51 protein-coding genes, 2 tRNA genes and 1 riboswitch (1 of these 54 running past the window's edge) are annotated in these 57,671 nt (G+C 35.5%); of the genes, 25 read left to right on the top strand and 28 right to left on the bottom strand.

Annotation, left to right across the window (positions count from 1 at the left end; translation table 11 throughout):
- Positions 1–538: 538 nt before the first annotated feature.
- Genes AB674_RS01185 through AB674_RS01150 form a run of 8 tightly spaced genes read right to left on the bottom strand, consistent with a single transcriptional unit; the run spans position 539 to position 12,088 of the window.
- On the bottom strand, positions 539–2,347 hold the full coding sequence (locus AB674_RS01185; RefSeq protein ID WP_047773096.1) for a cbb3-type cytochrome c oxidase subunit I: 1,809 nt from the start codon (positions 2,345–2,347) through the stop codon (positions 539–541).
- Positions 2,348–2,378: 31 nt separating this feature from the next.
- Complete coding sequence (locus AB674_RS01180; RefSeq protein WP_047773095.1) at positions 2,379–3,566, bottom strand: cytochrome c oxidase subunit II; 1,188 nt, start codon at positions 3,564–3,566, stop codon at positions 2,379–2,381.
- Between the two features lie 19 nt (positions 3,567–3,585).
- Positions 3,586–5,130 (bottom strand): hypothetical protein, encoded by a 1,545-nt coding sequence (locus tag AB674_RS01175; RefSeq protein ID WP_047773283.1) that lies wholly within the window; start codon positions 5,128–5,130, stop codon positions 3,586–3,588.
- A 27-nt stretch (positions 5,131–5,157) separates the two neighbouring features.
- Complete coding sequence (locus tag AB674_RS01170) at positions 5,158–5,703, bottom strand: c-type cytochrome (protein WP_047773093.1); 546 nt, start codon at positions 5,701–5,703, stop codon at positions 5,158–5,160.
- Between the two features lie 8 nt (positions 5,704–5,711).
- Positions 5,712–6,236, bottom strand: coding sequence for a DUF3341 domain-containing protein (locus AB674_RS01165; RefSeq protein WP_041516373.1), 525 nt, complete (start codon positions 6,234–6,236; stop codon positions 5,712–5,714).
- Positions 6,229–7,632 (bottom strand): NrfD/PsrC family molybdoenzyme membrane anchor subunit, encoded by a 1,404-nt coding sequence (nrfD, locus tag AB674_RS01160; RefSeq protein ID WP_047773090.1) that lies wholly within the window; start codon positions 7,630–7,632, stop codon positions 6,229–6,231. The genes AB674_RS01165 and nrfD overlap by 8 nt, the downstream gene beginning before the upstream one ends.
- 38 nt (positions 7,633–7,670) lie before the next feature.
- On the bottom strand, positions 7,671–10,730 hold the full coding sequence (locus tag AB674_RS01155) for a TAT-variant-translocated molybdopterin oxidoreductase (protein WP_047773088.1): 3,060 nt from the start codon (positions 10,728–10,730) through the stop codon (positions 7,671–7,673).
- Positions 10,731–10,762: 32 nt separating this feature from the next.
- Positions 10,763–12,088, bottom strand: a complete 1,326-nt coding sequence (locus AB674_RS01150; RefSeq protein ID WP_047773086.1) for a c-type cytochrome — start codon at positions 12,086–12,088, stop codon at positions 10,763–10,765.
- Between the two features lie 220 nt (positions 12,089–12,308).
- Between AB674_RS01150 and AB674_RS01145 the strand changes: the two genes are divergently transcribed.
- On the top strand, positions 12,309–12,698 hold the full coding sequence (locus AB674_RS01145) for an SPOR domain-containing protein (protein ID WP_047773085.1): 390 nt from the start codon (positions 12,309–12,311) through the stop codon (positions 12,696–12,698).
- A gap of 271 nt (positions 12,699–12,969) precedes the next feature.
- Here AB674_RS01145 and AB674_RS01140 read toward each other — a convergent pair whose 3' ends face one another.
- The 6 genes from AB674_RS01140 to rimP form a co-directional block, all read right to left on the bottom strand.
- Positions 12,970–13,212 carry a hypothetical protein gene (locus tag AB674_RS01140; protein WP_131701504.1) on the bottom strand — a complete coding sequence of 81 codons (243 nt, stop codon included), beginning with the start codon at positions 13,210–13,212 and terminating at the stop codon, positions 12,970–12,972.
- Between the two features lie 620 nt (positions 13,213–13,832).
- Entirely contained in the window at positions 13,833–14,279 is a 447-nt protein-coding gene (locus tag AB674_RS01135) for a hypothetical protein (protein ID WP_047773081.1), read from the bottom strand.
- Positions 14,280–14,445: 166 nt separating this feature from the next.
- A complete protein-coding gene (locus tag AB674_RS01130; protein WP_047773080.1) occupies positions 14,446–14,955 on the bottom strand; it encodes a DUF4920 domain-containing protein in 510 nt (169 codons plus the stop codon).
- Positions 14,956–15,110: 155 nt separating this feature from the next.
- Positions 15,111–18,020, bottom strand: coding sequence for a translation initiation factor IF-2 (gene infB / locus AB674_RS01125; RefSeq protein WP_047773079.1), 2,910 nt, complete (start codon positions 18,018–18,020; stop codon positions 15,111–15,113).
- A gap of 48 nt (positions 18,021–18,068) precedes the next feature.
- Positions 18,069–19,322 carry a transcription termination factor NusA gene (gene nusA / locus AB674_RS01120; protein ID WP_017498147.1) on the bottom strand — a complete coding sequence of 418 codons (1,254 nt, stop codon included), beginning with the start codon at positions 19,320–19,322 and terminating at the stop codon, positions 18,069–18,071.
- 13 nt (positions 19,323–19,335) lie between these two features.
- Positions 19,336–19,800 carry a ribosome assembly cofactor RimP gene (rimP, locus tag AB674_RS01115; protein ID WP_047773281.1) on the bottom strand — a complete coding sequence of 155 codons (465 nt, stop codon included), beginning with the start codon at positions 19,798–19,800 and terminating at the stop codon, positions 19,336–19,338.
- Positions 19,801–19,976: 176 nt separating this feature from the next.
- Here rimP and AB674_RS01110 point away from each other — a divergent pair, with 176 nt between their 5' ends.
- On the top strand, positions 19,977–20,801 hold the full coding sequence (locus AB674_RS01110) for a universal stress protein (RefSeq protein WP_047773076.1): 825 nt from the start codon (positions 19,977–19,979) through the stop codon (positions 20,799–20,801).
- Between the two features lie 936 nt (positions 20,802–21,737).
- On the opposite strand, the gene AB674_RS01105 is transcribed toward AB674_RS01110, so the two are convergent.
- Both AB674_RS01105 and AB674_RS01100 read right to left on the bottom strand, forming a co-directional pair.
- A tRNA-Gln gene (locus AB674_RS01105) sits at positions 21,738–21,808 on the bottom strand.
- A 108-nt stretch (positions 21,809–21,916) separates the two neighbouring features.
- Positions 21,917–21,987 (bottom strand) — tRNA-Gln (locus AB674_RS01100).
- Between the two features lie 245 nt (positions 21,988–22,232).
- Between AB674_RS01100 and AB674_RS01095 the strand changes: the two genes are divergently transcribed.
- Both AB674_RS01095 and AB674_RS01090 read left to right on the top strand, forming a co-directional pair.
- On the top strand, positions 22,233–25,514 hold the full coding sequence (locus tag AB674_RS01095) for a DUF2723 domain-containing protein (protein ID WP_047773074.1): 3,282 nt from the start codon (positions 22,233–22,235) through the stop codon (positions 25,512–25,514).
- A 92-nt stretch (positions 25,515–25,606) separates the two neighbouring features.
- A complete protein-coding gene (locus AB674_RS01090) occupies positions 25,607–26,248 on the top strand; it encodes a polysaccharide deacetylase family protein (RefSeq protein WP_047773072.1) in 642 nt (213 codons plus the stop codon).
- 23 nt (positions 26,249–26,271) lie between these two features.
- Here the strand turns inward: AB674_RS01090 and AB674_RS01085 are convergent, their stop codons facing one another.
- From AB674_RS01085 to AB674_RS01055, 7 genes are all read right to left on the bottom strand, one after another.
- Positions 26,272–26,574 carry a thioredoxin family protein gene (locus AB674_RS01085; protein ID WP_047773070.1) on the bottom strand — a complete coding sequence of 101 codons (303 nt, stop codon included), beginning with the start codon at positions 26,572–26,574 and terminating at the stop codon, positions 26,272–26,274.
- Positions 26,575–26,648: 74 nt separating this feature from the next.
- On the bottom strand, positions 26,649–27,884 hold the full coding sequence (locus tag AB674_RS01080) for a metallophosphoesterase (RefSeq protein WP_047773069.1): 1,236 nt from the start codon (positions 27,882–27,884) through the stop codon (positions 26,649–26,651).
- Positions 27,885–28,078: 194 nt separating this feature from the next.
- Complete coding sequence (locus AB674_RS01075) at positions 28,079–28,264, bottom strand: hypothetical protein (RefSeq protein ID WP_047773068.1); 186 nt, start codon at positions 28,262–28,264, stop codon at positions 28,079–28,081.
- Between the two features lie 105 nt (positions 28,265–28,369).
- Positions 28,370–29,707, bottom strand: a complete 1,338-nt coding sequence (locus tag AB674_RS01070; protein WP_240478055.1) for a sensor histidine kinase — start codon at positions 29,705–29,707, stop codon at positions 28,370–28,372.
- 12 nt (positions 29,708–29,719) lie between these two features.
- The gene (locus AB674_RS01065) at positions 29,720–30,394 is read right to left on the bottom strand and encodes a response regulator transcription factor (RefSeq protein ID WP_047773066.1); all 675 of its coding nucleotides are present in this window, start codon (positions 30,392–30,394) and stop codon (positions 29,720–29,722) included.
- Between the two features lie 175 nt (positions 30,395–30,569).
- Entirely contained in the window at positions 30,570–30,785 is a 216-nt protein-coding gene (locus tag AB674_RS01060; RefSeq protein ID WP_047773064.1) for a hypothetical protein, read from the bottom strand.
- Between the two features lie 169 nt (positions 30,786–30,954).
- On the bottom strand, positions 30,955–32,490 hold the full coding sequence (locus AB674_RS01055) for a DUF4394 domain-containing protein (RefSeq protein WP_047773062.1): 1,536 nt from the start codon (positions 32,488–32,490) through the stop codon (positions 30,955–30,957).
- A 183-nt stretch (positions 32,491–32,673) separates the two neighbouring features.
- Here AB674_RS01055 and polA point away from each other — a divergent pair, with 183 nt between their 5' ends.
- From polA to AB674_RS01040, 4 genes are all read left to right on the top strand, one after another.
- On the top strand, positions 32,674–35,511 hold the full coding sequence (gene polA / locus AB674_RS01050; RefSeq protein WP_047773061.1) for a DNA polymerase I: 2,838 nt from the start codon (positions 32,674–32,676) through the stop codon (positions 35,509–35,511).
- Between the two features lie 284 nt (positions 35,512–35,795).
- Positions 35,796–35,963 carry a hypothetical protein gene (locus AB674_RS22725; protein WP_165579338.1) on the top strand — a complete coding sequence of 56 codons (168 nt, stop codon included), beginning with the start codon at positions 35,796–35,798 and terminating at the stop codon, positions 35,961–35,963.
- A gap of 57 nt (positions 35,964–36,020) precedes the next feature.
- Positions 36,021–37,214, top strand: a complete 1,194-nt coding sequence (locus AB674_RS01045) for a radical SAM protein (RefSeq protein ID WP_047773059.1) — start codon at positions 36,021–36,023, stop codon at positions 37,212–37,214.
- Entirely contained in the window at positions 37,201–38,217 is a 1,017-nt protein-coding gene (locus AB674_RS01040) for an alpha/beta hydrolase (RefSeq protein WP_047773058.1), read from the top strand. Before AB674_RS01045 ends, AB674_RS01040 begins: the two co-directional genes overlap by 14 nt.
- A 68-nt stretch (positions 38,218–38,285) precedes the next feature.
- On the opposite strand, the gene AB674_RS01035 is transcribed toward AB674_RS01040, so the two are convergent.
- Positions 38,286–39,311, bottom strand: a complete 1,026-nt coding sequence (locus tag AB674_RS01035; protein WP_047773056.1) for a LacI family DNA-binding transcriptional regulator — start codon at positions 39,309–39,311, stop codon at positions 38,286–38,288.
- Between the two features lie 232 nt (positions 39,312–39,543).
- On the opposite strand from AB674_RS01035, the gene AB674_RS01030 reads away from it, so the two are divergent.
- From AB674_RS01030 to tsf, 6 genes are all read left to right on the top strand, one after another.
- Positions 39,544–40,293: a ferritin-like domain-containing protein gene (locus AB674_RS01030; RefSeq protein WP_047773054.1), complete on the top strand. Its 750-nt coding sequence runs from the start codon at positions 39,544–39,546 to the stop codon at positions 40,291–40,293.
- Positions 40,294–40,321: 28 nt separating this feature from the next.
- Entirely contained in the window at positions 40,322–41,134 is an 813-nt protein-coding gene (locus tag AB674_RS01025; protein ID WP_047773053.1) for a ferritin-like domain-containing protein, read from the top strand.
- A gap of 197 nt (positions 41,135–41,331) precedes the next feature.
- Complete coding sequence (gene rplM / locus AB674_RS01020) at positions 41,332–41,787, top strand: 50S ribosomal protein L13 (protein WP_047773051.1); 456 nt, start codon at positions 41,332–41,334, stop codon at positions 41,785–41,787.
- A complete protein-coding gene (gene rpsI / locus AB674_RS01015) occupies positions 41,787–42,173 on the top strand; it encodes a 30S ribosomal protein S9 (RefSeq protein WP_007808909.1) in 387 nt (128 codons plus the stop codon). The genes rplM and rpsI overlap by 1 nt, the downstream gene beginning before the upstream one ends.
- A gap of 176 nt (positions 42,174–42,349) precedes the next feature.
- A complete protein-coding gene (gene rpsB, locus AB674_RS01010) occupies positions 42,350–43,144 on the top strand; it encodes a 30S ribosomal protein S2 (RefSeq protein ID WP_047773049.1) in 795 nt (264 codons plus the stop codon).
- Positions 43,145–43,281: 137 nt separating this feature from the next.
- Positions 43,282–44,244, top strand: a complete 963-nt coding sequence (gene tsf / locus AB674_RS01005; RefSeq protein WP_047773047.1) for a translation elongation factor Ts — start codon at positions 43,282–43,284, stop codon at positions 44,242–44,244.
- 172 nt (positions 44,245–44,416) lie between these two features.
- Here the strand turns inward: tsf and AB674_RS01000 are convergent, their stop codons facing one another.
- Positions 44,417–46,540, bottom strand: coding sequence for a M3 family metallopeptidase (locus AB674_RS01000; RefSeq protein ID WP_082210571.1), 2,124 nt, complete (start codon positions 46,538–46,540; stop codon positions 44,417–44,419).
- Positions 46,541–46,714: 174 nt separating this feature from the next.
- Here AB674_RS01000 and AB674_RS00995 point away from each other — a divergent pair, with 174 nt between their 5' ends.
- The 11 genes from AB674_RS00995 (at position 46,715) to AB674_RS00945 (ending at position 55,791) form a co-directional block, all read left to right on the top strand.
- Positions 46,715–47,401 (top strand): queuosine precursor transporter, encoded by a 687-nt coding sequence (locus AB674_RS00995; protein ID WP_047773045.1) that lies wholly within the window; start codon positions 46,715–46,717, stop codon positions 47,399–47,401.
- A gap of 129 nt (positions 47,402–47,530) precedes the next feature.
- The gene (locus AB674_RS00990) at positions 47,531–47,911 is read left to right on the top strand and encodes a hypothetical protein (protein ID WP_047773044.1); all 381 of its coding nucleotides are present in this window, start codon (positions 47,531–47,533) and stop codon (positions 47,909–47,911) included.
- A gap of 70 nt (positions 47,912–47,981) precedes the next feature.
- Positions 47,982–48,539: a DNA-3-methyladenine glycosylase I gene (locus AB674_RS00985; RefSeq protein WP_047773042.1), complete on the top strand. Its 558-nt coding sequence runs from the start codon at positions 47,982–47,984 to the stop codon at positions 48,537–48,539.
- 105 nt (positions 48,540–48,644) lie between these two features.
- Positions 48,645–48,742, top strand: a riboswitch (TPP riboswitch).
- Between the two features lie 86 nt (positions 48,743–48,828).
- Positions 48,829–49,035, top strand: coding sequence for a sulfur carrier protein ThiS (gene thiS / locus AB674_RS00980; RefSeq protein WP_047773278.1), 207 nt, complete (start codon positions 48,829–48,831; stop codon positions 49,033–49,035).
- Positions 49,036–49,178: 143 nt separating this feature from the next.
- The gene (gene thiC, locus AB674_RS00975; protein ID WP_047773040.1) at positions 49,179–51,002 is read left to right on the top strand and encodes a phosphomethylpyrimidine synthase ThiC; all 1,824 of its coding nucleotides are present in this window, start codon (positions 49,179–49,181) and stop codon (positions 51,000–51,002) included.
- Between the two features lie 121 nt (positions 51,003–51,123).
- Positions 51,124–51,714, top strand: a complete 591-nt coding sequence (locus AB674_RS00970) for a thiamine phosphate synthase (protein ID WP_047773276.1) — start codon at positions 51,124–51,126, stop codon at positions 51,712–51,714.
- Positions 51,681–52,436: a bifunctional hydroxymethylpyrimidine kinase/phosphomethylpyrimidine kinase gene (locus tag AB674_RS00965; RefSeq protein WP_047773038.1), complete on the top strand. Its 756-nt coding sequence runs from the start codon at positions 51,681–51,683 to the stop codon at positions 52,434–52,436. Before AB674_RS00970 ends, AB674_RS00965 begins: the two co-directional genes overlap by 34 nt.
- Entirely contained in the window at positions 52,426–53,064 is a 639-nt protein-coding gene (locus AB674_RS00960; RefSeq protein WP_047773036.1) for a thiamine phosphate synthase, read from the top strand. Before AB674_RS00965 ends, AB674_RS00960 begins: the two co-directional genes overlap by 11 nt.
- Positions 53,045–53,821, top strand: a complete 777-nt coding sequence (locus AB674_RS00955) for a thiazole synthase (RefSeq protein ID WP_047773034.1) — start codon at positions 53,045–53,047, stop codon at positions 53,819–53,821. Before AB674_RS00960 ends, AB674_RS00955 begins: the two co-directional genes overlap by 20 nt.
- A 103-nt stretch (positions 53,822–53,924) precedes the next feature.
- The gene (gene thiH, locus AB674_RS00950; protein WP_047773032.1) at positions 53,925–55,046 is read left to right on the top strand and encodes a 2-iminoacetate synthase ThiH; all 1,122 of its coding nucleotides are present in this window, start codon (positions 53,925–53,927) and stop codon (positions 55,044–55,046) included.
- 34 nt (positions 55,047–55,080) lie between these two features.
- A complete protein-coding gene (locus AB674_RS00945) occupies positions 55,081–55,791 on the top strand; it encodes a HesA/MoeB/ThiF family protein (RefSeq protein WP_047773030.1) in 711 nt (236 codons plus the stop codon).
- Here the strand turns inward: AB674_RS00945 and aat are convergent.
- The 3 genes from aat to AB674_RS00930 all read right to left on the bottom strand — a co-directional run.
- On the bottom strand, positions 55,775–56,419 hold the full coding sequence (gene aat, locus AB674_RS00940) for a leucyl/phenylalanyl-tRNA--protein transferase (protein ID WP_047773274.1): 645 nt from the start codon (positions 56,417–56,419) through the stop codon (positions 55,775–55,777). The genes AB674_RS00945 and aat overlap by 17 nt on opposite strands.
- 475 nt (positions 56,420–56,894) lie before the next feature.
- Positions 56,895–57,266, bottom strand: a complete 372-nt coding sequence (locus AB674_RS00935) for a DUF3127 domain-containing protein (protein ID WP_047773029.1) — start codon at positions 57,264–57,266, stop codon at positions 56,895–56,897.
- 30 nt (positions 57,267–57,296) lie between these two features.
- On the bottom strand, positions 57,297–57,671 hold the end of the coding sequence (locus AB674_RS00930; RefSeq protein ID WP_047773028.1) for a flavin reductase family protein. The gene runs 501 nt beyond the window's last position; the window shows 375 of its 876 coding nt (coding positions 502–876); its start codon lies beyond the right edge, outside the window; the stop codon is at positions 57,297–57,299.

The following is a 57,671-nucleotide window of genomic DNA, read 5'->3' as shown; positions in this document are numbered from 1 at the left end:
TTTAAGTTCATTTTAGATTTACTTAAAACTACTTGCCGAAAAAAGATCAAATCCGAAAGCCGTGGGGAAATAAAAACTTCGCTAAATGCCATTTTAAATTTTATTTGGAAGAATTTTAAATCCGTTTTAATCTGTGTCTTCGTGATAACGAATCTGTTCCATCCGTGTCTTAAATTAAATTGCAACAGCTGTAGACAACTATTATGTAAAACTGGACGCGGATTATGCGGATTTGCAATAGCAAAAACGCTGACAAAAACGGATTTTTTATATTGAAAAGCTATATGATCAATATAAGACAGAGTGCTTTTATTTTTTACGTTTTTTTTGCCCAATTCCTAACTTTTGCAACTGATCCGGCTTTTTATCCTAATAAAAAACGCAAAGTCCGCAAAGCTATAACTAAACTTTGCGGACCTTGCGTTTTTCCTTTGCGCTCATTGCGATTAAAAAACAATAAATCTTATATCATGCTCGCTAATAAAACTTGCATAAAACAAAAGAGACTGTCTTTTCAGACAGTCTCTTCAAAATATTTTTAGTGGTGTAAAACTTCTTCACCTTCTTTCATTGGTACATTTTGAGGAACAAAATCTACATCGTGATTCGGGTTACTGTAGTCATATGGCCAACGGTATACATGAGGAATTTCTCCTGGCCAGTTACCGTGGATGTGTTCTACAGGAGTAGTCCACTCTAATGTTGTAGATTTCCATGGATTTTGAACTGCTTTCTTACCGTAGAAAATACTGCTAAAGAAGTTGTATAAGAATACTAATTGGAATACTCCTCCAACAAGAGCAAATGTTGTAATCAATACATTCACATTTTGCAAATCGTCAAATAATGGGAAGTTTGTATTGGTATAATAACGTCTTGGTAAACCAGCTAATCCAATAAAGTGCATTGGGAAGAATACTCCGTAAGCACAAACTGCTGTAATCCAAAAGTGAATATAACCTAAGTTTTTGTTTAACATTCTTCCGTACATTTTAGGGAACCAGTGGTAAATACCAGCAAACATCCCGTAAAGTGCAGAGATACCCATTACTAAGTGAAAGTGAGCAATTACAAAGTATGTATCGTGAACGTTAATATCTAAAGTACTATCTCCTAAAATAATTCCAGTTAAACCTCCAGTGATGAAAGTAGAAACCATTCCGATAGAGAATAACATTGCAGGGTTGAATTGTAAGTTACCTTTCCATAAAGTTGTAATCCAGTTAAACGCTTTTACAGCAGAAGGAATTGCAATCAATAAAGTAGTAAAAGTAAATACAGATCCTAAGAAAGGATTCATACCTGAAATAAACATGTGGTGACCCCAAACAATTGTAGATAAAAAGGCAATTGCAAGAACTGACATAATCATCGCTCTGTATCCGAAGATTGGTTTACGAGAGTTCGTAGCCATAATTTCAGAAACAAGTCCCATTGCAGGTAAAATTACAATATATACCTCAGGGTGTCCTAAGAACCAGAATAAGTGCTCAAACAAAACCGGAGAACCTCCTTGGTAATGTAAAACCTCTCCTGCGATATAGATATCAGATAAGAAGAATGAAGTTCCGAAACTTCTATCAAAAATCAATAATAATGCTGCAGATAACAATACCGGGAATGAAATAACACCAATAATAGCTGTTACGAAAAATGTCCAGATTGTAAGAGGAAGTCTTGTCATAGACATTCCTTTAGTTCTTAAGTTGATAACCGTTACAATGTAGTTCAAAGATCCCATTAAAGAAGATGCAATGAAAATCGCCATTGAAACTAACCATAAAGTCATACCTGTACCTGATCCCGGGATCGCTTGTGGTAAAGCACTTAAAGGTGGGTAAATTGTCCAACCTGCAGAAGCTGGTCCAGCCTCAACAAATAGAGAAGACAACATAATTACAGCAGATAAGAAAAACAACCAGTATGAAATCATGTTCATAAATCCGGAAGCCATATCTCTTGCTCCAATTTGAAGTGGAATAAGTAAGTTACTAAACGTTCCACTCAAACCGGCCGTCAGTACAAAGAATACCATGATGGTACCGTGAATTGTAACTAAAGCCAGATAAATATCATTTGCCATTACACCGTCCGGTGCAAATTTATCTCCTAATAAAACATTAAATATTTTAAAAGACTCTTCCGGCCAAGCCAATTGCATTCTGAAAAGCAATGACATTGCAATACCGATAATCCCCATAATAATACCTGTAATCAAGTATTGTTTGGCAATCATTTTGTGATCAATACTAAATATATATTTGGTAATGAAAGTGTCCTTATGGTGATGTTCGTGTTCGTGCTCGTGATCGTGTTCGTGTCCGTGATCGTGTGCTTCTGCTGACATATATGTATACTTTAAATTTTCTTAATAAATATTATTTCGTAGCCACTTTAGCAATAACAGCTTTTACAGTATCAATAACTGCTTTTACTGTATCTTTCGCTGTACTATCTGTAGTGTTTGCTTTAGCACCTTCCGCAGGTTTTTCAGCAGCGGCAGCCGCTTTAATATCCTGAGATAAAGTTGTTTTTTCGCTTAACCATTTTTTATAATCTTCAGGAGTATCAACTACCACTTTCATTTGCATGTTGTAGTGTGAAGCTCCACAAATTTTATTACACAATAATAAATAATCAAATGTATAAGGATCTAGAGCGGTACCACCTTTAGCAACTAACTCAAGGCTTTTTTCAGCTCTAAGTTTGTTGATGTGTGCTACTTTTTCAACCATAAATGGCAACTCTCTGTATTCAGCAGTAGTATAAGTAGGAACGAATGCAAATTCAGTAACCATTCCCGGTACACAGTTCATCTGCGCTCTAAAGTGAGGCATGTAAGCGGAGTGCAATACGTCTTGTGAACGCATTTTGAAATGTACTTTTTTACCTTTTGGAATATGCAATTCACTTACAATAATATCATCTTCAGAATTTTTATCTGACATATCAACACCTAAAGTATTAATACCTTCAATCAAACGAACGTTTGCTTTTCCTAAAGTATTATCGTTTCCGGCATATCTTGCTGTCCATTTAAACTGTTGAGCATATAATTCAATTTCAATAACATCTTCATCTTTATCAACAAACATAATGTTGTTCCAAGCATACAATCCGTAAAGGATTAAACAAGCTAAAACTACAGATGGAATAATACTCCACATTGCCTCTAATTTGTTACTGTCAGCAAAAAACAATGCTTTTCTATCTTTATGTCCTCTGTTTTTAAAAGAAAACCAGTATAATAAACCTTGTGTAATAGCTTGAACTATAAAAATTAAAACCCAAGTAATGTTCATTAAACTATCTACTAAAATACCGTGCTCAGAAGCAGGTGTATGAAGTGCTAAATTACCCCATTTTAGTAAACCGTATATCGTAAATATATAGATGAAAGCTAAAAAGCCAAACATAATATATCCTTGAATATTATTATCATTATCAGATGCAACCTGAGAATCGTCAGAAGAAGCTCCTACTTGAGTAAGATCAAATATTCTGGTCAATTGCCATAATGCAACTGCTAATAAAACTAAAACTATAATTACCAACAAACTTGTCATCTGTTTATCTCTTTAAATATTAATAATGAAAATGTTTACTTTCTTCTATGAAAGGATTTCTTTTTGCTAACAAAGGAGATTTAGTTAATGCAGTAAATACAGCAAAAATAAACAAACCTAAGAAGAAAAGAATAGATGCAATTTCAGAAACTCCAATAAACCATTTATCTCCAACAGTACCAGGCATAATCATATTAAAGAAATCAAGGTAGTGACCTAATAAGATTACAACACCAGCCATTACGATAACCCAGCTTAGACGTTTGAAATCAGTATTAATTAATATTAACAATGGGAAAACAAAGTTCATAACAACAGCTCCAAAGAAAGGAAGGTTGTATAATTGGATTCTTGTTACGAAATACGTTACCTCTTCAGGAATATTAGCGTACCAGATCAACATGAATTGAGAGAACCATAAGTAGGTCCAGAATACACTGATACCAAACATAAATTTAGCTAAATCGTGAATGTGACTTGTATTTACGAATTCTAAGTATCCTTTAGATTTTAAGTATATAGTAACTAAAGCGATTGTAGTAATACCACTTACAAAGAAAGAAGCGAATACATACCAACCAAACAAAGTACTGAACCAGTGTGGGTCAAATGACATAATCCAATCCCAAGACATGATAGACTCAGATACGATAAAGAAAACTAAAAATCCCGCAGAATAGTTGAAATTCTTTTTATAGTACAAATCATCATTAGCTTCGTCTTGAGCTAAACAGTTTTTTCTAGAATAGTAACGGTATAAGTTCCATCCTAATAAAAAGATACCTGCTCTAACAATCCAGAAAGGAAAGTTTAAGTAACCTGCTTTACCTGCTATAATAGCATCATAATTCTCGTGCTTTGGATCTGTTACGCCTTCTCCTAACCATACGAAAATATGATTAAAGTGAAGTCCGCATAAAACCAAGATTATAAAGAAAATTACAGAACCTACAGGTAAGTAAGCTGTTATTCCTTGCATAACTCTGAACAAAACCGGAGACCATCCTGCTTGTGCTACTTGTTGGATAGCATAAAATGCTAAAACTCCCATAGAAAGCAACAAGAAGAAAATAGCCGCAACATATAATGCTGACCAAGGTTTGTTTTGCAATTGGTGCAATACGTGTTTTAAATGTTTTTCATGCTCACCGGCACCATCAACTTTAGCATGCTCCCCACCTTCGTGTGAATCATGTGAAGCTTTTGCAACTTCAGGAGAAGCTACTGGAGCTTCTGCGTGTGCAGTATCTGCGTGCGCATCATGTGCTGCTTCTGTAGCTTCATGACCTGCAACATCAGGAGAAGCTGCCGGAGTTTCTGCGTGTGCTGCACCTTCGTGTGAATCATGTGAAGCTGCTGTAGCTTCGTGACCTGCAGCCTCATGAGAAGCTGCCGGAGCTTCTGCATGTGCAGCACCATGAGAACCATGTGCATCTGCAGCTAGTATTTTTTCAACTTCTTGAATATCTTTAGGCGCACTTAAAAAACCATACCCAATCCCTAATAAACCAACGGCCATTAGGATGATAGAAAAAGTTTTTAATTTACTTGAAAATGTATACATATCTATTACGATCAGTTTGTTCAACAATTATAATTGGCTTTTTAGTTTCAGAACATAGTCAGCAACTAACCAACGTTCGTGGGCACTTAATTGATTTGCATGTGAACCCATTGCATTTAAACCATAAGTCTCTACGTGAAAGATACTTCCTTCTGTGATAACTCTGTCTTTATAGCTAGGTACTCCAAGAAATTTTTCTCTTTCAACCAATTTACCTTTACCGTTTCCAGTTGCACCGTGACAACTGATACAGTAAATTTCGAAAAGCTCTTTTCCTTTTTCAGAACTTCTTTCTGCTTCAGTCAAAGGTGATTTTAAATTTGCTTTCGCTAATTCATAACCAGCCGTTGAATTCTCATACTCGTAAGGTTCAAAACCTCTATTGATAGTTCCTTCTACAGGAAGCTGTCCTTCTTTTCCACCTTTAAATATTTTTGCCTCTGTATATGGCTCGTAAGCTACAGACTCATACATATTAGGGAAATACTGATAGTTTGGTGCCGAATTATTGTGGCATGATGAAACTAAAATAGTTATACCAACTAAAAGTGTTATTTTATATATCCTTTTCATAGCTACAATTAATTCTTTTCAATTACTTTAACTTCAACTGCTCCTGTACCTTCGAAAAAAGAAACTAGTTCTGCTTCGTTATCGTTTACAGCAACTTCCATTAAAAAATGGTCATCTGTTGTTCTTACATCAGGATTTTCAGCTTCTTTAAATGGCCATAATCTACTTCTCATATAAAAAGTAATAACCATTAAGTGGGCAGCAAAAAATACAGTCATCTCAAACATAATAGGCACAAAAGCCGGCATATTTTGAATGAAACTGAAACTTGGTTTTCCACCAATATCTTGTGGCCAGTCATGAATCATAATATAACTCATCATTGTTGTTGCAACAGAGATACCAACACAACCGTATAAGAAAGCACAAATTGCTAATCTAGTTGGTGCTAATCCCATAGCTTTATCCAATCCGTGAACTGGGAATGGAGTAAAAACTTCTTCAATATGATGATGTGCAGCTCTGGTTTTCTTTACTGCATCCATCAAAATATCATCGTCATTATAAATGGCGTATATTACTTTATTACTCATGATGTGAATCTTTATTTGCTGCTCTTTCTCTAATATAATTATCTCCTGTTCCTTTCAAAATTGTTTTCACCTCTGCCTGAGCAATTACAGGGAATGTTCTAGAGTATAATAAAAACAATACGAAGAAGAAACCAATTGTTCCGATGAAAATTCCAATATCAACAAATGTTGGTGAGAACATTGTCCAAGAAGATGGAAGGTAATCTCTATGTAAAGAAGTAACAATAATTACGAATCTTTCAAACCACATTCCGATGTTTACAACAATCGAAATAATAAATGAAAACATGATACTTGTTCTTAGTTTTTTGAACCACATAAATTGCGGAGAGAAAACGTTACAAGTCATCATTGACCAATATGCCCACCAGTAAGGTCCGGTAGCTCTGTTTAAGAACGCATATTGCTCATATTCTACACCTGAATACCAAGCTACAAATAACTCAGTGATGTAAGCAACACCAACGATAGAACCTGTAATCATGATTACAATATTCATTAATTCGATATGTTGAAGTGTAATATAAGCTTCCAAGTTTGAAACTTTTCTCATAATGATCAACAAGGTGTTTACCATTGCAAATCCTGAGAATACCGCTCCAGCAACGAAGTATGGAGGGAAAATTGTAGTATGCCATCCTGGAATTACAGAAGTAGCAAAGTCCATAGATACAATAGTGTGTACAGAAAGTACAAGTGGCGTAGCTAATCCTGCAAGTACCAAAGATACTTCTTCAAAACGTTGCCAGTCTTTTGCTCTACCACTCCATCCAAAACTTAGGATAGAATATACTCTTTTATGGAAAGGTGTTATTGCTCTATCACGTAGCATTGCAAAGTCAGGTAACAATCCAGTCCACCAGAATACTAATGATACCGAAAGGTACGTTGAGATTGCAAATACGTCCCAAAGTAGCGGTGAGTTAAAGTTTACCCATAATGATCCAAATTGATTTGGAATAGGTAAAACCCAGTATGCTAACCATGGACGACCCATGTGAATAATTGGAAATAAACCTGCCTGAACTACTGAGAAGATAGTCATAGCTTCTGCAGAACGGTTAATCGCCATTCTCCAACGCTGACGGAAAAGTAATAATACGGCAGAAATCAATGTTCCTGCGTGACCAATACCAACCCACCAAACGAAGTTAGTGATATCCCAGGCCCAACCAACTGTTTTATTTAATCCCCATGTTCCGATACCGGTAGATACAGTGTAAATAATACAACCTAATCCCCAAAGGAAGGCCGTTAATGCGATTGTAAATACAATCCACCAATGTTTATTTGCTTTACCTTCAACAGGTGCAGCTACATCTACTGTTACATCGTGATAAGATTTATCACCTATAACTAAAGGTTTTCTAATGGGTGCTTCGTAATGAGACGACATAATCCTTTATATTGTTTCTAATTAATAATTATTTTTTACTAAACGTTTCTAACTTTAACATGATAGAAAACGTTTGGTTTTGTACCAACATGCTCTAATAAGTGATACATTCTTTCACTTTCAGCAAGTTTAGCAACTTCACTTTCTTTATCATTAACATCTCCAAAAACCATTGCTCCAGAAGAACAAGCAGCTGAACATGCACAAGTATTATTGAATTCATCTTTCGCTACTACTCTTCCTTCACGTTTAGCTTGAAGAATAACCGCTTGTGTACTTTGAATACAGAAAGAACATTTTTCCATTACTCCACGAGAACGAACGTTTACGTCTGGGTTTAATACCATACGACCTAAGTCATCATTCATGTGGTAATCGAATTCACTGTTTTTGTTGTACAAGAACCAGTTGAAACGACGTACTTTATAAGGACAGTTGTTTGCGCAGTAACGAGTACCAACACATCTGTTGTAAGCCATATGGTTTTGACCTTGACGACCGTGAGAAGTCGCAGCAACAGGACAAACAGTTTCACATGGTGCGTGGTTACAGTGTTGACACATTACCGGTTGGAAAGCCACTTGCGGGTTATCCCCTGGTTTTTCCATTTCGTTAAATGTAGACAATGAACTAGATAAACCAGCTATATTTTCTTTTCTTTCGTTATCTCCTTCAAAAGTACTTTCAGAAGAATAGTATCTGTCAATACGCAACCAGTGCATATCACGACTTCTTCTTACCTCTGCTTTACCTACAACCGGTACGTTGTTTTCAGCATGACAAGCAATAACACATGCTCCACATCCTGTACAAGCATTTAAGTCGATAGAAAGATTAAAGTGATGTCCTGTAGAACGATCAAATGACTCCCATAAATCAACTGTTGTAGCTTCAACTTCTTCGTGATCTAAAGATACCATTGGTTGTGGATTCCAATGTTCTGCATCTTCAGTATTAAATACCTTAAGAGTAGTTTCCTTAATAATATCTCCTCTACCCATTAATGTTTTCTGACCTTGAACACAAGCAAACTCATGCTCTCCATTTGCCTTAGCAATAGAGATAGTCTGAACACTATTAAAGTTTTTATATAAAGCGTAAGCGTTTAAACCTACTTGCATTTCTTCTTTTAAAGCTGCTTTACGTCCGTAACCTACAGCCATACCAACTGTACCAACTGCTTGTCCTGGTTGAACAATTACAGGAACATTTTCCAACTTAACACCATCAGCTGTTGTAATTGTAGCATAACTACCATTCAAACCACCATTGGCAACGATTTCATTTGTTAAACCTAATTTCTTAGCATCTGCATTCGAAACGGTAACATAGTTATCCCAAGAAACTCTTGTGATTGGATCCGGAAACTCTTGCAACCAAGGATTGTTTGCTTGTTGTCCGTCACCCATACCCGTTTTAGTGTACAATACTAATTCGAAGTCACCGGCTGCTTTTGATTTAGAAACTGCGGTTGCAGCTGCATTATAATCGAATGAACCAGCAGCTAAAGCAGATGATCCCATTACAAAAACACCATCATGTAAAACTTTGTTCCAAGAAGAACCTACAACAACACCAGCTGAATTAGCTTTGATGTAATCATAGAAAGTTCCGGAAATTCCGTTTAACGATAATAAAACGTCTTGAAATTGTTTTGTATTAAATATAGGACGGATAGTTGGCTGAGTCAAACTATACGTTCCTTTTGTTATCATAACATCACCCCATGCTTCTAAGTAGTGAGCAACAGGAGCAGCAATCTTAACAATAGAAGCTGTTTCGTCTTCTTTTAAAGAAAAAGCAACTGACGTATCTACTTTTTTCAATCCCGAAACAAAAGCAGCAGAATCAGCTAATGTGTAAACCGGGTTAACACCACTCATAATTAAAGTATGAACACTACCTGCATTCATATCTTTGATCAACTGAGCAACAACTGCATTAGAACCTTTTCTAATTTGTCTTGTTCCAGCAGTACTAAAAGCCTCACTAGCCAACACTTGGTTGATAGCTAAAACTAATAACTGAGCATTTTTATCTTCAATTCCAGATACCAAGACTCCTTTTGATCCGGCAGCTTTTAATTGCTGAGCAGCTTTCACTACTTCAGCTTTCACTGTAGGATCCAAAGTAACTCCAATAGAAGCACCTGCAATAACATTATATATTTGAACTAAAGCTTGTTTCTGATTTTCAACTGTCATCGAAATACGCTTATCAGCAGCAGCTCCGGACAATGTCATGTTAGATTCGAACTGGAAGTGACGAGACATTTTTCCGTTTTGAGGAATACGTCCTTTTGCATATCCTGAATCGTATCCACCACCTTGCCAATCTCCTAAGAAATCAGCTCCAACAGCAACAATTAAAGAAGCTTTTGAGAAATCATAATCAACTAAAGCTCTTTCACCGTAAACTGTTTCGAATGCATCTAAAGCATCTGATGAAGAAACTGCATCATAAACCACATGCTTAGCATTTGGATTTTTAGCAATAAAATCAGCAATTAATTTTTCAGTAGACGGACTCGCCAAAGTATTTGTCAACAATACCACTTGACCTCCTTTAGCTTTCGCAGCAGCAATCCCTGATTTGATTCTTAAATCAACAGCAGACCAGCTACTATTTTTTCCATCCAATTTAGGTTCTTTCAAACGCATACTGTCATATAATGACAAGATAGACGCGTGAATTCTTGCATTGGCTGAAAACTTAGCTCCGGAAATAGTATTGTTTTCAATTTTAATTGGACGACCTTCACGAGTTTTTACTAAAAGGTTAGCAAAATCAAAACCATCAAAAACAGTAGTTGCATAATAATCTGCAACACCAGGAATGATTTGTTCTGGTTGTAACACATAAGGTATAGACTTGTGAACAGGGCCTTCGCAAGCTGCTAGCGTTACGGCTGCAGTACTAAACCCTACGTACTTTAAAAAGTCACGACGTGAAGTTCCAGATGAAGCTAATGCATCAGCATTACCTAAGAATTCATCTGTTGGAATTTCTTCAACAAATTCGTTATTTCTAAGCGCCTCAACAATAGAACTATTTTCTAGTTCCTCAACACTTTTCCAGTATTTTTTGTTTGATGACATTGTATATAAATATTAAAATCTTAATAATTCGATTAATAGTGGCATTTACCGCATTCTAAACCTCCCATTTGCGCTGCAGTCAATTTCTCTACACCGTATTTTTTAGAAAGTTCAGCATGAATTTTATCATAGTAAGCATTTCCTTCCATCTTAACATCAGTTTTTCTATGGCAATCAACGCACCATCCCATTGTTAATTTAGAGTATTGCTTCATGATTTCAAATTCTTGTACTGGTCCATGACAAGTTTGACACTCAACACCTGCAACAGAAACGTGCTGTGAGTGATTGAAATACACAAAATCAGGTAAATTATGAATACGAACCCATTTTACTGGTTGTGTTTTTCCGGTATAAGCTTGTTTCGCTTTATCCCATCCAACTGCATCATATAATTTTTGAATTTGAGCATCGTAGAAAGCCTTGCTGTACTCAGGAGTAGCAGTAGTTTCAGCAACTTCAGAAATGTTTTTATGACAGTTCATACAAACATTCAAAGAAGGAATACCAGCTGTTTTACTCACACGAGCAGCAGAGTGACAATATTTACAATTGATCTCATTATCACCTGCGTGAATTTTATGAGAATAATGTATTGGTTGAATTGGCTCATAATTCTGATCAACACCTACCTGCATCAGGTAACCGTATACAAAATAACCACTTGCCAATAGCAAAAATATAGAAGTTACCAAAACCAAGAATTGGTTTCTAGCAAATGCTTTCCAGATTGGAGTTCTTGCCTCTTTTGGAGCTACTACAATACCATTATTACTTGCCACTTTAGTTAATACTTTGTTCACCATGAACAACATCACAACCAAGATAGCCATCACAAGAGCAAGAGCACCTAAAATAATATTATTTGAAATTCCGCTTCCACCATCTTGAGGACCTGATGGCAATTCACCAGCAACTTTAACCGGTTCTGCTTTCACTTCAGAAGTATACGCTAAAATATTATCAATATCACCTTCTGATAATTGAGGAAAAGAAGTCATTACAGACTTGTTGTTTTCTTCAAAAAGTTTTACTGCTACAGCATCACCTGACTTAATCATGTCAGAACTGTTGTGCACCCACTTGTAAATCCAAGCTTTATCATGCTTATCGGCAACTCCCCTCAAAGCGGGACCTGTTGATTTGGCATCTAATTTGTGACATGCAGCGCAATTTGCATTAAAAAGTTCTTTCCCTTTTACTGGATCACCACCTGCAGTTGCAACCGGAGCAGCAGCTTCAGGCGCTGCAGGAGCAGCAGCATCTTGAGCAAATGAAGTTAGGGAGAAAATCAGCGTTAGCGATAAGCTAAGCATTAATTTTCTTGAGATCGAATTATGGTTACCCACCTTTTTCATATAGTATAAAATTATCTACTAATTTTTTGGTATGATTTTTTCTGTAACAAAAACAGCAAAAACCGAACACCTTCTTTTAAAACTTGCACAAAAATACGACTTATGAACTATTCTCAAAACCTTAAAATACCCTTAAATACCAATTTATATCAATTCTAAATAAAATTAAAATTTTCCACACAAACATTAAATACTATTTTTGCATAAAAACTATCACATTATGAGAATTTTAACTCCCTCCAAAAGAGTCTACCTAACACTAACAATGATCACTTTAGCTTATAACATTAATGCTCAAGACCAAAATTTAACCTTAAATCAGGACCCGAAATTTGAGCAATTACTGAATGACAAACGCAAAATTAACACATCAATAAGTACAAACGACACCTATAGAATTCAAATTTTTAGTGGTAAAAGTGATGAGGCTAAAAAAACACTTACAGATTTCAAGAAGGAATACAACACTATTGACGGAACGATAATTTTCAACACGCCAAACTACAAGGTAATCGTTGGGAATTTCAAAACAAAAATTGAAGCCGAACGCAATTTGGCAGAGATCAAAAAACGATACAAAAGTGTCTTTTTAATCAAACCGGGAAGATAGTAACAGCTAAACAGAAAAAACAAAAACCACTTTTTAAGTGGTTTTTTCTTTATAATCAAAAACGAATCTTATAGACTGCAGAATAGTCTCTTTTATTTCAAATTATTAAGCTCGTCTTGCATTCGATCATACATAACTCCTTTTGGAACACAATCAAACAGAGGCCTTAAATCCATAATTAAATAAAAATCTATCATAACTTCCTTTTTAATTATACATATCAATGTAATCTGTCCCTACTGGCAAATAAGAAAAAACAACTCCTTCCATATTAAAAGAATTCTTTGGCGGATTTCGGGCATTGTAAGAGTATTCCCCTTACATCTGTTATGTAAAATTCAAAACAACCATCTGTCATCTGCGCATTGCTTAGTGATTTACCTGTTCTTAGATCAAAAATATGTCCACGGATTGTAACACTTTTTCCTTCTTTCAGCAAAGTATCAACGGTTTCTGCTTTACTTTCGAATAGACCTTTAGCCACCGTATAAGCACCTTTGTTATTGGTCGACATAGTTTCTTTTTTGAAGAAGAACATCCAACCAGGACCAAAATAAGCAACCTAAAAATAGTTTTACATTTCTTCATAATAAAAAACAATCAACAACCAGCCTTTTTAGCCTTTTGGCTTTTGACTTTCCTTTCATATCTGTACCCTATAACCCGATGTTAACGGCATAGGAAATTCTTTTTCTTTCTACTTCAGGCAATGCCAAAAAAGACTGCCTTTTCTTCAAGACCATCCCAAGCCATATCTTGGCAAAACTGATTCTCTAATTCATATCCTTCACCAAGACCATAAAATTTATACAGCAGCATCTACTAAACTTACAGCTTTAGTAATTTCAGCATGTTTCCTTGGTTCAAAGAATGACTTTTACCCCGTATTTCTATCATTATTGGATAAGTTAAATTTCGTCTACAAAATATTGCCAAATGGGCATGAATTAACTCCTGTAACATTGTTTTTACCCAAGACAACTCCGTAGCATTAGAAATAAGGTAACATCAAACACTGCTCTAATACCTCTCGTTTCGTTATAGGAATCAGCTAATGTATGTCCAGAAACATCAAGACTTGTCAATCCTTGCTCCATAGTCGAATTGTAAACTAAAGAGAAATCATCCGTAAATTTAGTTATCTATTATCCGGACTGGCAGTCTTTTTAAATCATTAAGAATCTTTCCCAAACAGGATGGTAATTTATCTGTGTTAATTTCATCATCAATCTTTTTCGCAATTTTTTTCGCAATACAAGCATAATAAGCAATCTCAATTGTTGAACAATTATTCTGCGATCTTACATATTGATAATTCATCCTTGGGTATGGATCATTTCCAGGAGACAGAACAGGTCTGCTACGACCATGTATAATAACCTCCCTTAACCGTACAGGATCCGTTGCACCAGCCTGCTCCAGATCATAGACTCCGGAAACAGTCCCTTCATCAATTTTAAAACCACTCAGCACCTCACCTTCCAGATTCGTAGTTGCATTGGCAATATTTAATTTGGCAGTTATATTCGTTAAATCAATTTGCTCTAATAATATCCGATCAATTTTCACATTACTACACAATAAGCATTTTCTGATAATCAATATATAAACGAGGGACAAAAAATTATATGTATCACAAAATCGGCAAAATCAACACAATCATCATATACCATTAAACAAAAAAAAAAGTCTCAATTTTCATTGAGACTTTAAAATATAAAGGATGCTTTTAAACCAAAAAACGAAATTAGTTCACTACCCTAATTCCATCTGCCAAAAAACGAATTTCCTCTTTTGGAGCCGTAATAGCATCTATTTCCGATTGTGCTTTTTTAGCATCTTTTGCATAATGTTTCAGTTCTTCCACCGAGGTGATTTTCTTCTCAGCAACACCTTCTAAAACAACATTTTTTCCTTTCAGACTGGTTGGTACAAAAAAAGCATACTCTTTCATTTTTACAAAAAAGGGAGAGCCGTCTTCTGTTTTAATGGTCAACCAACATCCTCTTTTTTCGCAGACATCAGTCACCAACCCTTTCACAGCAACATTTTCAACCTTTTTCGTATTCTTTAATCCGCTTTCGAGTTTCTCAACCGAGATAGCTTTGCCCTCAGACACTTTAGAAACATTAGCTCCATAATAATCCCCAACTAAAGCATTTCCTGCCGGTGGAGCTTTTTTTTCCACAGCTTCCTGCGAAAAGCATAAGCTGGAAAGACACAAAGAAAGTAGTACTGAATATAGTAATGGTTTCATAGTTAAATAATTTTAGTTAAAAATAACACTAAAATCTGACATAAGGCAAGTATTATTTTAACTAAAAACCATCTTCAAAAATCGGATTTCACTTCGGTTAACACCAAAAAAAAGTCCCAACAAAAGTTGGGACCTTAAACTATAAGTATTGAATTTTATTTCAATTTCTTTTTGATTGCTACCTCATGGTAAGCTTCAATAACATCTCTTTCTTCGATATCATTGTATCCTTTAATCTGGATACCACAATCGTAACCTTTAGAAACTTCTCTTACATCATCTTTGAAACGTTTCAATGCTACAAGTTCACCTGTATGCACTACTACACCTTCTCTGATAACTCTGATTTTAGAAGTTCTCATGATCTTACCGTCCATCACCATACATCCTGCAATAGAACCAACTTTAGAAATTTTGAAAATCTCACGGATTTCTGCAGTTCCTAGAATCTCTTCTTTCATCTCAGGAGCTAACATTCCTTCCATCGCATCTTTCAAGTCATCGATAGCAGCGTAGATAATAGAGTAGTAACGGATATCGATTTCTTCTTTATCTGCAAGTTGTCTCGCATTTCCAGCAGGACGAACGTTAAATCCAATAATGATCGCATCAGAAGCAGAAGCCAACATAACGTCAGTTTCTGTAATTGCTCCAACACCTTTATGGATAATGTTAATTTGAATTTCTTCTGTAGAAAGTTTAGAGAACGAATCTGATAATGCTTCAACAGATCCATCAACGTCTCCTTTAAGGATTACGTTTAATTCTTTAAACTGACCAAGAGCAATACGACGACCAATCTCATCAAGAGTAATATGACGTTGTGTACGTACCGATTGTTCACGCATTAATTGAGAACGTTTAGAGGCAATTTGTTTTGCTTCTTTTTCGTCTTCAAAAACGTTGAATTTATCACCGGCAGTAGCTGCACCATCTAAACCTAAAACAGAAACCGGAGTTGAAGGACCTGCTTGTAAAACAATATGCCCTCTTTCATCATGCATTGCTTTAATCTTACCGTGGTGTTTACCGGCCAACATATAATCTCCTACTTTTAAAGTTCCGTGTTGAACTAAAATGGTAGAAACATATCCTTTTCCTTTATCTAAGAAAGCTTCTACTACAGTTCCCTGCGCTGCTTTGTTAGGATTAGATTTTAAATCTAAAATTTCTGCTTCTAATAAAACTTTTTCTAATAGTTCTTTTACTCCTGTTCCTACTTTTGCAGAAATATCATGTGATTGAATTTTTCCACCCCAGTCTTCAACAAGTAAATTCATACTAGCCAAACGTTCCTTGATCTTCTCAACGTTCGCATTTGGTTTATCAATTTTATTGATTGCAAATATAATTGGTACTCCCGCAGCTTGTGCGTGAGAAATTGCTTCTTTTGTTTGTGGCATGATATCATCATCTGCCGCTACTACGATAATCGCGATATCGGTAACTTGAGCTCCACGTGCACGCATCGCGGTAAACGCCTCGTGACCCGGTGTATCTAAGAATGCGATTTTCTGACCATTATCAAGAGTTACTCCATAAGCTCCAATGTGCTGTGTAATACCTCCCGACTCACCAGCGATAACATTTTCTTTACGGATATAATCCAGTAAAGAGGTTTTACCGTGATCGACGTGACCCATTACTGTAACAATCGGCGCTCTTGTAACTAAATCTTCTTCTTTATCTTCAACAACTTCTATAGCTTCTTCGATATCAACTGTGATAAACTCAACTTCGTAACCGAATTCATCAGCCACAATAGTTAATGTTTCAGCATCCAAACGTTGGTTCATGGTAACCATGATTCCAAGTGACATACAAGTTCCAATTACTTTGGTAATCGGCACATCCATCATGATTGCAATTTCACCTACTGTAACGAATTCTGTAACTTTAATCGTTTTACTTCCTTCGTCGATAGCTCTTTGCTCATCATCAGATTTCTGACGGTGCGTTTCTCTTTTATCTCTTCTGTATTTAGCAGCTTTCGATTTTCCACCTTTCCCTTGAAGTTTTTCAAGAGTCTCTCTAATTTGGTTTTTTACTTCCTCTTCAGTAGGCTCTACTTTAGCTACAATTGCAGGACGGTTTCCTTTTACGAAACCAGGTCTAGCACTTCTGTTAGCATTAAAACCTCCTCCACCGGTATTTGGTGTAATTTTATTAGGATTTGGTGTTCCCGGTGCATTACCTGTTGCAGGTTTTGGTGCTCCCGGTGTACCTGGCTTAGGTGCAATTCTTTTACGCTTATTTTTGTTAGCGTTATTTCCTGCACCCGGAGCTCCCGGTTTATTAGGTGTTATTTTCGGATCTTCTTTCTTCTTCTTAGGTTTGTTAAATTGAGATAAATCAATTGTCTGACCTGTAAGTGTCGTTCCTGATAACTTTTGATATTGAGTAGTGATTGTCTCTTCTGCAGTTGAAGGATCCGTTGATATAATCGGTTCCTGAGCTACTTTCGGAGCTTCCACTTTCACTTCTTTCACTTCTTTTTTCTCTGTAATAATAGGTTTTTCAGCTTTGTTCTCAGAAACTACAGGAGGAGCCACTACTACCGGCTCAGGCTGTACTATTTCTTTTTCTTTCTGAACAGGTTTTTCCTCTTGAGATGGAGTAGCAACAACAACTTTAGGTTCTTCAGCTTTCACTGGTTCCTCTGAAGGAGCAGAAACAATTGCAGGTTTCTCAGGTTTTTTTGGATTCAAATCAATTTTACCCACTTGAACAGGTCCTGTCACAACAGCTCTCGCTTTAATGATCTCTTGTTGTTTTTGACGCTCTTCGTCTTGTCTGCGTTTGTCTTCAATTTCTTTCTCACGCTCTACACGTAATGCTTCTTTCTCTTTTCTCTTCTCTTCTCCTACCTCTTTAGAAGCTTCCTTATTCCCCTTATCGCCCGCAAATTGGCTTTGTAGGATATTAAATTCGCTATCAGAAATTTTTGCATTCGGATTTGCGTCAATAGCAATTCCCTTATCTTTTAGATAATCAACAGCTCTTTCTAACGAAATATTTAATTCCCTTAAAACCTTGTTTATTCTTATTACTCTCTCTTCAGACATATAACCTTTTTATTATTACCTTTTTCGTTGTGTTGTTAGAGCAGATAACTAGCTATCAAACTCTTCTTTTAGTATTTTCATAACATCAAGAATAGTTTCCTCTTCAAGATCTGTTCTTCTTACTAAATCTTCTACTTCTTGTTTCAAAATACTTTTTGCAGTATCTAAACCTATTTTAGCAAATTCTTCAATTACCCAGCCTTCGATTTCATCTGAAAATTCTGTTAATTCAACATCATCTTCATCTGCTGTTGCACCTGCAACGTCTCCTTCACGAATAACATCTAATTCGTAACCTGTCAACTGACCCGCTAATTTTATATTATGACCACCTCTACCGATAGCTTTAGAAACTTCTTCTAATTTCAAGAAAACTTCAGCTCTTTTGTTTTCTTCATCAATTTTGATAGAAGAAACTTTTGCAGGGCTTAATGCTCTTGTAATAAACAATTGAATATTGTTTGTATAGTTGATTACGTCAATATTTTCGTTTCCTAATTCACGAACAATTCCGTGAATACGAGATCCTTTCATACCAACACAAGCTCCAACAGGATCGATTCTGTCATCATAAGAATCTACCGCTACTTTTGCTTTTTCACCAGGAATACGAACTACATTCTTAACTGTAATCAAACCGTCGAATACTTCCGGAATTTCTTGTTCAAATAATTTCTCCAAGAACTTTTCAGAAGTTCTTGACATGATAATTTGAGGTTTATTTCCTTTTAATTCAACGCTTTCAATAATTCCACGAACATTATCTCCTTTACGGAAAAAGTCAGATGGAATTTGTTTTTCCTTCGGAAGTACAATCTCATTTCCTTCATCATCCACCAAGATTACAACTCTTGGACGTACGTGATGTACTTCTGCGGTGTAAATATCGCCAATAATATCTTTAAATTGCTTATAAAGATTCGTATTATCGTGTTCGTGAATTTTAGAGATCAAGTTTTGACGCAAAGCCAAAATAGCTCTTCTCCCTAAATCAATCAATTTAACCTCTTCAGAAACTTCTTCACCAATTTCAAAATCCGCTTCGATCATTCTAGCTTCAGTCAAGGTAATTTCTTCGTTCTCAAAGTCCAGATCTTCATCAGCAACGATTACTCTTCTTCTCCAAATCTCCATATCTCCTTTATCAGGATTAATGATAATATCGAAGTTATCATCAGAACCGTATTTTTTCTTTAATGCATTTCTAAACACGTCCTCTAAAATTGCCATAAGCGTTACACGATCAATAAGTTTATTATCTTTAAACTCTGAGAATGAATCGATTAATGCTAAATTTTCCATGCGAATTCTTTAATTAAAATGTTACTGTAACAATTGCCTCTTTAATTTCTGTATAAGGTATTTGTTGCTCTTTTTGAACTGTTTCTTTTCCTTTTCCTACTTTTTTCGGTTCTCTTGCTTCCCAAGACAAAATTATAAAAACATCGTTAGCTTCCACTAATTCTGCCTCAATTTTTTCATTATTTGTAGTAACAATCAACGTTCTACCAATATTTTTCTTGTATTGTCTTGTCATTTTCAAGGGTGATCCAACACCAACCGATGCTACTTCAAGAGAAAAATCCTGTTCTTCACGATCCAGATTATTCTCGATTGCACGACTAACATCAATACAATCCTGCAACGCTACTCCATTATCCCCGTCTAAACCTACACTAACCTTGAAAGAATCCGAAATAGACAAATCAATCAAAAAGATTGATGGCTTTTCCTGAAGAGCTTCTAAAATTAATGTGTTTACTTTTTCTTTAAATGTCATAATTTTATAAAAAGAGGGGACACTTAGTCCCCTCATTATTTAGATTTTAATAAATAACGGTGCAAATATAGTGTTTTTTTTATAAATCAAAATAAATAGATTGCTCTAAAAATATTTCTTATCTTTATGTAGCATAAAACACAAGAGATTATTCCTACTATCTAACCCAAAAAACTATGAAACGAATTTTAGTACCTACCGACTTCTCAGAACATGCAGAAGACGCTTTAAAAGTCGCTGCACAAATTGCCCAAAAAAACAATTCGGAAATCATTGTATTACACATGCTCGAGCTGCCTCATCAAATGAATGACGCAATTACAGGGGGCGCAAGCATTCCCGAAACCATGCTTTTCATGAAAAAAGCAAATCAAATGCTCGATGAAATCTCCAACAGACCCTACCTTGAAGGAGTTAGTGTGACCGAAATTGTAAAAATGGACAAACCCATCCATGGCATCACGCAAGTAAGCAAAGATCACGAAATAGATCTAATCATAATGGGGTCACACGGCTCTTCAGGTGTCGAAGAATTACTAATAGGATCCAACACCGAAAAAGTAGTACGCAATTCCGAAATCCCTGTTTTAGTCATCAAAAAAGACATTTCAAATTTTAATGCAGCAAACATTGTCTTTGCTTCTGATTTTTCTGAAGAGACCAAAAAACCTTTTGAAAAATTCTTAAATTTCACCAAATTCTTTGACTCAACCATTCATTTAGTCACTATTTGTACTCCAAACAGCTTCAGACCAACTCATGTTATTCAAAAAGCGATGAACGAATTTATCGCCGAATTTAATATGACCAATTACTCCACAAATATCTACAACGATACCAATATCGAAAAAGGAATTCTAAACTTTTCGAACACCAAAAACGCAGACGTTATTGCAATGTGCACACACGGAAGAACCGGATTTGCTCATTTTTTCAACGGAAGCATCAGCGAAGGACTAGTCAATCACGCCGTGAAACCCGTTATAACTTTCAAAATCTAAACAGCTCAAAAAAAACTAAAGCTGACAGGTTTTAAAAACCTGTCAGCTTTGACCCATAATTTCTATTGTGATTTATTTTACCTATTCACTTTCGCTCGAGTCTCCTTCATCAAGAGAACAAACGAAGTACCTAATCTTTTTTAAACTTTACAGCTTTGCGACTTTGCGAGATTTCCACTAAATTTAAACACAACACTAAAAAGCTTCTCACTTGAGCGTTTTTTTTTGAATAAAAACTACAAGTTTTGAATTCTCCATTAAAACCTACCTAAACACCTCAAAAACTAAAGCTGACAGGTTTTAAAAACCTGTCAGCTTTGACCCATAAAAATAATAGAAAACAATTTTGCCGTACAATATTATTTTCGGAAAGAGAAATCACAATGGCGCCCCGACAAAACTAGTGCTTTTCTATACCGAATTCCTAGTATGATTTCGGATCAAGACACATTGTTGTGGGGAAATAATAAAACCTCACAGAGTCACTAAGGCTACAAAAGTCAGACACTCACTTTGTCTTTTTTCACGAAGGTGACCCGAACGAAAGCGAATAAACCAAATAAATCTGCCTTTGCTGAGCTTGTTTTTACGGAGTTTCTTGCGGAGATTTCTCCTTCGTCGAAAGGACAAACTGCGTGTGTGTGTGTGTGTGTGTGTGTGTGTGTTAGATAAACTAAATTCTCACATCTATTTTTCCTTTTTAGACTAACGAATATATAAGCTTAATTTTTGATACTCCACAGGTTTTCGTGTTGATCCATGATTTCTCCTTCGTCGAAAGGAAAAACCGGGCGTGTATAGCACAAACAGAGCGTTTTTTTTTTAACAGACTAGATCCCCTCCTATTCCAGACTTGGGATTTGGAATTTCAAAAATTGGAATTTCAAAAAATTTTGTTGCATAAAAAAAGCCTCTCAAATTGAGAGGCTTCTTATGTTGGTCTACAAGGACTCGAACCTTGAAAGACTGCACCAAAAACAGTTGTGTTACCATTACACCATAGACCAGCAGTGCTGTTAAGCGAGTGCAAATTTAAAACTTTTTTTAGTTTACACAAACTTTTTTTGAAAAAATTTATTCCATAAAAAAAGCCTCTCGATTGAGAGGCTTTTATGTTGGTCTACAAGGACTCGAACCTTGAAAGACTGCACCAAAAACAGTTGTGTTACCATTACACCATAGACCAGCAGTGCGGTTAAGCGAGTGCAAATTTAGAGCTTTATTTAGTTTGCACAAACTTTTTGGGCAAAAATTTTCATTTTTTTTCGTTTTTTCTCCTTTAAAACTGCTAATGTTTTCACAAGTATTTCACCAACAACAGATTACTTTAACCAAATAGTTTTCTAGATTTTTTTGTTAATGCTCTATTCTTTACACAAAAAAACATTTTCTTTGTAGGATAGAAAACATCTAAAATTATAACACCTAAATATGGCACAATTCAATTTCAATAAATGGAATACAATTATTGGTTGGTTTGCATTTGCAATCGCTTTAATCACCTACACACTAACTGTTGAACCTACCATGAGCTTTTGGGATTGTGGCGAATATATCGCTACAGCAGCTAAACTAGAAGTTGGTCACCCACCCGGAGCTCCTTTATACCAAATGATGGGTGCGTTTTTTGCCATGTTTGCAACAGATAACCAACATGTAGCCTTAATGGTCAATATGATGTCTGTTTTCTCTAGTGCATTCACGATTCTATTTTTGTTTTGGTCTTCTTCTATGATCCTGAAAAAAATCATAGCCCGTTTTTCCGAAATCAATCAAAATAATTCAATTGTTATCCTAGGAAGCTCTTTTATAGGAGCCTTGGCTTTTACTTTTTCAGATAGTTTTTGGTTTAACGCTGTTGAAGCCGAAGTTTATGCAATGGCCTCTTTATTAATTGCCTTACTTTTTTGGCTTGGTCTGCGTTGGGAACAAGACATGGACAAACCTAAGGGAAACAAATGGTTATTGGTTATCTCCCTTGTTATTGGGCTTTCTTTTGGAGTCCACTTCATGGCTTTATTAACCATTCCATCAATAGGATTTCTATACTATTTTAAACATTACGAAAAAGTTACCATCAAGAACTTCTTAATTGCCAATGTTGTAGTTATTGGAGTATTGTTGTTTATTTTCAAATTACTCCTTCCGCTAACCATGGCGTTCTTCGGTAAAACCGAAATATTCATGGTAAACAGCATGGGACTTCCTTTTAACTCCGGAACCATTTTTGTTGCTTTACTATTAATTGCTTTCTTTTATTTCGGGTTAAAATTCACCAAACAAAAAGGCCTGATTTTCTATAACACTATCATTCTCTGCATCTTGTTTATTTTAATAGGATTCTCAACCTGGATGATGTTACCGGTTCGTGCTAACGCAAACACGGTAATCAACGAAAACAAACCATCAGATGCTACCGAAGTTCTGGCATACTACAATCGTGAACAATACGGTGTAAATCCGTTGTTCTACGGACCACAATACACAGAAGTTTTTGCAGGTCTAGACGCTAAAACACCTTATTTAGACAAAAAACCAAACTACGAAAGAGATTATAAAACTGGTAAATACATCATTACCAACAACTATAAAAACGCAGAACAAAATACGGACGACAATCAAAAAACCATACTACCAAGAATGTGGAGTACCGAACCTGGACACATTGAGAATTATATTGGTTTCACACACCCTCCGGGCTTCAAGATAAACCCAAATTATCCTTACGAAGATGATTTGGCAAAATATGGCATAGACGCCAGTCAATTAAGCGAAGAGGAATACAACAAAGCCACTGCTCAATTGCGTAACGAAGTTGAAAAAACTATTTCTGAATTCAGAAAAGCATATGCTCAAAAACAAATTGACAACGAAGGTTACGTAAAATTCCTGAAAAGCTACGGCGATTACTTAATTATCGAAAAACCAACAGCTTCTGACAACTTCTTTTTTATGTTTGAATATCAATTCGGATATATGTACGGAAGATACCTGATGTGGAATTTCGCCGGACGCCAGAACGATGTTCAGGGGAAATACGACAATCTGGACGGAAACTGGATTAGCGGAATAAAAGCCCTTGATTCCATCCACCTTGGCTCTCAAGACAACTTACCTACAGATGTACTAAACAACAAAGGAAGAAATACGTACTTCTTCCTGCCTTTCATCCTGGGACTTATCGGGCTTATGTATCACGCGAATAGAGACCTTAAAAGCTTTTACGTTCTTTTGGCCTTATTCTTATTTACAGGAATCGCATTAAAAATTTACTTAAACGAGAGACCTTTTGAGCCTCGTGAAAGAGATTATGCGCTGGTAGGATCCTTCTATGTGTTTGCCATTTGGATTGGCTTTGGAGTCTATTCGTTGTACGAAACGATTCAGAAATACATAGCTCCAAAAATCGCCGGACCAGTAATTATTGCTGTAACTTTCCTTGCTGCTCCTGTTTTAATGGCTTCTCAAAACTGGGATGATCATGACAGATCAGGTAAATATACTGCTGTAGCAATGGCAAAAGCTTATTTGACTTCCTGCGACAAGAACGCTATTTTATTTACAATTGGAGACAACGATACTTTCCCATTATGGTATGCTCAGGAAATCGAAGGCGTACGAACAGATGTGAAAATTGTCAATACAAGCCTTTTCATGACGGATTGGTACATTGATCAAATGAAAGCCAAATCGTATGAATCTGACCCATTACCAATCTCTTTTACACATGCTGAATATGTGGGAGATAAACTGGATTATGTGGCTCACATTCCAAAAATAGAAACGCGTTGGAACATTAATGACTTCATCAGCTTTATTAAAAATCCAAAATCAACTGTAGGTTTACAAAACGGGCAAACCATTCATTTTTACCCAACTAATAAAATCAGAGTTACCGTTGATAAAGACTTAATTATTAAAAATAAAGTCGTTAATCCAAAATACAATGATTCTATCGTTCCTTATATGGACATTGATATCAAAGGAAGCGCGTTATACAAAAATCGTTTGATGATGTTGGATATCCTGGCTAATAACAACTGGAAAAGACCAATCTACTTTAGTGGTGGTGCTTTTGACAGTGAAGATTACTTATGGCTAAAAGATTATTTACAATTAGACGGAATGGTTTATAAATTAGTTCCGATAAAAAATACTGCTTCAAAAGAAGGCGGACCATTAGACATGGGACAAATTGATGCTGACAAAATGTATGATATTGTAATGAAATGGGATTGGGGCAATAGCGAAAGCGACAAAATCTATCACGATCCTGAAACAAGAAAAAACAGCATCACATACCGCACAAACTTATCTCGTTTAATGAACCAATTGATCGCTGAAGGCAAAATTGACAAGGCAAAAAAAGTCATTAATTTAGCTATGACAAAAATGCCGATCGATAAATTTGGTTATTATTCCTTAGTTGAACCTTTTGCCGGTGGCTATTATAAAGTTGGCGAAACAGCAAAAGCACATGATTTGCTGAATAAGTTAGTACAGAAATACAAAGAAGATCTGAACTATTATGCCACATTAAGCGCTTCTGACCAAACGGACTTAGCTATTGATATTATCACTGATATCGAGCGTTACAGAAGCTTATTGGAGGTTATGAAAAACAACAACGACATCACTTTCTACGAGAAACATAAAGTAACTTTTAATACTTACGTAAATGTTTTCGAACGTTTTGGAAGAGAAAAAGAATAATATACGAAAAATTTAGCAATTAAAAAAATGCAGTGCTGTTTGATAAATAGCACTGCATTTTTTAATTTTACATATCTCTAAATCATTTTACGATGAGCTTTTATTGGGTAAAAACAAATTCATTTATAAAAAGGGTATTTTCTAAATATTGCTGGGACATTCCCAACAACGAAAAGAAGATATACCTCACCTTTGACGACGGCCCTACTCCGGAGATTACGGATTGGGTTTTATCTGAATTGAAAAAGTTTGATGCCAAAGCCACTTTTTTCTGTATCGGAAAAAACATAAAAGCAAATTTGTCGCTATTTGAGAAATTGATCACAGAAGGACACTCCATTGGAAATCACACGATGAACCACGTAAACGGATGGAAAATTCACACGAATGATTATATCGAAAATGTTAAAAATTGCGCACACGTATTAGAAGAACAGGAAAAAACAGGTAGTCGTCTGCTTTTTCGTCCTCCTTACGGGAAAATCAAAAAAGCGCAATCTAAAATTCTACGCAAACTAGGCTACAAAATAGTAATGTGGGATGTTCTGAGTGCTGATTTTGACCGTTCTATTACTCCTCAAAAATGTTTGGAGAATGTTACGAAAAATGTAAAGTCAGGAAGTGTAATTGTATTTCATGACAGCATAAAGGCTTCACCGAATTTAAAATTCGCCTTGCCTAAAACCTTGCATTTTTTAAAAGAAAATGGATATACGTTTGATATTATTCACTAAATAACAGCAAACCGTGTGTAGTATTACATATCGAATTGTTCCTGCACAATACCAATGATAGTATTTGCATCAAGCTCACCTGACTGCCTCCAAATCATCTGACCTTCTTTATAGATCATCAAAGTCGGAAGTCCTTTTATACGAAGTGCCTCCGCCAGTTCCTGATTTTTATCTACATCAATTTTGATTACTTTGGCCTTATCACCAAGCGCAGCGGCAACATCCTTAATAACAGGATGCATAGAAACTGACGATTCATTCCAATCTGTGTAAAAATCGATTAACACAGGGACCTGAGCATTTATTAGTTCTCCAAATTTTGACATAAAACCAAAAATTTAATTTTTTTAAATCTACTAAAAAGAGATAAATATTTTACAAATGTAGCATTTTTACTTAACTAAGCGACATTGTTACCTTTTTTTAGTTCAATGACCGTTATTTCCGGCATGATACCCACTCTTCCGGGATAAGCGTGAAAACCAAAACCTCGGTTCACATAAACATACCTGCCTACCTCTTCATATAAGCCAGCCCATTGTTTATAAATGTACTGTGCTAAACTCCATTTAAAATATCCCGGTATTTCAATACCAAACTGCATGCCATGTGTATGACCTGACAGCGTTAAATGAAAGTTTTTCGGATGATTCTTTATTTCATATTCCCAATGGCTTGGATCATGACTCATCAGGACTTTAAAATCGTTTTGATCTACGTGCTGTGAAGCTCTGTTCAAATCGCCTGCTTTTTTAAAATTCTTTCCCCAATTCTCAACACCAACTAAAGCGATCCTATCCTCCCCTTTCTGAATAAAAGTGTGCTCATTCAGTAAAAGTTTAAATCCGATCTGGTTGTATAATTCTTTTATCGCATGAAAATTATCCTCCTTTTCTTTTTCGGAAGGCCAAGTCACGTACTCCCCGTAATCATGATTTCCTAAAACCGAAAATTTCCCGTATTTGTAACTTTTTATTTTATTAAAAGTCTCTAGCCACGGATGCATTTCTGTTGCATGGGTGTTCACAATATCACCTGTAAACAAAATCATATCTGCTTCCTGCTCATTGATCAGATCAACCGCGTAGCTGATTTTCTCAGGATTATCAAAACTTCCGCTGTGTACATCTGAAATCTGAGTGATCTTAAAACCATCAAAAGCCTCCGGAAGATCCGGAAAAAAGATCGTCTGTTTGATTACTTTATAATTGTACTTTCCTTCGAAAATTCCATAAATCAAAGACAGGAAAGGAACTGCTGCCAGCCCTAAACCAATCTGACTGATGAATTTTCGCCTCGAAGGAAGAATATTTGTCTCATTTGAATTTTCTACAAAATAGTTAACTGCTCCTGCACCTAATCTAAAAACGTCTTCTCCTAATAAAACCAACGTAATTACAATTTTAGGCACATAAATCAACAACATCAGGCCTGTTGTAAACATGAATTGCTTCGTTTGTCCAATGGAACGATCTACCTGCGAAAAAGAGTAAATGATAAAAATTAAAAGCAGTAAACTTATAATTTGATAACTAACCAAAACCCATCTTAATTTAATTAAAGTACGGATGGCTTGGTAAGAATAGAACTCAATAAATAAAAAAAGAGCGCAAAGAATTACAAAACGAATGATCATTAGTTATAGTTTTAAGCAAAGTAACAAAGAATGGATTTTTTATTGCTTTTTATTATCAAAAATTTAACTCAAATATAAATCAAAAGGCCGACAAATTTCTCTGTCAGCCTTTTAATCTACTTAAAATTTATCCCTATTAACCATTTCATAAACCAAACCAAAAGCCATGAAACTACAATAAAAACGACTTATTATTATTTCATTTCTGTTTTAGACGCTGCTGGTTTAGCTTCTGTTTTTTTCGCTTTTTTATCTGCTTTTTTGTCTTTTTTAGGCGCTTTTGCTTCTTTTACCGGAGCTGTTTGAGCTGGGGCTGTTTGAGCGTTTACCATTCCTACTGTTCCTAAAACTGCTACTGCTAAAATTGCTAATTTTCTCATGACTTTAAATTTATAGATTATTATTATTTGATTATTTATAGACCAAAGATATAATCACTAAATGAAGTTTAAATGAAGATTTGTAGTGTTAAAAAAAATTAACTTTTAATTAAGTTTTGCAGCCTCAGGCAGTAAAAGCTTAAAAGTTGTTCCGGTATTAATTTCTGAAACAACATCGATTTCTATATGATGAAAAGAAGCAATACTTTTTGCAATAGCAAGCCCCAACCCTTGCCCATCCTGATCTGAACTAATTCTGGCAAATCTGTTAAATACTTTTTCAATCTGAGAGGCATCCATACCAATACCGGAATCTTTGATAGAGATAAAATACTGCCCATTCAAAAATCCGTCGGAAACAATGATTTCTCCTTTTTCTTTATTGTATTTAATTGCGTTCGTAATTAAATTGTAGATCAGAATATGAATTAGGGTTTTATTGCCTTTAAAACTAAAATCATGCTGCATTTCATTCGAAAAATGAATCTCTTTGTCTTCAATTCTGTCTTGAAGATCTTCCTGCATATCATTTACAATTTCACCAAAATTAATTGCTTCGTCTGTTGCATACTGATTGTTTTCTATTCGGGAAATCAGCAACAGATTATTGATAATTTTTTTGAGCATATCTAAGGTTCTGAGCGAACCCGCAATTTTGTCAACCGCCAGATCATCTAAAGACTCATTCTGCAATAGGTTTTCGAACTTATTTTTGAGCAGCGCAATGGGCGTAAGTAACTCGTGGGAAACATTAGAAATAAATTGTTTTTCTTTTTTAAAAAGTTCCGCAATACGATCCATCATTTGATTCAGAACAAAATCAAGCTCTCTGAAATCACGCGATGTTGCTTTTATCGGTGTATGATCAAAAGCTTCGGGCTCATTGACCCGCCTGATTTTGGTATCTATAATTTTATAAAAAGGCTTCAATAAATATTCAATAAAAAAAGTATCCGCCAAAAAAGTAATTAAAAGAATGATCACAAACACAATAATAATAAAGAACCGGATGATAAAAGTAAGGTCTTTTATTTCGGCAAGACTGCTTCCTATCTCCAGTTTATAATTTTCATTGGCATAGGTAAAATGATGCTGTAGAATTCGATATTCATTTTCTTCGCCTTCGATCACCCTGTAAGCATTACTGAAAGTCGTTTTCTTTTGATGGGACTTCGTTGTGGTTCTTGAAAGTACCAGAAATTCGCTGTGCAAAGTTGAAAACTGCGAATATGTATCTGTGGTATCGCCCGTATTCTGAATAAAATTATTGATTTCTTCCTTGTCCAAATGATCCAGAAATTTTTTCTCTTTTTCGACTAAACTATTGTTGATATGTCTGTAAACTACTTTCTCGACCAAAATAGGCAACATTAACCACAAAATAAAGATCAGCAATAATCTTGACAGTGCGTTAAAAATAGCCAATTGGTGTTTTATTTTCAAAGTCGTTACTTTTTAAACATTAATTCGATATCCGACATTTCTAACGGTTTCAAACCAGCTAATATCGGTATGTTTGTCTAATTTTTTTCTAAGATTCCGAACATGGACATCAATAAAATTCGAGTCTGAATTTACCTCCAGTATATCTCCCCAAATGTGCTCCGTTAATTGCAATCTGGTAATGACCCGATTTTTATTCAAAACCAAATACTGAAAAATATCAAATTCTTTTTTGGTCAGATTGATCGGGATAGCGTCATAACTTACTTTATAATCCTGCAATTGTAGTGAAAAACCATGCACTACTAAATCATTTAAAGTAAAACCATGCATTCTCCTGATCACCGCATAAAGACGTGCACTCAGTTCTGTTAAAGCAAAAGGTTTGGTCAGATAATCATCGGCACCCAAATGCAAACCATTTATTCTGTCGTCTAATTCTCCACGAGCCGTAATGACGATAACTGCCATTTTGGATTTCGTTTTTCGCACCGCTGTCAGAATTTCGAAGCCATCTCCATCCGGTAAACCAAGATCCAACAACATGGCATCGTACTCATTACAGCCGATTTCCTCTAATGCATCCGCACAATTATGAACCACTTTACAGACATAACCGCCATTGCATAAAAAATCATAGACCTCTACGGCAAGTTCTTTATTATCCTCAACAATTAAAATATTCATAGTTCAAAGTTCTAAAAGCAACTAAATTTAAGCAATTATCAAAAAATTAGCTCCTTATTATTTAAAAAATTATTGAATAAAAAAAGCTGACAAATTTCTTCATCAGCTTTCTCCATAATTATCCTTTCTGTTTTGCCTCCCTTACAATCCTTAAAAAGCAAAACAAAAACAACTTTTATTTTTTCATGTTTGCTGTTTCTGATTTCGGAGCTTCTTTTTTAGTAGATTTCGCTTTTTTATCCGTTTTGTGTTTTGGATGTTTGGTTGCTTTTGTCTCTTTTGCCGGAGTTGCTTTAATTTCTTTAGCAGGTCCCACTTTTACAGGAGGAAAAGCATTTACCATTGCTGTTGTTCCTAAAATTGCTACGAGTAACATTAAAAAATTTCTCATGATTTCTATAATTTTGAATTAATAACCTTTTTAATTACAGATCAAATTTACTTCGAGAAAATGAAGAGAAAATGAAGAAACGAGACCACTAAAAAATTTTAACTTTAATTTATAAAAAAGCAGCTGAAATACTCCAGCCGCTTCTTCTATATCAATTTTCGCTATCCTTTTAAAAACCTAATCCTAAAGTCATTGAAGTGACGGCCGGAGAAAAATCAACCGTTTTTGTTGCAGCACCTGTTGTCAGGTTAATTTTGTAAATAGATTGCGTAGTACTAACCGTTAATATAGCAAACGCTTCACCGCTATTTCCTCCTATATCAAAACCATTCATTCCTGTAGTTGTTACCCCCAAAGCTCCCACTGGCACCAAAGTCCCATTATTTGGAGGGGTTTGTAGGTACAAATTATTATTTCCTGAATCAATTACAAACAACTGTGTCGAGGAAGCCTGTGCAAAATTATTGGTGTAAGCTGCTGCCGAAACAGAGGGTGTACCCGGATTCAGAAAACTATCTGTACCCACAACTGCTCCAGTGTCAGGATTCAAACGAAGATTTTGTCCCAAATTACTCACCAATCTTATTCGGTCTACGGTTGGATTAAAATCAAATCCGAAATTCTGTCCTGACAATATCGGCGATAATACGGAGCCGACAGCTGTTACCTGACCGTTTGAAGTATTAACCGTTAGCAACCTGTTTTGATTGGTCACCGCATAAAGAGCTCCGTTTGAAGGTCTGAAATCCAAACCTACTACTTCCTCACTACTATTCATCCCCATCAAAGCAACCGAATTGGAAGTTCCTGTAACGGGATTTAATCGGTATAAAGAATTTGTTGCGCTTGTTGCATAGGCAATAGGTTTCGATTTAAATGCAACTTCAACAATTTGTTGTGTAAAAGTGCCAACCCATACAGCCTCTCCATTCGTTAAATTAATCGTATAAAGCCTGGATTCATTGCTTTTATTGTTAACCGCGATTCCTAAATTAGAATCCGGCTGTATATCAAACCCTCCTGTTCCTGAAAAATCTACTTTTAAACTTCCTACTTCCTGAAGTTTCCCATCGTTTGGCGGATTCTGCAAGTATAATTTGTCAGTTGCATAATCAATATCAAATAATTGGGTTGTTGTACTTCCGGAGAAGCTATTCGTGTAAGCAATGGCATCAACCTGAGTGCTTGCAACTCCATTGAGATTTCCGTCTGTTGACACAACAGTTCCGAGTTCGGGGTGTAATCTCAGATTTTTTCCATTATTAGAAATCAGACGCACACGATCAACCGTTGGATTAAAATCTATAGAAGAGGACGTTCCTTCGATCGCGGGAGAAAAAGAAGCCGCCCCAAGGGGTGTCGCTAATCCCGAATTTTCATTTATACTATACAATCTGCTTGTAGACCCTAAACCATACAATTGTCCTGTTGCCGGTCTGTAATCAATACTCAGGATACTTTCGCCTGACTGCAATCCTGTTATCGTATAGGAACGAATGGGCATTTTTAAATCTTTAGCATTAAAATAAAAGACTTTATTATCATTGGACAAGGCAGTAAAATCTACCGGAGGTGCTGTACTAGGCATTGGTACAGGTTCTGGTTGCTGCACTGGAGTTCTATCGTCATCATTAGAACAGGCTCCAAAAAATGACATTAATCCCATCAATAAAAAGGATCTCGGCGTAAGTAAGGTATCTTTCATAATGTAGTGTTTTAATTAATTATCTACGACAAAAAAAAACTTTTGGTTTTCAAGGCTTTAAAGTTTCCGAAAACCAACAATCCTTCCTTCTACTATTTAGGATTAACAAATAACAAAGCAATTTCTAACTTAATATTATAGTGATATTCGTAACTTTGAAAATTGAATTGATAAATTGTACTTATGTCGTCACAAAAACGCCTTTTTTTACTTGATGCTTACGCTTTAATATTCCGTGGTTATTATGCCTTCATAAAAAACCCAAGAATCAACTCCAAAGGAATGGATACGTCCGCCATTATGGGCTTCATGAATTCTCTTTTGGATGTTATTAGAAGAGAAAAACCGGATCATCTGGCTGTTGCTTTCGATAAAGGAGGAAGTGCACTTCGTAACGAGATATTCCCCGAATACAAAGCCAATCGCGATGTAACACCGGAAGCTATAAAAATTGCAGTGCCTTATATCTGCGAATTACTAAAAGCCATGCACATTCCTATTATTGAAGTGGCAGGTTTTGAAGCCGATGACTTAATTGGAACGATTGCCAAACAAGCCGAAAAACAGAATTACAAAGTTTTTATGGTAACTCCCGATAAGGATTTTGCCCAATTGGTTTCTGAAAACATCTTCATGTACAAACCGGCCCGAATGGGTAATGGAATTGAAATTTGGGGTGTTCCGGAAGTTTTGGCAAAATTTGAAATCGAAAGACCGGAACAGGTAATTGATTTCCTTGGAATGATGGGCGATGCTGCCGATAATATCCCGGGACTTCCGGGTGTTGGTGAAGTAACGGCTAAAAAGTTTTTAAAAGAATTTGGTACAATGGAAAACCTTTTGGCTAATACCGACAAGCTGAAAGGAAAAATGAAAGAAAACATCGAGGCCAACAAAGAAAAGGGATTACTCTCTAAAACTTTAGCCACTATTTTATTGGACTGCCCGGTTACTTTTGACGAAAATGATTACGAGTTAACACGTCCCGATATCGAAAAAACTGATGCTATTTTTCAGGAATTAGAATTCCGAAGAATGGCGGAACAATTTGATAATTTGTTTAAAACAGGTGGAGCACAAACTACAGAGACAACTCCTGATGCCAAATTATACAAGAAAGCGCAACCTAAAAATGAAGACCAATTTGATCTTTTTGGAGCCGGTGATACCGCCGAAAATCCGGAAGCTGTAAGAACTTCTTTTTATACTACTTTAGAAAACACACCTCACTCCTATCAGGCTATTGAAGGCGATTTAGGTATTAAATTACTTTTACAAAATTTACAAAAACAGACTGCTGTTTGTTTTGACACCGAAACTACCGGTTTAGATGCTTTGCATGCGGAACTGGTTGGTATTTCGTTTTCTTATGAAAAAGGAAAAGGACTTTATGTTCCGTTTCCGGAAAACCAGGAAGAAGCAAAGGCTTTGATTACCAAATTTATTCCGTTTTTTGAAAATGAGAGTATTGAAAAAATCGGTCAGAATTTAAAATATGATTTAAAAATTCTTTCTAATTATGGTGTTACGGTAAAAGGAAAACTTTTTGACACGATGATTGCACACTATCTGATTAATCCGGATATGCGTCATAATATGGATATTCTAGCAGAAACGTATTTGAAATATTCCCCAAAACCAATTGAAGATTTAATTGGTAAAAAGGGTAAAAATCAAATCTCAATGCGTGATGTTGCTTTGGAAGACATCAAAGAATATGCTGCCGAGGACGCTGATGTAACCTTACAGTTGAAAGAAATCTTCACCACTGAATTAGACAAAACGGAAACCAAAAAACTGTTTGACGAAATCGAAATTCCGTTAGTAAGCGTTTTGGCTGCTATGGAAACAGAAGGTATTCGTCTTGATGTTGAGTTTTTAAAAGCAATGTCTAAAGAAATGGATGTTGAGATTAAAACTTTGGAGCAAAATATCTACGAAACTGCGGGCGAGAAATTCAATTTGGCTTCTCCAAAACAGTTGGGCGATATTTTGTTTGATAAAATGAAAATTGGCGGTGCCAAACAAAAGAAAACCAAAACAGGCCAGTACGCTACCGGTGAGGAAGTATTAACTTATTTAGCCAACGACAATCCAATTGTAAAAGAGATTCTGGATTGGCGTCAAATGGTAAAATTACAGAGTACTTATATTCTGGCTTTACCGGAACAAGTAGACAAAAAAACACAAAGAGTTCATACCGATTATATGCAGACTGTTGCTGCAACAGGCCGTTTGAGTTCTAATAATCCGAACTTACAGAATATCCCAATTCGTACCGAAAGAGGTCGTCAGATTCGTAAAGCATTTGTAGCCCGTGATGAAAACCACACTTTGATTTCTGCGGATTATTCTCAAATAGAATTGCGAATTATTGCCGCTCTGAGTGGTGAAGAAAACATGATCAAGGCCTTCCAAAACGGAGAAGACATTCACAAAGCAACAGCTGCTAAAGTTTTTGATGTTCCTTTGGATGAAGTGAGCCGCGAACAAAGAAGTAATGCAAAAACAGTAAACTTCGGAATTATCTACGGTGTTTCTGCTTTTGGATTGAGTAATCAGACTTCCCTATCCAGAAGCGAAAGTGCTGCTTTGATTGAAGCGTATTACAAAACATACCCAAAATTGAGATCGTACATTTCAGAGCAAATCGAGTTTGCACGTGAAAAAGGATACGTACAAACCATTTTAGGACGTCGTCGTTACTTAAAAGATATTAATTCTGCCAACGCTGTTGTAAGAAGCGCTGCAGAACGAAATGCCGTGAATGCTCCTATTCAGGGAAGTGCTGCGGATGTGATTAAAATTGCAATGATCAACATTCATAAAAAATTAAAAGAAGAAAGCTGGAAATCAAAAATGTTACTTCAGGTGCATGATGAGCTTGTGTTCGATGTTCACAATGACGAACTCGAAAAAATCCAGCCTATGATCAAACACGAAATGGAAAACGCTTTTATAATGGCGGTTCCGTTAGAAGTAGAATTAGGTTTGGGTAAAGATTGGTTGGAAGCACACTAAGATTATTGTAGATTTTAGATTGATGATTTTAGATTCATCAATTTAATAAAATATTAAAAACTCCATTTGCTAGTAGTAAATGGAGTTTTTTTTTGCTTTTTTTTAAAAATTGATTTTCACTTCGTTTTTTTAACAGTTAAAAAGATACAAATTATTGATATTTTTATTATTTTTGAAAATATTATCTTACAATATTACACATCACTCTTTAAAAGTATCTAGAATGTTGATGAAATTTAAAATCTGTTTTTAACATTAAAATTTAAAAAATTATGAGCCTAAAAATGAAAAAGTTTTTTTTTGACAAAAATGACAAATCAATTAATTTATTAGAAGTACTTGGAAAAAAGCAATTACGCATCATTACTGGTGGAGACGATCGAGGCAAAAAAACTTATTGGAGAGAAAGTGCCGGAAAAACTTACACTGAAAGTACTTATGTTAAAAATTAAATCTACAATTACTTAGCGGACGATATTGTCGTCCTCTTTTTTCATTAATAAAAAGATATGAAAACATCTAATTTGGTAATTAAAGTCGCTAGTCGCTGCAATTTAAATTGCTCATACTGTTACGTATACAATATGGGCGACCAAAGTTATAAATCACAGCCTAAATTTATGTCGCAAGAGGTAATAGAATCAATGCTAATAAAAATTAAGGAACACTGTATTGAAAACAACCAAAAGAGTTTTTTACTTATTTTTCATGGTGGAGAACCTTTATTAACAGGAATAGATTTTTACACCAATTTCATTGAAACTGAAAAAAGAATAATTCCTGAAAATATTAGGATTGATTACTCAATGCAATCTAATGGTGTATTAATAACAGAAGAGTGGGCAAAAATTTTAAAAGGGTTAAACATTCAAGTAGGCATAAGTTTAGATGGAACTCCAAACTCAAATAATAAAAACAGGGTTTACCATAACGAAAAAGGATCTTACAATGAAATTATCAGAGGCTTCAAAATAATAAGAAAAGTATATGGAAATCAAAACGCAAACTGTCTTTGTGTAATAGACACCGAAGAAAATCCAAGTGACGTCTATTCTCATTTTAAAAAATTAAAAGCTAATAATGTCCATTTTTTATTTCAAGATTATAATTATATCGAATCAAACCAAAATAATATTCCAAAAATTGGAGATTGGTTAGTAGAGATGTTTGATTTATGGTATAATGACACTGATAAAGTAAAACCCATTGTACGCCCTCTTACCGATCTTATTGGACTCATTTTAGGCAAGAATACAGGATCAGAAATATTTGGAAAAAGCGTAAATGAAACATTAGTAATAGAAACGGATGGTAGTATTGAAACGGTCGATACTTTGAAGATCTGTGGCGATGGGTTTACAAAAACAAAATTCAATATTCTAAAGGATGATTTAAGTCTTATTTTTAAAGAATCTGAACTTGCAAAATTATACTACAATAGTCATGATAATATATGTGAAACTTGCCAAAGCTGCCCAATTGAATCTGTATGCGGAGGAGGTTATTTAGGTCATCGATACTCTAAAGTAAATGGTTTTAACAACCCAAGTATCTATTGCAAAGAAATCATTAAAATAATATGTCATATTCAAAATGAAATTTTAAAAAAAATACCTCTTGAGATTATAAATCAATCGGGTATTGAATTTTTAAATTATGCGGAAATAATAAACCAATTTACAGATAACTATGAACCTGCTTAAATCTTCAGTTGTATTAGCCTTTTTTTTGCTTTTTTCTCAAACCTCTTTTTCCCAAAACAAGGAAGACTATTATTTAAAGAAAGCCGGTTATAGTAAAACTGTAATAACAACAAAAACCGACTCCATTTCTTTTTTAACTTCCATTAGTAACTCCATTTTACCAAAGGCTACGATTTTATTCATCCAAGGTTCAAATCCATTACCTATAATCTTCTATGATGACAAAAGAGTAAACTCAGCTATTCCTTTTGACGTTAAACCTTATCTTGAAAAATTTAATTTTGTAATAATTGCCAGAAAAGGAATTCCTTTAATAGGTTCTTACGAAAGAGATTCTAAAGGATATACAACTGAAAAAGGAAATATTCCCGATGATTACATTAAAAATGATAACCTAAATTATAGAGTTAATCAAGTCACAACCGTTATAGACTATTTATTTAAAAATAATAGCATTAAAAAAGACTCTCTCTTTGTTGTAGGCCATTCGGAAGGCTATCGTGTAGCAGCAAAAGTAGCGGCAAACAACACCAAAATATCCAAATTAGTTTGCATGTCTGCTGATCCATTTAATAGAATAACGGAATACATATTAAGAGAAAGAGTCCAGTGTTTTAAAAACAATGACGATTCGGAAAGTCAAATTAAAATTGACAAATTAACTAGTGAATATAAAAACATCGAAAAAGACAGTAAAGAATTTAAAGACGACATTGATTTTACCAATTGGGCAAGTTATAACAGAACTTTAAGTTATGAAAGCTTTAAAAAATTCAAGAATCCCATCCTGATAATTTATGGAACAAATGATATTGGATCGGCACACAATGATTTACTCCCTTTTTTACTCCCGAAAAAAAATATTAAAATTAAAGCTTATCCTGATTACGGTCATAATTTCGAAAAACAAGAATTTAATTTAAATAAAAAAGAAACCGAAAGTACTTATCACTGGGATGAAGTTTTCAAGGATATAAAAGCTTGGTTGCTCCAATCACAATAAAATTTTACTACCCCAAAATAGTACCAAGCAAAAAAAATCCATTCGATTTGAATGGATTTTTTTTTGAACTATACTTTGCGGGTTGATTCCCGTTCTTTTAATACTGTTTTGATTACGATGGTTTCATAATCTGACGTTTCTTCTTCGTTTTCTTCGAGTCTTTTGATTAACCTTTTGGCAGCCACTTCGCCAATTTCAATACCGTGTTGGCTTACTGTTGTCAAACTTGGTGATAAACGTCTTGAAGCTAAAATTCCATCTGCAAAACCAATAATCGAGATATCTTCCGGAACTCTGTATCCTTTTTTCAATCCTACGCGTAGAGCTGCAACGGAGTCATTTTCATCCAAAGCAAAAATTCCGTCAATTTTTTGTTCAAAAATAGCGTCAATTTTACTTTTCATATCCTCTTCAGAATCGGTTCTGAGGATGATTTTTTCGTTTATCGCAATGTTATTGTTTTCTAAAGCTTTCAAATAACCGTCAGCTCTTAATTTTCCAACACTTAAATTATCAACAGAAGAGATTAAGGCAATATTTTTACAACCTAAATTAATCAAATGTTGTGTCGAGTTTAAAGCAGAATCGTAATCGTCTACAACTACTTTATCACATTCTACACCTTCTGCAATTCGATCAAACATTACGATTGGCGTTCCATCATTTATAATTGCCGAAAAATGATTGTATTCCTGTAATTTTTGCGCTTCTTCTGAAACTGATAATATAAAACCATCGATGGTTCCGTTACTCAACATTTCCAGTGTATGAATTTCTTTTTCTAAAGATTCATTAGAAATACAGGTAATTACATTATATCCTTTTTTGTCTGCTACTTTTTCGATACCACTAAAAACCTTCGCAAAAAACGAGTTCAATATATTAGGTATAATAACTCCTATCGTTTTTGTTTTACGATTTTTCAAATTCAAACCAATCACATTTGGTTTGTAATTTTTCAATTTCGCGTATTCTTTAATCTTAATTTTTGTTTGCTCACTAATTTCAGGACTATCATTAAGCGCTTTAGAAACTGTTGATACAGAAACATTGAGTTCTTTTGCGATTTGTTTTAAAGTTGCTTTAGCTTTCATTCTATCATGTTTTATGGAATTAATACAAATATAGTAGAATTACTGAAATTACAACAAAAATCATCGCAGACTACATCAAAATCTTATCATGTTTTCCCTTATGTCTTAAGAGAATTATAAAAAAAATAAAAAATAAATCTAATTTCTAAAACTACTCTGTAAGAAAGCCCGTAAGTAACCTAATACGCAAAAATGCAATTCCTATTAATAACCATTTAAAAAAGTAATAATTATGAAAAACGAAGTACGAGTTCAAGAGGTAGACACTTCATTGAACAACAGAAGGAATTTTCTCAAACTAAGCGGACTAACTATTGCCAGTGCCGGATTACTTATGGCCGGATGTAGTGACAACAATGATAATGATGATCCTATAATAGATAATATGTTACCAGGAGTCAAAAACGGAAAATTCGATTTAGGAGCCGGAGATTTTGGCGTTCTGACCTACGCATATGCTTTAGAACAATTAGAGGCTGACTTTTATACCAAAGTGGTAAACGCTTCCAATTTCAACACCACCTTTAATGCTATAGAAAAACAAGTCCTTACCGACTTATATTACCACGAAGTAGTACACAGAGATTTCTTTAAAGCTGCTTTAACTGGTGGACTACCGGATCCGAGTTCTCAACTACTCCCTACATTAGCATTTAATTACGGTGCTTTAAACTTTAATAGTCGCAACGATGTTCTGGCTACAGCCAAAGCACTTGAAGATACCGGTGTAGCCGCATACAATGGGGCAGGAAAACTGATCAAAAATCCGGATTACTTATTGTTGGCCGGGAAAATTGTTTCTGTAGAAGCAAGACACGCCTCTGCCATCAGAAGTTTAATTAATCCGAATTCTAAAGATTTTGCCGGAGATGACATCATCAATATGACAACCGGATTGGATGACGCAAAAGATCCTTCAAAAATTTTAGCCATTGCAGGCGGATTTATCACAACTCAATTTACTGCTAAATATTTACCTTAATAATAACCCAATTTAAAAATTAGAAATTATGAATATATTAAAATTTATAGAGTCTTTTACCAATGAGGGTATTATGGCTAGCACAGGTTCAAGAAGAGACAGTTTTACACAATTTGGAAATCTTGGAAAAAATTTAGCATTTGCATCCATTCCATTCGGACTATCCGCATTGGCTAACAAAGCAATGGCAAAAGATATAACCCCTACTCCTGCAACACCAATCGGAGCGTTGCAGTTTGCATTAACTTTAGAATATCTTGAAAATGAATTTTATGCTATGGCATTAGATTCAGGAGTAATTCCCGCATCAGAAAATAGCGGTCGCGATTTGAAAGTATTTCAGCAAATTGCAGATCATGAAGCCGATCACGTAAAATTTCTAATTGCAGGTTTAGGTGGAACAATGAGTCCCAATTTTGTCCCTAAACCTACTTTTGACTTTACAGTTGGAGGCGCTTTTAATCCTTTTGGAGATTATCCGACCTTCTTAGCCTTAGCTCAGGCATTTGAAGATACGGGCGTAAGAGCCTATAAAGGACAGGCTGCAAATCTGATTTCTACACCTGATTTATTAACCGCAGCACTTCAAATCCACTCTGTTGAAGCACGACATGCGTCTGAAGTAAGACGACTGCGTGGTTTAAAAGGATGGATTTCTAATAGTGAAAGAGGTGCAGGAATGCCGGCCGCAACACAAGCTGTCTATGATGGCGAAGGCCTTACGATGCAGGCAGGATTTAATACATCAACCTTATTTGGTGCCGCAGCAGGATCTGAAGCTTATGACGAACCACTTACTACACAGCAAGTTGTAGATATAGCCAACCTCTTTATAGTATAATTTACTTTTTTATCTGCCTTACTTGAAACCATCTTTACGTACTTTTGTAAAGATGGTTTTTTTATTGTTTTAGATAAAAAAATAGCTCCTGAAAATCAGGAGTTAAAATAATCTTTTCAGGTATTTGGTTTTAAAATAATTAATTGTACTTTTGCATCCCCTTTATTGGGGATGGAATGTTTAATTAAAATAATATTATGGACGCATTAAGCTACAAAACAGTTTCAGCTAGCAAAGCCACTGTAACTAAAGAGTGGATTGTTGTTGACGCTGAGGGTCATAACTTAGGACGTCTTGCTTCAAAGGTTGCAATGATCTTAAGAGGTAAGTACAAACCAAGTTACACACCGCACGTTGACTGTGGAGATAACGTAATTGTTATCAACTCAGAAAAAATTAACCTTACAGGTACAAAAATGAATGACAAAATTTACATGCGTCATACAGGTTACCCAGGAGGACAAAGAACTTTAACTGCTAAAGTATTGCAATCTAAAAACCCTGCATTATTAGTAGAGAAAGCTGTAAAAGGAATGTTACCTAAGAACAAATTAGGAGCTGAACTTTTTAGAAATCTAAATGTTGTTGTAGGAGCTGAGCACAAACAAGGAGCTCAAAAACCTAGAACTGTTAACCTAAACGATCTTAAGTAATGGGAGTTATTCACAAAATCGGTAGAAGAAAAACCGCTGTTGCACGTGTATATGTTTCTGAAGGAACAGGAAAAATCACTGTAAACAAAAAAGAATTCGCAACTTACTTTCCAACGGCAACTTTACAATACAAAGTTTTACAACCAATGTCTATGACAGAAAATGTAAACAACTTTGATGTAAAAGTAAACGTTTACGGAGGTGGTTCAACTGGTCAGGCAGAAGCTGTAAGAATGGCATTAGCACGCGTTATGTGTGAAGTAAATGCTGAAAACAGAGCTATCCTTAAACCAGAAGGTTTATTAACAAGAGATCCAAGAATGGTTGAACGTAAGAAATTCGGTCAGAAGAAAGCTCGTAAGAGATTCCAATTCTCTAAACGTTAATATTACCTGTCTTGTTCATTTGGGACAAGACATGATCAATTATTTATTGAAATTAAAAAACACAGTTGTTGTTGCTCTCCTACCGAGGTAGGAAATAGTTTAGCATCTAAATGTATAAAGCCTGGGAAACCGCCATTTATGCATTGCTAATCAACAGAACGTAAACTAGTACAAAAATGGCAAACAAAATAGAAGTAAAAGACTTACTAGAAGCAGGTGTTCACTTCGGACACATGACTAGAAAATGGGATCCAAATATGGCTCCTTACATTTATATGGAGCGTAATGGTATTCACATTATCAATCTATATAAAACTGCAGCTAAAATTGAAGAAGCTAACGAAGCTTTGAAAAAAATCGCTGCATCAGGTAGAAAAATCTTATTCGTAGCTACCAAAAAACAAGCAAAAGACATCGTTGCTGAAAAAGCAAAAGCTGCAAACATGCCTTACATCACTGAAAGATGGCCTGGTGGAATGCTAACTAACTTTGTAACTATCAGAAAGGCAGTTAAAAAAATGTCTTCTATTGATAAAATGAAGAAAGACGGTACTTTCATGACACTTTCTAAGAAAGAGCGTTTACAAGTTGATCGTCTACGTGCTAAATTAGAGAAAAACTTAGGTTCAATCGCTGATATGTCTAGACTACCTGCAGCATTGTTCGTAGTAGATATCAAAGCAGAACATATCGCAATAAAAGAAGCACAAAAATTAAACATTCCAGTTTTCGCAATGGTTGATACGAATTCTGACCCAAGAGAGGTTGATTACGTTATTCCTGCAAATGATGATGCTTCTAAATCAATTGACAAAATTTTATCTTTAGTAACTGCTGCTGTAATCGACGGTCTTTCTGACAGAGGTTCTGACAAAGAAACTGAAGCTACAACAGAAGATGCTACTGCTGCACCTGCTGCTGTAGAAGCTGCGCCAGCTGTTGAAGCTGCTGCTCCTGCTACTGAAGAATAAATCAAATTTTAAATTCCAAATTTTAAATTCCAAAATCCAAATAAAAATTAAAAACATTATGTTGATAATTTAATAAAATTGGAATTTGGGATTTAAAAGCTGGAATTTTTACTTTTAACATTAAAATTCAAAATATTATGGCAACAATTACTGCTGCAGACGTAAATAAATTAAGACAAACTACAGGTGCCGGAATGATGGACTGTAAAAAAGCTTTAGTTGAAGCTGAAGGAGATTTCGATAAAGCGATACAAAACCTTAGAGAAAAAGGACAAAAAGTTGCTGCTAATCGTTCTGACCGTGAGTCTTCTGAAGGAGCTGCTGTTTCTTTTGTTAATGCTGATAAAACTAAAGGAGCGATCATCACTTTAAACTGCGAAACTGATTTCGTAGGTAAAAATGAAGCTTTCGTAACTTTAGCTAAAGAATTAGTAGAAAGAGCTATTAACTTTTCTTCTAAAGAAGATTTCTTAGCTTCAGATTTCAACGGAATTACTGTTGCTGAAAAACTAATTGAGCAAACTGGTGTTATTGGTGAAAAAATCGAAATCGGTGGTTTTGAAATTTTAGAAGGTGCTTTCGTTGGATCTTATGTTCACGTTAACAAAATTGCTGCATTAACAGCAATCTCTCAATCAGTTGACAACGCTGAAGTTTTAACTAAAGACATCTCTATGCAAGTTGCTTCTATGGGAGCTGATACATTATCTTACAAAGATTTTGATCCTGCTTTCGTTGAATCTGAACTTGCTGCTCGTATTGCTGTAATCGAAAAAGATAATGAAGAAGCAAAACGTTTAGGAAAAACTTTAAAAAATGTTCCTAAATATATTTCTTTCTCTCAATTAACTGAAGAAGTTATTAAACAAGCGGAAGAAGATGCTAAAGCTGAATTAAAAGCTGAAGGTAAACCAGAGCAAATTTGGGACAAAATTATCCCAGGAAAAGTACAACGTTTCATCTCTGACAATACTACTTTAGATCAAGAAAAAGCTTTATTAGATCAAAACTTTATCAAAGACGATAGTAAAAAAGTTAGTGATTATGTTAAAGGATTCAACGTTGAAATCACAGGTTTCAAAAGAGTTACTTTAGGTTAATATATTATTTTTTCAATACAAAAAGCCCGAATATTAATTTATTCGGGCTTTTTTATTGCATCCCATTGGTTCTTTTAACCGCAAAGATTTTATGTAAATTGTAAAATGCGAAAAATCAAATCTATTTTATCCTTAGACGAACTTAATCATTTCACAATTCACATTTTACATCTTACTTCTTATCCGTAATCGGAAAATTTCTCGCTCTCATCAAAGCATCTGACTTAGGCGCTCTTCCTCTGAAGTTTTCATACGCTTTTTCCTGATCAATCGTATTTCCGGTGCTAAAAACATTGTCATAAAGTCGTTTGGAAACTTCTTTATCGTAAGGTCCTTTTCCTTCTAAGAAAGCCTCATAAGCATCTGCATTTATAACATCTGCCCATAAGTAACTGTAATATCCTGCCGCATAACCGTCACTTGAAAAAATATGCCCAAACTGTGGGATTCTGTGACGCATTACAATCTCTGACGGCATATTTAGCGCATCTAAGGTTTCTTTTTCAAATTTATGAGGATCAATAGCCTCTGTTGCTAAGTGAAGCTTCATATCAATCAGTGAACTTGAAATCGTTTCAACTGTTGCAAAACCTTCGCCAAAATCGGCTGCTTTCTCTATTCGATCTACTAGTGCCTGAGGCAGTGGCTCATTGGTTTTATAATGTAACGCAAATTTATTTAAGACCTCCGGAGTTGCCAACCAGTGCTCTAACAATTGAGAAGGAAACTCTACATAATCTCTTGCAACACTTGTTCCCGACAAACTTGGATAGGTAACATTTGAACATAAACCATGAAGTGCATGGCCAAATTCATGGAATAACGTAGTCGCATCCGACCACGAAATTAAAACCGGCTCGTTCGCAGTTCCTTTAATAAAATTACAATTATTAGATACGATTGTCAGAATATCTCCGTCTAATTTTTGCTGATCACGGTAAGAATTCATCCACGCACCGGAACGTTTTCCTGAACGCGCATAAGGATCAAAATACCATAATCCCACTACTTTACCTGTTATCTTATTACTTACTTCCCAAACACGTACATCCGGATGATAAACCGGAACATCTGTGATTTGTTTGAATTTTAAATTAAATAATTCCCCGGCAACCCAGAACATTCCTTCACGTAAATTCTCTAATTGCAGATAAGGTTTCACTTCATTCTGATCTAAATCATACTTTGCTTTTCTGACTTTTTCAGCATAATAACGATAATCCCAAGGTTCAATTTTAAATTTTCCACCTTCAGTATCAACAATTTTCTGCATTTCAGCCACATCCTGCTGCACTTTTTCTACCGCAGGTTTCCAAACCGACATCATTAAATCTAATGTTTTCTGTGGATCTTTTGCCATTTTATTAGACAAACTCCAATGTGCAAAGGATGGAAAACCAAGTATTTTTGCTTTTTCAGTACGCAATTTCAAAATCTCAACTAAAGTCGAATTAGTGTCATTCTCATTTCCGTTATCTCCACGTTTCACAAAAATATCAAATGCTTTTTCTCTTAAATCCCTACGCGTTGAGAACGTCAAAAAAGGCTCAATCGAAGAACGTGTATTGGCAACGCAGCCCATAACGTCTAATTTTCTTTCTTTTGCTTCTGCTATTGCGGCATTTTTTTCTTCAGCCGGAAGACCATCAAAATCAGCTTCTGTTTTTAAAGCTACATACTGATTGTTTTCTTCTGCCAATAAATTTTGATTAAATCGGGTAAAAAGCGTTGCTAGTTCTTTATTGATTTTAGCTACTTTTTCTTTGTCGGCATTATTTAATTTTGCTCCTTCACGAACAAAATCAGTGTAATACAACCAAATCAATCTTTGTTGCTCGCTGGTAAGTTTTTTACTTTCTTTTGAATTATATAGAGCCTCAATTCTTTCGAAAAGTTTTTTATTCTGATTGATTTTATCCGTAAACTCAGAAAATTTTGGAGACATTTCAGTATCCACAACATTAAATTCCGGACTACTTATGTTAGATCTGTAAATCCCATAGACAGTAGAAATTCTTGTAATCGTTTTACCGGAGCGCTCTAAAGCCGCAATCGTATTATCAAAAGTTGGTGCTTTTGAATTATTTGCAATAGCATCAACTTCATCCAGTTTCTCCTGAATAGCAAACTGAAGTGCCGGTTTAAAATCTGAAACCTTGTAGAGATTAAATGCAGGAACTCCGCCATACGGGCCTGTCCACTTTTTAAGCAACGGATTTTCAGTATTGGTTTGTGCGTTCGACGCAAAAAAGGTTGTCCCCATAAGAATAATTCCAATTATTTTTTTTGTTATCATCACTTTGTTGTGGTATAAATGAATTTTGTAATTCCTTCAAAAATAACTAAAAACAGCATTGCAAAGAAAATTTTAACTTCTCGTCCATTTTAAAGACCTTGGCCTAATTTAAATTCAAACTATCCCAACTTTTAAAGAAATAACTTAAATTTGACCCATCAATTATAAAAACACATGTTTAAAACCAGAAAAGAAATTGTCTTTGTTGTTCTTGCAGGAATTTTTATTACTAATGCAGTCGTCGCAGAACTAATTGGAGGAAAACTAATCCAGATTGGCCCATTTGTAATGAGTATCGGGATTCTACCTTGGCCAATTGTCTTTCTTACTACCGATTTGATCAATGAATATTTTGGAGAAAAAGGTGTTAAAAAACTTTCCTTTATAACAGCCTGCCTGATTGCTTATGCATTCCTGATCTTATTTATGGCGATTGTGGTTCCGGCCGCAAAAGGCATTAGCCCGGTAAATGACGAACAGTTTCAAGCTGTTTTTGGACAGAGTATGTGGATTATTGTCGGAAGTCTTATCGCTTTTATAATTTCCCAACTAATTGATGTTTGGATCTTTTGGTTTTTTAAAAACAGAACAGGTGAAGGAAAAATATGGCTTAGAACCACTGGGTCAACTGTAATCTCTCAATTATTTGATTCTTTTATTGTTCTTGGAATTGCCTTCTGGTTACCCGGAAAAATTGATTTTGACACCTTTATTTCATCAGGATTAACGGGCTACATTTTTAAACTTTCTGTCGCTATTTTACTGACTCCGCTGATTTATCTTGGACATCACTTAATAAAGAAATATCTCGAGCAGGACCCTACTACTGAAGATAAAACTAAGACTATCGAAAAACAATAAGATCATCTTAAAATACTGACTCTTAAAATTTTGATGTGCTAATATTCTAAAAAATAGTTCGAATATCAGAGTTTTGAGAAGCAGAACCATTCCTATTTTATAACCAAAACCAATTAACAAAACCAAAACATGAAATCTAATGAAATTATTACTTTTTTACAAAACCACAATTACACCTACACATCAAACAATAAAACAATAACGGTTAATCTTGAGCTATCACAAAATGTTCTGATTGATGTTTCAAATCCCGAAAAAATCATACTAAAAGACGAACTTGTCTTCTGGAATTTTTTAACCGGTGCCATCAAAATGAGTTTAAAAAACGCTATCGTATACAATTTTATATTAATTCTCTTTTTTGGCTTTTTATGCCATTATCTGGAATTTACAAATCAAAATTACACCAATTTATTTTTGATCCTTATCAGTTGGATTTTACTGTTCTCTACCTTTTATTTGATCAAATTAGAAAGTTTTAAACTGCAGCTTGTAACAGCAATAAAATAAAAAATCTTTTACAATACTTAAAATCTCAAACCTAAACCGCTTGAGATTTTTTTTTATATTTGAAATAAAAATGGATATAATAAGATGTGGCTGGTGTACTTCCAGTGAATTATACAAAAAATACCATGATGAAGAATGGGGCGTTCCCGTTTATGACGACGCATCATTATTCGAATTCTTAATCCTTGAAACTTTTCAGGCCGGTTTAAGCTGGATTACTATATTGAATAAAAGAGAAAATTTCAGAGCTGCCTTTGATCATTTCGACTATAAAAAAATCGCCAATTATCCCGAAGATAAAATCGAATCTTTACTTGAAGATACTGGAATTATTCGCAATAAATTAAAAATTCGTTCCGCCGTTACCAATGCACAGGCCTTTATAAAAATACAGGAAGAATTTGGAAGCTTCTCCGATTATATCTGGAAATTCACCAACGGAAAACCTATAGACAATACCCCAAAAACCTTAAAAGACGTTCCTGCGACCACACCTCTATCTGACGAAATCAGCAAAGATTTAAAAAAAAGAGGCTTTAAATTTGTAGGTTCTACCGTGATTTACGCCCACATGCAAGCCACCGGAATGGTCAACGATCACGTCGGAGACTGCTGGACTCGGGCTTAGTTTACAGTCGCAGTATTCAGTCTCAGTTTGCAGTCTTGGTTTGCAGTCTTGATCGTGAAAACTGTGACTGAAAACTGATTATTAAAAAAACTTTCATACATTTGCTTCACACTTTAGGGGTGTCTGCAACATTGCAGGCTGAGATTTTACCCTCTGAACCTGATCTAGTTCATACTAGCGTAGGGAAAAGTAAGATGACTTTCTGATGCACTTTCATGTGCAATTGTAGCCATTCCTAGAGTAAAGAAACGCAGTAATGCCTTTCTTCAACACACTAAATCTAGAAGGAATGGAACTAAAAATCAACCAACAAATCAAACATTTCAATGCTGAAACACTTAGCGTTCAGTCATTGCTCGATCTCGAAATTCCGAACAAACAAAACGGAATTGCCATTGCTATAAACAGCACCGTAATTCCAAAACCTGAATGGGACTCTCATTTTATTCGGGAAACTGATGATATTCTGATTATTTCTGCCACCCAAGGGGGGTAGGAATTAAAATTCCAATTTTTATAATTGTTGTGGGGGTAAATTTCAAATTCCAACCTCCGTAGAGACGCACAGCAGTGCGTCTCTACAATGCGTCTCTACGACAAACCATTTCACATTTCACAACACACATCTTACATAAAAAAATGACAAACGAAGAAAAAATATCCAGAACGCCATTTCCAAATTCCAAAAAAATATATGTGAATGGTGAAATACATCCAATAAAAGTTGCCATGCGTGAAGTGGCATTAAGCGACACGCGACTTTCTAACGGCGGAACTGAAAAGAATCCGGCGATAACTATCTATGATACCTCCGGTGCTTATACCGATCCGGATATCACCATTGACATCCGAAAAGGGCTGCCACGACTAAGAGAGGAATGGATTTTAGAACGAAATGATGTTGAAATCTTATCTGAAATAACATCCGATTACGGACAAATGCGATTAAAAGATGAAAACTTAAACCATTTAAGATTCGAATATTTACATCAGCCTAAAAGAGCTAAAGAAGGAGCAAACGTAACCCAATTGTATTACGCCAAACAAGGAATCATCACACCTGAAATGGAATACATTGCGATTCGTGAAAACCAACGTATCGAACTTTTAAACGAACAAACCAAAGCCATGCAATGCCAGCACGCAGGTCATAGTTTTGGAGCAAATACACCGAAAAGTAAAATTACACCGGAATTTGTTCGTAGCGAAGTAGCCATTGGACGCGCCATTATCCCAAACAACATCAACCACCCAGAAAGTGAACCGATGATTGTAGGCCGAAATTTTCTTGTAAAAATAAACGCTAACATCGGAAATAGCGCTGTGACTTCAACTATTGAAGAGGAAGTAGAAAAAGCTGTTTGGGCTTGCCGTTGGGGAGCTGATACGATAATGGACTTATCAACAGGAAAAAACATTCACGAAACCAGAGAATGGATCATTCGTAACTCTCCGGTGCCTATTGGAACGGTGCCTATTTATCAGGCCTTAGAAAAAGTAAAAGGAATTGCTGAAGATTTAACGTGGGAGGTTTTCCGCGATACACTAATTGAACAGGCAGAACAAGGAGTTTCGTATTTTACGATTCATGCCGGAGTTTTACTGCGCTACATTCACTTAACCGCAGAACGTGTGACGGGAATTGTTTCCCGCGGCGGATCTATAATGGCGAAATGGTGTTTGTTTCACCACAAAGAAAACTTTTTATACACCCATTTCGAAGAAATCTGCGAAATCATGAAACAGTATGATGTCGCTTTTTCTTTAGGAGATGGCTTACGTCCAGGTTCTATTGCCGACGCTAATGATGCTGCACAATTTGCCGAGTTAGAAACTTTAGGTGAACTGGCAAAAATAGCCTGGAAACACGATGTACAAGTCTTTATAGAAGGTCCTGGTCACGTGCCGATGCACATGATTAAAGAAAATATGGACAAACAATTAGAACATTGTAACGAGGCTCCTTTTTATACCCTTGGACCTTTAACAACGGATATTGCACCTGGTTACGATCACATTACATCTGCCATTGGAGCGGCTATGATTGGCTGGTACGGTTGTGCGATGCTGTGTTATGTTACACCAAAAGAACATTTAGGACTACCGAATAAAAAAGACGTAAAAGACGGCGTAATTACCTATAAAATCTCAGCCCATGCTGCTGATTTAGCCAAAGGACATCCGGGAGCACAATATCGCGACAATGCCTTGAGTAAAGCTCGTTTTGAATTCCGTTGGGAAGATCAGTTCAATTTATCATTGGATCCGGATACAGCCAGAGAATTTCACGACGAAACACTTCCTGCCGAGGGTGCTAAAATTGCCCATTTCTGCTCGATGTGCGGACCAAAATTCTGCTCGATGAAAATATCACAGGAAATTCGTGATGTAGCCGCCGCAGAAAAAGGGATGCAGGAAAAATCAGAAGAGTTTATTGAACAAGGAAAAGAAATTTACATCTAAATGTTTATAGTGAAATGTAAAATGTGAGATGCAAAATGAGACAAGTTGTCGTCATTTCAAATTTCACAAAAAACATTTTACATTTCACAAAAAGCATCTGACAAAAGAACATTTCACAATAATGATCGTTATATCAAATCCAGTTGCGGTAGCAAACGAAATCAGCCTAATCCATTCTCTTTTTGAGGAGGGATTAGCGCTATTTCATGTCCGAAAACCGGAGTTTACTGAGATTGAGATGATGCAATTTATTGAGCAAATAAAACCTGAATTCAGATCAAAATTGATCCTGCATACACAGCATCAAATTGCTGATGCTTTTGGTATTAGTAAAATTCATTTTTCTGAAAGAGAACGAAATCAAACTTTACTATTTCCCATTGAAAACAAAACGGTTTCTACTTCTTCCCACTCGATTGCTGATTTTAACGCTTTAGATCCAAGCTTTGAATATGCTTTTTTAAGCCCTGTTTTTAAAAGCATTTCGAAAGAAAATTATGCTTCTGAAATTGATCTTTTTGAAGCAGTAAAATCAAGAAAAAACTTTAGGACAAAGATGATCGCTCTGGGTGGAATTTCTCCCGAAAACAGCAAAACAACGTTAGAAAATGGTTTCGATGGTATTGCCCTTTTGGGAGCGATATGGAATCATGAAAACCCTGTAAACCAATTTATATTATGTCAGAAAATCGTCCTTACGTACTCACTATAGCCGGTTTAGACCCCACTGGAGGGGCAGGTATTCTGGCAGATATTAAAACTTTTGAACAGCATCAGGTTATAGGTTTTGCTATTTCAACGGCCAATACCATTCAAACCGAAAATCAATTCCATCACATTCAATGGACTGATTTAAGCTTTGTACTTCGCTCTATTGAAACTTTGTTTGAAAACTATAAAATCAAAACCGTAAAAATCGGAATCACACCAAGCTTACCTTATTTAAATCGCATTCTTTCGACTATAAAACTGCTGTCTCCGACCACAAAAATTGTTTGGGATCCGGTTCTGAAATCAACAACAGCATTCGAGTTTATGAAAGTTACGGCTGATTTGGATTTTCATAAAATTCTATCCAAAATTGATTTGATTACACCCAATTACAATGAAATAGAACTTTTGTTTCCCGGGTTTTTATCAAACAATCTTTGGATAAAAAACGAAGTTCCAACAACTATTTTACTCAAAGGAGGACACAACCCTACTAAAATCGGAACAGATTGTTTGTTTTTGAAAAATGAAATAGTTGAATTATTGCCTTCTGAAAAAAAATGCTTCGAGAAACACGGCTCCGGCTGTATTCTTTCGGCAGCTATAGCCGCAAATCTCGCATTAAACCAAGATGAAAAAGAAGCTTGTATCAATGCCAAAACCTACATAGAAACATACCTGAGTTCAACTTCAACATTAATCGGATATCATTATGTACAATAAATTACAATACATCTCGCAAGGAAATACAATCTCAAAACAATTGTATAACATTCACGAAGCACTTGATAGTGGTTGTGATTGGGTTCAAATGCGTTTCAAAAATCAAAATACTAAAAACTCTTTTGCGCTGGCTGAAGCAGTAAAATTTTTATGCGAAGAATACCTGGCCAATTTTATTGTAAACGACAATGTATATCTGGCACAACAAATTGCTGCCGACGGTGTACACTTAGGCCTTTCGGATACCAAAATTGAAGAAGCAAGAACCATTTTAGGAGATACTAAAATCATTGGAGCAACCGCTAATACATTTGAAGATATTCAAAATCACATTACAAACGGTTGTGATTATATTGGTTTGGGACCCCTCCGATTCACTACGACAAAGGAAAAATTAAGTCCGGTTCTTGGTTTTGAAGGTTATTCTGAAATTCTTCAAAAATTAAAAGACAACAATTCTGAAATTCCGGTTTATGCTATTGGCGGAGTTATTTCTACCGATATCGACAGATTAATGGAAATTGGTGTTCACGGCATCGCCGTCTCCGGACTCATCACAAAAAGTGATCAAAAAGAAAAACTCATTCAACAATTAAACGAAAAATTATATGCAAACGTCGTTATTTAATATTGGTGATAAAACCTTAACCTCACGCCTGTTTTTAGGAACAGGAAAGTTTGGTTCCAACCTCGAGATGGAACGTGCCATTTTAGCTTCAGAAAGCGAATTAGTAACCGTTGCCTTAAAACGAATTGATCTGGAAACCGATACGGAGACTATTTTAACGCATTTAAAACATCCCGGAATTAATTTGTTACCCAATACATCGGGTGCCAGAAATGCAAAAGAAGCGATATTTGCCGCGCAACTGGCTCGTGAAGCATTAGAAACAAATTGGCTAAAACTCGAAATACATCCGGATCCTAAATACCTGATGCCCGACGCTATTGAAACCTTAAAAGCCACAGAAGAATTGGCAAAATTAGGTTTTATCGTTCTCCCTTACATTCATGCTGATCCCGTTTTGTGCAAACATTTGGAAGATGCCGGAACTGCTGCTGTCATGCCGTTAGGCTCGCCTATTGGAAGCAATAAGGGTTTAAAAACTATAGATTTCTTAGAAATAATTATAGAGCAAAGTACCGTTCCGGTGATTGTAGATGCCGGTATCGGAGCTCCCTCTCATGCCGCAAAAGCAATGGAATTAGGCGCTGATGCTGTTTTAGTGAATACCGCTATTGCCGTCGCAGGAAATCCTGAATTAATGGCACAAGCTTTTAAAGAAGCCGTAATCGCAGGAAGAAAAGCTTTTGAAGCCAAACTCGGAAAACAATACAATCACGCAATTGCTTCCAGTCCTTTGACTTCTTTTTTATATGATTAACAATTATTCTAACCGCAAAGAGGACAAAGACTTAAGCAAGGCACACAAAGCTTAGCGAACCTAGCGTAAACCATTGCGCCCTTTGCGGTTAAAACCTAACAAAATGAAAACATTTAAATCGGTATTTAAAAACTACGATTGGAATACCATTCAATCCAGAATATACCAAACTTCAACTCGTGAAGTCGAACAAGCATTGGCCAAAACCAAACGCAATCTGGACGATTTTCTGGCATTGATCTCACCCGCCGCATTGCCCTATTTGGAGACCATGGCACAGCAATGTCATGAACTCACCAAAAAACGTTTTGGGAAAACGATTCAGATGTATGCCCCGTTATATTTAAGTAACGAATGCCAAAATATCTGCACTTATTGCGGTTTTAGTTTAGACAACAAAATCAAACGAAAAACACTCTCAGACGCAGAAATCAAACTTGAAGTAGAAGCCTTAAAAAAAACCGGTTTTGATCATGTTTTACTGGTTACCGGTGAAGCCAATTATACGGTGAATATTAACTATTTTCTAAATGCCATCACCCAGATCAAAGAGCAATTTTCGATTATTTCAGCAGAAGTACAGCCACTTTCTACCGAAGAATACGAACGTTTGCATGAAGCCGGTGTTTACTCGATTTTAGTTTATCAGGAAACCTATCATCAGGAAGTTTATAAAAAATACCATACTAAAGGCAAAAAGTCAAATTTCGATTTCAGATTAGAGACTCCGGACAGAGTTGGAACAGCAGGAATTCATAAAATAGGATTAGGTGTACTATTAGGTTTGGAAGACTGGCGAACCGATAGTTTCTTTAATGCCTTACACATCGATTATCTTCAGAAAAAATACTGGCAGACAAAATACTCGGTTTCATTCCCGAGATTGCGTCCTGCGGAAGGAATTATTGAACCTAATTTTATAATGGATGACAAAGACCTGACACAGCTGATCTGCGCTTACCGTTTATGGAATGAGGATCTTGAAATCTCTATTTCAACGCGTGAAAATGAGAAATTCAGAAATAACATCATTCCAATTGGAACAACAAGCATGAGTGCCGGTTCTAAAACCAATCCGGGTGGTTACGTTGTTGATCCGCAATCCCTGGAACAATTTGAAATCAGTGACGAAAGATCCGCAGAAGAAATAGCGCAAGTCATAAAAAAATCAGGCTACGAACCGGTCTGGAAAGACTGGGACAGAACGTTTAGTCAGACGGTCTAAATACATCTCACATTTTACATTTCACACAAAAATAATGAGCATCATACAAGAATTTCTACGGTACAACAGACAAACTATACTTCCTGAAATCGGCGATGAAGGTCAGGAGAAAATTAAAAACGCAAAAGTATTGGTGATCGGTGCGGGCGGTTTAGGCTGTCCAATTTTACAATATATAGCTACCGCAGGAGTGGGAACAATTGGCATTGTCGATTTTGACACCATCGAGATACACAATTTGCATCGTCAGATTTTGTATACCGAAGATCAGGTTGGACTGGGTAAAGCCCTAACCGCTAAAAAGAAACTTGAACAATTAAATCCCCTAATTACTGTTGTTGCTTTTGAAGAAAAACTTACTGCCGAAAATGCCATTTCACTCCTCTCCGATTTTGACATTATTGTGGATGGCTCCGATAATTTCACTACCCGTTATTTGGTTAACGATACTTGTGTAAGCTTAGGAAAAACATTGGTTTATGGCAGTATTTTAAAATTTGAAGGACAGCTTGCGGTATTTAATCATATGGGTAGTAAAAACTTACGCGATTTATTCCCCGAAATGCCTGATCCGAAAGAAGTCCCAAATTGCAACCTGAATGGAGTTTTAGGAACATTACCGGGAATTATTGGTACCAAGATGGCCCACGAAACTTTAAAATTAATAGTAGGACTACCTACATTAAAAAACGAACTGGTACTTTTTGATAGCCTAAACTGGAACTTTACTAAACTGAAGTTTTAAGCAATATTTCCATAAACGCTTCCCTATCAATTTCCCTACAGCCTAAACTTTCTAAATGCGAATTATAAACCTGACAATCGAGAAGTTTGTAATTCGCTCTTTTTAAATATTCAACCAAAGCAATAAAAGCTACTTTGGATGCATTTGACACTTTCGAGAACATACTTTCTCCGCAAAAAACATGGCCTAAATCAATTCCGTACAAACCACCTACCAAAACCTCATCCTGCCAAACCTCAATAGATTTTGCAATTCCCATTTCGTTTAACTTACAATAGGCATCAATCATTTCATTTGAAATCCAGGTTCCATTTTGACCGTCCCGTTTTATTTTCTGGCAGTTTGAAATAACGTCTTTAAAATTTTTATTAACGGTAACTTTAAACTGATTTCTGTTCAAAATATTCCGCATACTTTTAGACACGATCAGTTCATCTAGAAACAAAACCATTCGAGGATCGGGTGACCACCAAATAATAGGTTCTCCTTCATTAAACCAAGGAAAAATTCCACTTTTATAGGCCAATTGCAGACGTTCCGGGCTTAAATCTCCTCCTATAGCGAGAATTCCTTCTTCGTCGGCTTCTGAAACTGGTGGGAAAAATAAATCTTTAGACATGTAGTACATCTTTTTTTTATAACTAAATATAATACTGAAATTCCAATACTGAAATTCCAAATTCCAAATTTTTGTGATTTTTTTGCTTTCTGCGAAAGGCAAATTTTATTCCTTCTAAAATGCTAATTTAAATATTGGAAGTGCTCTTCTTATGTCATTTCGAAGAATGAGAAATCACACAAGTTGCTCCGTACAGTTTGTCATCCTGAGGAACGAAGGATCTACGTTTGCTGAATCGACACTGTTGAGCTTCACTTTACGGAATTACTTGTGAAGATACTTCGTTCCTCAGTATGACAAAATTGCGAAAAATAGAAACGGAGCACCTTGTGTGATTTCTCATACTTCGAAATGACAAAAAAAGCATTTAATCTAACTATCAATACAAAAAACAAATTCCAAATTCCAATTGTACGAACGAATTGGAATTTGGAATTTTTCCCGACAACAATCGGGATTGGAATTTAACCTTTTGGATTAACTCTTAGAAAGGTAAATCGTCCGGTTCGTTTTCGTTTATGCTTGTAGCCGGAGCAAAAGTTTCCGCGCTAGGCATTGGTGGCGCTTGTGAAGGTGCTTCGTTACCTACTCTTTCGATTCTCCAACCTTGAATACTATTGAAATATTTAGCTTCTCCTTGTGGATTAACCCATTCTCTTCCTCTTAAATTGATAGAAACTTTTACTGCCTCTCCTTGCTTATAGCTACTTAACAAATCGCATTTATCTTGCGTAAATTCGATTAAAATATGTTGTGGATATTGCTCATCAGTAGTAACAACTAATTCTCTTTTTTTAAATGAGGCACTAACTTGTTGCTCCGGGTTAACCACTTTTACTTTTCCTGTAACTTCCATCTTCGTTTATATTAATTATTGTTTCTTTTCTTATTTCTTAGCCAAAAGCACTTTCCAAGCAGATGTTATATCATCTTCATTTAGGTATTTTTTAGCTTCTAAATGTACTTTTTCCACATCATCAGAGCTTAAAACTCCTTTCACAGAAAAGTTTTCTTTTACAAATATACTAACTTCTTCTGTTGTAGGCAAGGTTTCTATATTTCCGAGTTTGCCCAGATCATTTCCGTCAAAAACATTGCTTTCTTTGATAAAATCCGGAATCATATCTACTCCAATCCCTAGAGTTGTAAGTGGTTTTGGCACTTCAAAAAGTCCTTGGTTTGATCTTGAATACCAATTACTTCCTAATCTTGAAACCAAGTCAATTTTATGTTGATCGATTGCTCCGTTTTCGTCCAAAAT

Source organism: Flavobacterium sp. ABG (assembly GCF_001027725.1).
GTDB lineage: Bacteria > Bacteroidota > Bacteroidia > Flavobacteriales > Flavobacteriaceae > Flavobacterium > Flavobacterium cupriresistens.
The sequence above is the reverse complement of the archived record's forward strand: the minus strand, read 5'-3'. Positions and strand labels throughout refer to the sequence as shown.

What these genes read in the sequence shown, in the direction of transcription:
- AB674_RS01185 (WP_047773096.1), bottom strand. Translation starts at nt 2,347, where the DNA reads ATGTCAGCAGAAGCACACGATCACGGACACGAACACGATCACGAGCAC.
- AB674_RS01180 (WP_047773095.1), bottom strand. Translation starts at nt 3,566, where the DNA reads ATGACAAGTTTGTTGGTAATTATAGTTTTAGTTTTATTAGCAGTTGCA.
- AB674_RS01175 (WP_047773283.1), bottom strand. Translation starts at nt 5,130, where the DNA reads ATGTATACATTTTCAAGTAAATTAAAAACTTTTTCTATCATCCTAATG.
- AB674_RS01170 (WP_047773093.1), bottom strand. Translation starts at nt 5,703, where the DNA reads ATGAAAAGGATATATAAAATAACACTTTTAGTTGGTATAACTATTTTA.
- AB674_RS01165 (WP_041516373.1), bottom strand. Translation starts at nt 6,236, where the DNA reads ATGAGTAATAAAGTAATATACGCCATTTATAATGACGATGATATTTTG.
- nrfD (WP_047773090.1), bottom strand. Translation starts at nt 7,632, where the DNA reads ATGTCGTCTCATTACGAAGCACCCATTAGAAAACCTTTAGTTATAGGT.
- AB674_RS01155 (WP_047773088.1), bottom strand. Translation starts at nt 10,730, where the DNA reads ATGTCATCAAACAAAAAATACTGGAAAAGTGTTGAGGAACTAGAAAAT.
- AB674_RS01150 (WP_047773086.1), bottom strand. Translation starts at nt 12,088, where the DNA reads ATGAAAAAGGTGGGTAACCATAATTCGATCTCAAGAAAATTAATGCTT.
- AB674_RS01145 (WP_047773085.1), top strand. Translation starts at nt 12,309, where the DNA reads ATGAGAATTTTAACTCCCTCCAAAAGAGTCTACCTAACACTAACAATG.
- AB674_RS01140 (WP_131701504.1), bottom strand. Translation starts at nt 13,212, where the DNA reads ATGTCGACCAATAACAAAGGTGCTTATACGGTGGCTAAAGGTCTATTC.
- AB674_RS01130 (WP_047773080.1), bottom strand. Translation starts at nt 14,955, where the DNA reads ATGAAACCATTACTATATTCAGTACTACTTTCTTTGTGTCTTTCCAGC.
- infB (WP_047773079.1), bottom strand. Translation starts at nt 18,020, where the DNA reads ATGTCTGAAGAGAGAGTAATAAGAATAAACAAGGTTTTAAGGGAATTA.
- nusA (WP_017498147.1), bottom strand. Translation starts at nt 19,322, where the DNA reads ATGGAAAATTTAGCATTAATCGATTCATTCTCAGAGTTTAAAGATAAT.
- rimP (WP_047773281.1), bottom strand. Translation starts at nt 19,800, where the DNA reads ATGACATTTAAAGAAAAAGTAAACACATTAATTTTAGAAGCTCTTCAG.
- AB674_RS01110 (WP_047773076.1), top strand. Translation starts at nt 19,977, where the DNA reads ATGAAACGAATTTTAGTACCTACCGACTTCTCAGAACATGCAGAAGAC.
- AB674_RS01095 (WP_047773074.1), top strand. Translation starts at nt 22,233, where the DNA reads ATGGCACAATTCAATTTCAATAAATGGAATACAATTATTGGTTGGTTT.
- AB674_RS01090 (WP_047773072.1), top strand. Translation starts at nt 25,607, where the DNA reads ATGAGCTTTTATTGGGTAAAAACAAATTCATTTATAAAAAGGGTATTT.
- AB674_RS01085 (WP_047773070.1), bottom strand. Translation starts at nt 26,574, where the DNA reads ATGTCAAAATTTGGAGAACTAATAAATGCTCAGGTCCCTGTGTTAATC.
- AB674_RS01080 (WP_047773069.1), bottom strand. Translation starts at nt 27,884, where the DNA reads ATGATCATTCGTTTTGTAATTCTTTGCGCTCTTTTTTTATTTATTGAG.
- AB674_RS01075 (WP_047773068.1), bottom strand. Translation starts at nt 28,264, where the DNA reads ATGAGAAAATTAGCAATTTTAGCAGTAGCAGTTTTAGGAACAGTAGGA.
- AB674_RS01065 (WP_047773066.1), bottom strand. Translation starts at nt 30,394, where the DNA reads ATGAATATTTTAATTGTTGAGGATAATAAAGAACTTGCCGTAGAGGTC.
- AB674_RS01060 (WP_047773064.1), bottom strand. Translation starts at nt 30,785, where the DNA reads ATGAGAAATTTTTTAATGTTACTCGTAGCAATTTTAGGAACAACAGCA.
- AB674_RS01055 (WP_047773062.1), bottom strand. Translation starts at nt 32,490, where the DNA reads ATGAAAGATACCTTACTTACGCCGAGATCCTTTTTATTGATGGGATTA.
- polA (WP_047773061.1), top strand. Translation starts at nt 32,674, where the DNA reads ATGTCGTCACAAAAACGCCTTTTTTTACTTGATGCTTACGCTTTAATA.
- AB674_RS22725 (WP_165579338.1), top strand. Translation starts at nt 35,796, where the DNA reads ATGAAAAAGTTTTTTTTTGACAAAAATGACAAATCAATTAATTTATTA.
- AB674_RS01045 (WP_047773059.1), top strand. Translation starts at nt 36,021, where the DNA reads ATGAAAACATCTAATTTGGTAATTAAAGTCGCTAGTCGCTGCAATTTA.
- AB674_RS01040 (WP_047773058.1), top strand. Translation starts at nt 37,201, where the DNA reads ATGAACCTGCTTAAATCTTCAGTTGTATTAGCCTTTTTTTTGCTTTTT.
- AB674_RS01035 (WP_047773056.1), bottom strand. Translation starts at nt 39,311, where the DNA reads ATGAAAGCTAAAGCAACTTTAAAACAAATCGCAAAAGAACTCAATGTT.
- AB674_RS01030 (WP_047773054.1), top strand. Translation starts at nt 39,544, where the DNA reads ATGAAAAACGAAGTACGAGTTCAAGAGGTAGACACTTCATTGAACAAC.
- AB674_RS01025 (WP_047773053.1), top strand. Translation starts at nt 40,322, where the DNA reads ATGAATATATTAAAATTTATAGAGTCTTTTACCAATGAGGGTATTATG.
- rplM (WP_047773051.1), top strand. Translation starts at nt 41,332, where the DNA reads ATGGACGCATTAAGCTACAAAACAGTTTCAGCTAGCAAAGCCACTGTA.
- rpsI (WP_007808909.1), top strand. Translation starts at nt 41,787, where the DNA reads ATGGGAGTTATTCACAAAATCGGTAGAAGAAAAACCGCTGTTGCACGT.
- rpsB (WP_047773049.1), top strand. Translation starts at nt 42,350, where the DNA reads ATGGCAAACAAAATAGAAGTAAAAGACTTACTAGAAGCAGGTGTTCAC.
- tsf (WP_047773047.1), top strand. Translation starts at nt 43,282, where the DNA reads ATGGCAACAATTACTGCTGCAGACGTAAATAAATTAAGACAAACTACA.
- AB674_RS01000 (WP_082210571.1), bottom strand. Translation starts at nt 46,540, where the DNA reads ATGATAACAAAAAAAATAATTGGAATTATTCTTATGGGGACAACCTTT.
- AB674_RS00995 (WP_047773045.1), top strand. Translation starts at nt 46,715, where the DNA reads ATGTTTAAAACCAGAAAAGAAATTGTCTTTGTTGTTCTTGCAGGAATT.
- AB674_RS00990 (WP_047773044.1), top strand. Translation starts at nt 47,531, where the DNA reads ATGAAATCTAATGAAATTATTACTTTTTTACAAAACCACAATTACACC.
- AB674_RS00985 (WP_047773042.1), top strand. Translation starts at nt 47,982, where the DNA reads ATGGATATAATAAGATGTGGCTGGTGTACTTCCAGTGAATTATACAAA.
- thiS (WP_047773278.1), top strand. Translation starts at nt 48,829, where the DNA reads ATGGAACTAAAAATCAACCAACAAATCAAACATTTCAATGCTGAAACA.
- thiC (WP_047773040.1), top strand. Translation starts at nt 49,179, where the DNA reads ATGACAAACGAAGAAAAAATATCCAGAACGCCATTTCCAAATTCCAAA.
- AB674_RS00970 (WP_047773276.1), top strand. Translation starts at nt 51,124, where the DNA reads ATGATCGTTATATCAAATCCAGTTGCGGTAGCAAACGAAATCAGCCTA.
- AB674_RS00965 (WP_047773038.1), top strand. Translation starts at nt 51,681, where the DNA reads ATGTCAGAAAATCGTCCTTACGTACTCACTATAGCCGGTTTAGACCCC.
- AB674_RS00960 (WP_047773036.1), top strand. Translation starts at nt 52,426, where the DNA reads ATGTACAATAAATTACAATACATCTCGCAAGGAAATACAATCTCAAAA.
- AB674_RS00955 (WP_047773034.1), top strand. Translation starts at nt 53,045, where the DNA reads ATGCAAACGTCGTTATTTAATATTGGTGATAAAACCTTAACCTCACGC.
- thiH (WP_047773032.1), top strand. Translation starts at nt 53,925, where the DNA reads ATGAAAACATTTAAATCGGTATTTAAAAACTACGATTGGAATACCATT.
- AB674_RS00945 (WP_047773030.1), top strand. Translation starts at nt 55,081, where the DNA reads ATGAGCATCATACAAGAATTTCTACGGTACAACAGACAAACTATACTT.
- aat (WP_047773274.1), bottom strand. Translation starts at nt 56,419, where the DNA reads ATGTACTACATGTCTAAAGATTTATTTTTCCCACCAGTTTCAGAAGCC.
- AB674_RS00935 (WP_047773029.1), bottom strand. Translation starts at nt 57,266, where the DNA reads ATGGAAGTTACAGGAAAAGTAAAAGTGGTTAACCCGGAGCAACAAGTT.